Raw genomic sequence first — 57,671 nt, 5'->3', positions numbered from 1 at the left:
CTCAGCGCATAGATGCCATCAGCCGAGTCGCCGGACGTAGAAATGTCACCCCGCTGCGTAACGGTTACATCGCCACCATCTGCCGAGTGGCCACCGGTGCCCCCACCCGGAGCCGCGAAGCCGCTGCCACCATCACCAGCCTCGCCGCTGCGGCTGAAGGCAAATATACCGTCATAGCCGTCGCCCGATGTCTGGATCGTGCTGCTGGAGGATTGTGTTGCGTTAACCGTGCCGCCTTCCCCGCCGTCGCCGCCATCGCGCCCGTCCCAAAAGCTCAGATACGAGTCGCCGCCCTGACCACCGTCACCGCCAACGCTACCCATTTGCCAACCGACATTGCTGGTTGCGTTGACATTCCCGCTCAGGGTTTGTGTCTGGGTTGGGCCATCGGCACCGTTTCCACCTGAACTTGGTGGCACAACAAGCGCACCATCGCGCCCATTGCTGCCATCTCGCCCGTAAACGACCTGGCTCACACCGTTAGGTCCGGAGACGTTCACCGGCGGGGTGACAGAGCCAGGAGTACCCGAACTGTTGAAGTTGCTGTTGTACTGAGACAGGGTCAGCTGAGTGGACAAGCTGGCCGTTCCGGTCGCACCAGAATTACTGATCTGAGCCGTTGTTCCCGTTATGGATACAATCTCAAATGCCAGTGGGGGATTGTCGGAGTTGTAAATTGTATCGCCGGCATCTTTGACGAGAAACACATAGCCATCCGCCGTCTCAACAAAAGCCGTCGTCCCGGCTGTAGGTGTTGAAGCGGGATCCACGATCAGTGCGGTGACTGTCGTATCCAGACCAGTCACAGGGTTGTTAACAGTGTCTCCAACAATTGAATCTGCGGTCGGCGCGGCAAGCAAAGGTGTTGAATTAAATAGAAAAATAGAAAGCGCAAACAGCAGGTTTGAAAACTTTGACACCTTGAGACCCTACAACCCAATTCACCAGCACAGAAGGCAAAGAAGAGCTGCACCCAAAAGCAACACATTGCTTTTGGGAATTTCCCCATCACCACCTAAAGAAAGATATGCGCAAGTTTAAGGAGAGTGGATTTCTTAAATTTGTCTAAAACTGGATTTGGTTAAAATAGTGCTAAAATGCCACAACCTGGGTTCATCCCTAAGGCTGGATCAGTTCGGCTGAGTTGGTTTAGGTTCACACAACTTTTCGAAAAAATGAAAGAGCACACTATGAAGGCTGTCCTGTTCGAGAAGTTCCAACAAACCCCCAAGGTTGTCACAGTCGACGACCCTGCACCCGATACTCATGGCGTTGTTCTGAAGGTCGAAGCCACCGGCGTTTGTCGTAGCGATTGGCACGGGTGGATGGGGCATGACAGTGATATCGAGCTGCCTCACATACCCGGTCATGAGTTGGCTGGCGTGGTCGAAGCCGTCGGACGGGATGTAAAGAACTGGAAAGTTGGCGACAAGGTAACCGTGCCTTTCGTCTGCGGCTGCGGAACGTGCAGCGAATGTCACGCAGGGCATCAGCAAACCTGTCTGTATCAAGAGCAACCCGGCTTTACCCATTGGGGCAGTTTCGCGGAATATGTACCAATTCATCAGGCTGACCTTAATTTGGTCGCGCTGCCTGAAACCATGGAATTTGCAACCGCCGCCAGCCTTGGCTGCAGGTTTGCCACTTCATTCCGCGCGATCGTCGATCAAGGAAGGGTCTCGGCCGGTCAATGGGTTGCCGTACATGGCTGCGGTGGGGTCGGTCTGTCAGCCGTTATGATTGCTGCCGCCGTCGGGGCCAATGTCATCGGGGTTGATCTAGACGAAGCCAGACTCGAACTTGCGCAAGAACTGGGTGCAGTTGCGACCATTAACGGTACAGATGCTGATGTTCCCGAAGCGATCCGCGAAATCACCAAAGGCGGCTCCCATGTGTCAATCGACGCTTTGGGTCATCCCGTCACTATGACCAACTCAATCCTCTGCCTGCGTCCGCGCGGCAAGCACATTCAGGTCGGTCTGATGCTGGGTGAGCACGCTTCGCCAGCAGTACCCATGCCAAAGATCGTAGGACAAGAGATCGAATTGCTTGGTTCGCACGGGATGCAGGCGCATCGCTATGGCGCGATGCTCGACATGATTAAAAATGGCAAGTTGGATCCGGCGCGGTTGGTGGGGGAAAAAATCGGCCTGGAAGACGCACCCAAGGCCTTGATAGGGATGGATAAGTTTACCTCAATCGGTGCGACGGTCGTCACAAGGTTCTGAGTTACAAACAGGATCCGCCCCGTGCGAAAATGGCGCCACTAAACGGCGATTTCAAAATGCATCACTCAATTGGCAAGTTCTGTTGGTATCGCTGAAAAATGGGCATCGCCTGATCCCAAAAGGTACTTTCGGACCGCCAGGTCGATTGATTTACTCTGTTCTGAATAGACACCGCAGGCAGTGAGCGCTTCACGGGCGGTAATGCGCTCATCAAGCCGTTTCCAGATTGTTTTCGCCGCATAAGGGTGTGGAAACGGCCGCCAAGCCACACCCATTGTCATGCCACGCAAGTATTTTAGCTGTTGGCGATGCGCGGAATAAAGGATGGTCTGCGCAATGCTTCCTTCCTTGCCGCATTCATGTTCCGTGGCGAAGATCCTGTTACCGCGCAGGGCAACCAGCCCTTCGTAGCGCGAAATCTGCCGAACGCTTTTGTCCGGGGACGTGGCGTTTTCGTGCGAGCGGATCGTCACCACGCCATCCACCTCCTTAAGTCGGATCAGAGAACAAAAAATGCGCCCCTGCCAAGACGGGGTGCAAAAGAAAGAATGATAGAAGCCCACATAGCGTCTGAGATTCTTCACCTGATCACTGTACGGCTTAACAAACAAGCTGGCAGGAGTTTCTTTCCGACGGACGATCGAGTCTTTTAATGTTTCTTCAAACTCCGTCCGAGGCGCAAAAAGCTGTGCCTCAGGCAGATCGAAATACCGAGCGATACGGCGTAGGTTGTGGGCTGATGGCAAGCTTTCGCCGTTGAGGTAGCGATTAAACTGCTGCCTGTTCAGGCCGATTTCTCGACAGACTTGCGAGATATTGCCTCGCTCGGCGCACAAAGACCGTAAATTTGCGGAAAAACTTTCGGACATAAGCGTCATTTCTTTCGCGTTTTGACGCTATAATGCTAATGATTGAATAAAAGCGCGTAAAGTAGCTCAGTTCAATAATTTTCGGAATGCGGGTTGGCTGTACCAAACGCAACAACGGGACCTCGCTCCGAATGTCCACAAAAATCATCGAAAACACCTGGATCGCCCTGCCGGATGGTCGGAAACTGGCTGCACGAATTTGGTTGCCCGAAACCGGGCCGTCACCCGCCATTCTGGAATACCTCCCCTATCGCAAACGGGATGGAACTGCGCCGCGAGATGCAACCACTCATCCAGTATTTGCCGAGGCAGGATACGCCTGCATCCGCGTCGACATTGCCGGAACCGGTGATAGCGAGGGGCAGTTCGACGACGAGTATTCGGAACAAGAACTCCGCGATGGTGAAGCCGTTCTGAGTTGGATCGCCGCACAAAACTGGTGCGACGGAAACATTGGGATGATCGGTATCTCCTGGGGAGGGTTCAATGGGCTGCAGCTGGCCTTTCGCCATCCGCCCGAGCTCAAGGCGGTGGTCAGTGTCGCCTCGACCGTGGATCGGTACGCCGATGACATACACTTCATGGGCGGCTGCCTGTTAAGCGACAATATCAACTGGGGCAGTCAAATGTTCGCCTATTTGACACGGCCCGCAGACCCCGAGCTGCGATCTGATTGGCGAGAAGACTGGCTTGCCCGGCTTGAGAATGTACCATTCTCAGCAGCCGATTGGCTGCGTCATCCAACGCGCAGCGCGTTCTGGAAACATGGCTCGGTCTGCGAGGATTGGTCGGCGATTCAAGCTCCGGTTCTTGCGATAACGGGTTGGTCGGATGCATATGTCAACGCTCCGCCAGCGCTGGCAGCAAATCTGGCCGTGCCGTCAAAGGCACTGATCGGACCGTGGGAGCACCGCTATCCGCATATCTCGAAACTGGAGGCAGGAGATTTCCATTCCGAGGTGATCGGCTGGTTTGATCGCTGGCTGAAGGGGCAGCAGAATGGCGCCGAAGACCTGCCCGCCTACCGAACCTATATGCAGGATCATTTTGGCCCGAGCAAAAAGAACAAACCCAGGCAGGGCCGCTGGATCGCCGAGACAGAATGGCCGTCGCCCAATGTCAGCGATGAAGTCTGGCATTTGGGATTGGGTGGGTTTTCCGACGTCGCCATTACGGCCGAGACAACCGTATCGAATCCGGCCCATATCGGACAGGCTGGCGGGTATTTCTGCCCAGGCATGCGGATCGACAATGAGTTGGCCGAAGATCAAGCAGCCGATGACGCACTGTCGCTTTGTTTCGATACGGCACCGCTGGACAAGCCGCTTGAACTGCTTGGACGGGCGCGACTGAAACTGTCCTTCACCGTGGACAGACCGGTAGCCCAACTGATTGCGCGATTGTGTGATGTCGCCCCGGATGGGGTTTCTCAGCGGATCACCTATCGGGCGCTGAACCTGACGCACTACAAGAGCCACGAGACCCCTGAAGCGTTGGTTCCCGGTCAGGTCTACAGTGCGGAAATTGCACTAAATGAGTGCGCGCATCGCGTGAAACCCGGTCATATCCTGCGTCTTGCGCTGTCTACCGCTTACTGGCCAATCGTTTGGCCCGCGCCAGAAGCGGCAGAGGTGACGTTGCAACTGCAAGGTTCGGCGCTGTATTTGCCGGTTCGGACGATGTCTGAGGAAGCTGATCCTGCACATCCCGGACCAGCGCAGGATTATCCGACTTTGCAAAGCACCGAGCTGCGCGCGCCGTCGGGCCGATCCGAACGGCGCATCGAAGCGGACGGAACCGTCGTACTTGAGACATTCGACGACTACGGCAAAGCACAGGACCCCGGCCACGGCCTGATCGTCGGAAGCCACGTCGCCATGCGCTATGCGATCCATCCCGATGACCCAGCGACCGCGCAATTCACGGCGGGCTGGCGTTTCACGTTCGAGAGGGACGAATGGCAGGTCGAGATCAGCACCGAAAACGCGATGACCTGTGACGTCGAGAATTTCTATCTGCATCGAAAACTGCGCGCCACCGAAGGCGCGGACAAAACAGAAGTTCTGACAAAGGAATGGAACGAAACCATCCCGCGCAGGCTTCTGTAAACGATCTGACCCAAGGGAGAACATTATGAAAATCGAATGGACAAAAGCAAATGTCGGGCGCAGGGGCTTCTTGAAAGGGGCAACTGCGCTTGGGGCGGCATCCGCGCTGCCTGCAAGCTGGGCCAATCGCGCCTTCGCCGCTGATGACGGGGTGTTGCGGGTGCGCGCCTACGGTGATGCCCAGAACATGGACCCCGCACATTCCGTCGGTGTTGTCGAAGAAGAAGTGCATGCCTCGATTTACAACAAGCTGATCCAATACAAGCCCGGCGAGGAATGGGGTTGGCAGCTGGATGCGGCGGCGATGATCGAGCAGGTTGACCCGACCCATATCAAGTTCGCCTTACGCGATGATATCGGTTTCACCAATGGCTTCGGTGCGATGACCGCTGAAGACGTGAAATTCAGCATGGAGCGCATCGTGGACGATGCGACCGAAAGCCCAAACAAGCCCGATTTGGGTCCGTTCAGCCATGTCGAAGTGAGCAGCGAACGCGAAGGTACCATCGTTCTGAACGAGCCGTTTGCTCCGATTTGGTCGATCGCCCTGCCCTACATCACCGGCAACATCGTCTCGAAAGCTGCGGTCGAGGCCGCAGGGGGCCGCATCGGGGCTGATCCGGTCGCTGAATCCGGCCCTTATCTGCGGGACAGCTGGTCACCCAAAGAAAAAACCGTGCTTAAGCGCAACCCGGATTGGAAGGGTGACGCACCAACATGGGACACAATCGAAATCCTGCCGATCGACGACGAAAACACCGCCGAGATCGCCTTTGAGGCGGGCGAACTGGACATGACTCGGGTTTCGCTGGGATCGGTCGAACGCTATCGGGCCGGTGTTCCGAATGGCGGATCTTTGGTCGAGAAACCCTCACTGTTCTATGTCTGGTTGGGCATGAATCTGGATCACCCCAAGCTTCAGAACCCAAAACTGCGTCAGGCGATTCAACATGCAGTCGACGTACCAAGCATCCTAGAGGCGGCCTATTTTGGAGCCGCTGAACCCTCGACAGGCATCATCGCACCTGGCCTTGCGGGCCACCGCCCGCAATCTCTGGTCCCTCCGGCGGCAAACTTCGAGAAAGCGGCGCAATTGCTGGCGGAATCTGGCGAGACCAATGTGACGCTTACGCTGGACACGCTGAACAAGACCACTTTCACCACGACGGCTCAGATCATTCAGGCAACTCTGGCGCAGATCGGGATCACGGTCGAAGTCAACGTACTGGAATCCGGTGCATTCTGGGCAAGCGGAGACAACGAGAACCTGCAACTGGTTCTGAACCGCTTCTCGATGACCCCCGATCCATATTATGCGACGGCCTGGTTCACCACCGAACAGGTCGGCATCTGGAACTGGGAGCGGTTCAGCAACGCTGAATTTGACGAAATTCACAACTCGGCATTCAAGGAAGCGGATGTGGCCAAACGCGCTGAGATGTATCAGCGGGCGCAGGATCTGATGGAAGAAAGCGGTGCCTACCGCTTTATCACCCACGAGGCAACACCGGTGATTCACTCGGCTCGTGTCACCCCCGCGCTAAGACCCGACGGTCTGGCACTGCTGCGGTACTTCGGCAAGGAGACCTGACCTCCCCAAGGTCGGCTATGTCCGGCGGGGTTTGACGCCCGCCGGACAAAACAGCTCGCCACCCATCCACAAGGAGCCAGCTTTTCATGTTGAAGTTTGCAACCCGCCGCTTCGGGCTAGCGCTGCTTATCCTGTTCGTGGCGGTTACCGTCATGTTCCTGATGATCCGCGCCGTCCCCGGGGACCCGGTCCAGATCATGTTGGGGCCACGCGCAACACCTGAGCTTCAGGCCCAGCTCACCGCTGCGTTGGCGCTGGATCAACCAATCTGGAAACAGCTGGTCATATTCTATGGAAACCTGGTCCGTGGTGATCTGGGAATCGACGTATTCTCGGGCCGGTCCGTGACAGATATCGTGTTTCAGCAGCTACCCTACACTCTGGAACTGATCTTTGCGTCGATCCTGTGGTCCGCCACTTTGGGAATTGCACTTGGGGCATATGCCGCTGCCCATCCAAACACTCTGATCGATCGCATTGCGGCGGCGATTTCGGTCAGTTTTGTTGCAGCACCCGCCTTTGTCGTAGCACTTCTGTCGCTATTGGTCTTTGCCGTGCATCTTCAGTGGTTTCCAGCCATCGGCGCGGGCGAAGGCTTCTGGGGTCGCATTGATCACCTCGTTTTGCCCGCCTTTGCCATCGGGCTAAGCTGGGTGGGCTACATCGCGCGGTTGGTGCGCGCCTCGATGTTGGAAGTCTTAGGCGAAAACCACGTTCGGACCGCACGTGCCTTCGGTATCGCAGAGCGCCGCGTGGTGATGGTTTATGCCTTGCGTATCGCCATTCTTCCGGTTGTCACGGTGATCGGCGTCGGCATGGGTTTCCTGCTGAGCTCGGCCGTATTCGCCGAAATAGTGTTCGCGCGCCCGGGTCTGGGCAAGCTGGTGATCGACAGCATAACCACCCGCAATTACCCGATTGTCATGGGCTCGGTTCTGATCTCAACCGGTTTGTTCGTCGTGTCGACCGCACTGGCGGATCTGATCAATGCGTGGCTCGACCCACGCGCTAGACAAGCGCATTGAGGAAAGCCGACATGGAAAAATCTCGTTCTGAACTTGGTCAGATCATTGTCGGCGTCGCCCGCGACCCTCTGGGTCTGATTGGTTTGGTCATTGTGGGCACCATCGTCTTCTGTGCGATATTCGCCTATTGGATTGTGCCCTATGATCCTGTGGCCATGGATATCAAAGCCCGGTTGCAAGGCCCGTCTGCCGAGCACCTTCTGGGTACGGACCAACTTGGCCGCGATACGTTTTCCCGCGTGATTGCCGGCGGTCAGGTTGCGTTGAAAGTCGCCTTGCCTGCGGTCTTTGGTGCGATGGTAATTGGCCTAACCTTAGGAATGATTGCGGGGTATGGGCCAAAATGGCTCGACAACCTGTTGATGTTGTTCTTTGACACCATCCGATCCTTCCCAACCGTGATGTTCGCGCTGGCCGTCGTGGCCCTGGTCGGTCCCAGTTTGCAAACGGTTGTGTTCGTGGTGATGGCGACTTCGATCCCAACTTATGGCCGTGTGGCGCGAACGCAGACCCTGACGTTGCGCAATTCCGAGTTCATTCTGGCCGAGCGGTCGATGGGGGCCAGCATGGCCCGCATCTTGGGTGTGCACATGCTACCAAATATCGTGGGGGTTCTGGCCGTCCTGGCTGCTATGGACATCCCGACGGTGATCGCGCTTGAGGCGGGGCTGTCCTTTCTCGGGCTTGGCGTGAAGCCCCCAACCCCCAGTTGGGGCGCACTTCTGAAGGACGGATATTCCCTGATCCGACAGACACCTTGGCTGGTGGTGGGCGGCGGTCTGCCGATCATTCTGGCAACCCTGGGCTTTACGTTTTTAGGGGAATCCCTGCGCGACGTGGTTGATCCCAAACTGAGGAAACAGCGATGACCGAAACTCTTCTGGAAATCGAGAACCTCAGCGTCGATTATGAAACGGCACGCGGAGATCTCAAGGCATTGCGGGATCTCACCTTTGACATCCGCAAAGGTGAGATCGTGGGCATTGTCGGTGAGTCTGGTTGCGGAAAATCAACCTTGATCTCGTCGATCCTGCGGCTGACCGCACCGAACACGCGGTTCCGGCAAGGCGAAATACGCTTTAAAGGGCAGGATCTGTTGCAAGTGCCTGAACGCAGGATGAGTGATCTGCGCGGGGCCGATATCTCAATCATCTTTCAGGACCCAATGCAGACCCACAATCCGGTTCTGACCATTGGCCAGCAGATGGTCGATATTCAGCACCGGTCCAAGGCTAGTAAGCAGGAAAAACTGGCCAATGCGGCAAAGATGCTGGGGGCTGTCGGAATTCCGGACCCAGAGGCACGGCTAAAGCAGTTCCCGCATGAGTTTTCAGGCGGAATGCGACAGCGGATCGCGATCGCCATGGCGTTGATGTCAGAACCCGACCTGCTGATCGCGGATGAGCCGACCACCGCGCTGGACGCCACGCTTGAGGTGCAAATCATTGAGCGCTTGCAAGAGCTGCAGCGCGAGTTCGATTGCGCCATCCTGTTCATCTCGCACCATCTGGGTGTGATCGCGGAACTCTGTGATCGCGTAGTGGTAATGTACGCAGGCGCCGTGGTCGAAAGCGGCGAGGTGCGCGAGATTTTTCACAATCCCAAGCACCCTTACACACGCCGTCTGATTGATTGCGATCCCGGCCATATCAAGGAACGCGCGCGGGTTCTGCCAACTATTCCGGGCGAAGTGCCCGATCTGGCCAACCTGCCCGGCGGCTGTATTTTCCGCGACCGCTGCGATCAGGCGATGCCACGCTGCGCAACGGACGTTCCGCCCTTGGATCGTCTGAAAGAAGGGCATCACGCCGCCTGCTGGCTGAACCATGAGGAGGCCGTGACATGAGCCTGCTGAATGTCCAAGACCTGCAAACCAGCTATGGCCCGGTCAACGTGCTGGCGGGCGTCAGCTTTGAGGTCGAAGCTGGCGAAACCTATGCGCTTGTCGGCGAAAGCGGTTCGGGCAAGACAACTGTCATCCGTGCGATTGCGGGCCTGGCCCCGGCGCAGGCCGGTTCGGTCGTGTTTGACACGCAAGAGATACGAGGCGCGCCGGAACGGGTAATGCGTCCGCTGCGCAAGGACATGGCGATGATGTTTCAGGACCCTGTGGGCAGCTTGTCACCACGCCTGACAATTCGAAGCCTGATCACGGAACCCTATCGCATTCAGGGCATGAAAGATCGCGATCTGGATGCCGAAGCCAAGCGTCTGCTGGAAATGGTGAACCTGCCGGTGCATTTCGCGGACCGCTACCCCTATCAATTGTCCGGTGGCCAGGCACGACGGGTTGGTGTTGCCCGCGCTTTGGCGCTGGAGCCGAAACTGATCCTGGCGGATGAACCAACGGCGGGGCTGGATGTCTCGGTACAGGGTGAGCTGCTGAACCTGCTCAATGACCTGCGGGAACGCCTGGGCCTGGCGATGGTGATCATCACCCACAACCTGAACGTGGTGCGCCACGTGGCAGACCGCATGGGCATTATGTATCTGGGTCGACTGGTCGAGGAAGGCACGACAGAGGCGATCTTCGACGATCCGCGCCACCCCTATACCCGCTGCCTGCTCAGCGCCAACCCCGAGCCGGACCCCGATGCGCGCCTTGAACGGATCGCGCTCAAAGGTGAGCCGCCCAGCCTCTTGCAACGTCCGTCGGGCTGTGAGTTCCGCGAAAGATGCCCGTTTGCCAAAGACATCTGCACACAGACACCGCAATGGGAGGTTGCTGCAGGCCACGGGCTGCGCTGTCTCGCACCCTTGTCGGGTGCGCCTGCTCCGGGTCACTAAAGGATGAGGGAAACACTCTATTTCGGCGGTCCCATCCTGACGATGGACGCCGACAATTCCCGACCCGAGGCGGTGTTGGTGCGGGACGATGTCATCATTGCGGTGGGGGACGAAGCAACGCTGCGGCGGCAGATGTCATCCGATGCGGGTGTATATGACCTAGCTGGCCAGACCCTGATCCCAGCCTTCATCGACTCGCACGGCCACTTCCCAGATCCCGGCTTCATCCAGCTGTTTCGGGTTGATCTTGCATCACCTCCGCGCGGCGCGTGTATGGATATGGCGCAAGCTTTGGAAAAGCTGCGCAGCCGGGCCGAAGAGACGCCTGAGGGCAATTGGGTGATGGGCGTTTTGTTCGACAACACCGCCATTTCAGAAGGCCGCATGCCTACCCGGGCCGAACTGGATGATGTCTCAACGGCGCATCCAATCTGGGTTCTGCATGCTTCGGGTCACAACGGCGCGGCCAATTCGATGGCGCTGAAGCTGCATGGCGTCAATCGCGACACCCCGGACCCGGCCGGAGGGCGTTATGGCCGCGACCCCGATACCGGCGCCCTGACGGGGCTGGTCGAAGGGCTGTCGGCCATGGGCGAAATGGGCGATACTGATTTTCTGATCGGCCGGGACAGGTTCTGGCAAGGGTTCAACGCCTGCCGTGATGAGTATTTGTCCCACGGAGTAACTTATGCACAGAACGCTTGGGCATCGCAGGTTATGCTCGACCACTTTGCCAGCCTTCGTGCCGATCAGGATCCCGGCATTGATTTGGAATTGTTGCCAATTGCCGATCTGGAACCGGCTCTGAGCCAGGGCTGGATCGACGATAACTGGCCCGGCAACCCACATTTTACGCTGGGTGCGCGCAAGCTGTTTACCGATGGCGCATTCCAATTGCAGACTGCCTATCTGTCTGCGCCCTACTACAAGTCGCTGGACCCCGATCACCCCTGTGGCATGATCTATGCCACGCAGGTCGACATGGATTTCAAGGTTCTCCGCCTACACGCTATGGGGTTTCAGATCCACTGCCATTGCAACGGGGATGCCGGGGCCGAGATGTTCATCGATGCGGTGGACAAGGCCTTGCTAGCGCATCCGCGAGACGATCACCGCCATACAATCATCCACGGCCAGGTTCTGCGCGACGATCAACTGGACCGCATGGCGCGGCTTGGAATAACTGTCAGCTTCTTTTCAGCACATGTGCATTTCTGGGGGGACCGACATTACGATACCTTCCTCGGCCCGGAACGCGCTGAACGGATTTCGCCAGCCGCAACTGCGGAACGATACGGTGTACGCTATACTATCCACAATGACGCGTCGGTTACGCCAACGCGGCCAATCCATCTGGCGCATTGCGCGGTGAATCGACTGACTGCATCCGGCCGGCAACTGGGTGAAAAGGAAAAGGTCAGCGTACTGTCTGCGCTACGGGCACAAACCATCGATGCGGCGTGGCAAGTGTTTAAAGAAGATCAGCGCGGTTCGATTGAGCCCGGAAAACTGGCAGATTTCGCCATCCTTTCTCGCAATCCCCTAGATGATCCTGAACGGCTGCTCGACACATCGATTGTTGCAACCATCCGGCGAGGTCAGATTGTGTTTGGCACCACCAAATCCAGAAAAGAACTGGAATTTTAGAATGACAGCCAAACGCATTGCCATTGCAGGATTTCAACACGAAACCAACTGCTTCGGAGCGACCAAAGCGGGTCTGCCCGAGTTCGAGATGGCAGATTCATGGCCCGAAATGTTGCATGGCGCGCGTGTCATCGCAGACACCAAAGGCATGAACCTACCCATCGCCGGGTTTTCTTCCGCCGCGAACCAGGCAGGTTTCGAGCTTTTCCCGATCCTGTGGTGTGCGGCAGAACCTAGCGCTCATGTCACGGATCACGCGTTCGAGAAGATATGTACTATGATCTTGGATGGCCTTCGCGGCGCGGGACCGCTGGACGGAGTGTATCTTGACCTGCACGGTGCAATGGTGACTGAAAGCCTGGCCGATGGTGAGGGAGAGCTGTTGCGCCGAGTACGTGATCTGGTAGGGCGGGATGTTCCGGTCGTGGCGAGCCTTGACCTGCATGCCAATATCTCTGACCAGATGATCTCGCAGGCGGACTATCTGGCAATTTTCCGCACGTACCCGCACCTCGATATGGGCGAAACCGGTGCGCGATGCGTACCGGTTCTGCAAAGGCTACTGGCCGGAGAAAAGCTGCACAAAGCCTTCCGGCAGGTGCCCTATCTGATCCCATTGCATGCGCAATACACCTGGGCCGCACCGTTTGATGAGATTTATCAGTTGCCCACCCAGTTCGAACATACCCATGTCTTTGCAGAAATCGCGCTGGGTTTTACTGCGGCAGATTATCCCGATACTGGTCCGTCCTGCGTTGCCTACGCGACCAGTGCCGCGCAAGCGACCGCCGCAGTAGATCAAATTTTCGACCTTTTTCTGGCCCGAGAACCCGATGTGGACTGCTCTATGTTGTCGTTGGACGAAGCCGTTCTGGCCTGTTGTTCGCATCGCGACAAACCGCTCGTGTTAGCGGATGTACAGGACAACGCAGGCGCAGGCGGCACATCCGATACCACCGGACTTCTGGCCGCTTTGATCGAGGGGGAAGCGCAGGAGGTTTTGATGGGTCTCTTCCACGACGCCGAAAGCGCAGAGAAAGCGCATCGTGCAGGCCAAGGCGCAAAACTGAACCTGGCCATCGGCGGAAAATCAGGTCTGCCCGGGCACCACCCCGTTGAGGCAAAGTTCGAAGTCCTGGCCATCGGAGATGGCATCTGCCGATACTCAGGTGAGATGTACGGAGGCGGCATCGCGACGCTTGGCAAAACGGCCGCTCTGAGGATGATAGAGTCTGGCGCGAAGATAGACTTGGTCGTCACCAGTGTGCGCAACCAATGCCTAGACCGCGCTCATTTCACCCATATCGGCCTGAATCCCACATCCTATTCAGTGATCTGTGTCAAAAGCACCACACATTTCCGTGCGGATTTCCAACCCATCGCAAGCGACGTGAAAGCCGTTGCCGCTCCAGGCACCTTTCTCTGCGATCTGGACCAGATCCCCTACTACAACATCGCAGGCAAACGCCGCATCGAAACAAGTGGACCCAAAACCAAAAACCATTGATTTTCCACCAGCATCGCAGCTCGCAATCGACATAGCAGGCGCAGAAATTGCATTGAGATCCCGCTTGTAAACTAAGAGATTGGAAACTTCTCGCTTCACGTTTTGACAATGCCGCCTCATCTTTCGCTTCAAATCGACAGAAGATAGGGCTTAAACCGTTTCTGTTCGGCAGAAACCCAAACCCATTACGACCAAGCTTTGATAGAGCAACCCCGCGGCAAATCCCGACCCAGCAAACGGACCTTGCTAGCGCGATTCACGGTTCGAAATCGAGCGGTGAATATGTCTGACTTATATTGGTTGGCTGGCGCACATATAGCGCGTCTTGAGCCCTTATTCCCCAAATCACACGCCAGTCAACTACGCGAAACCCACGGAGTTACAGACCCAGATTGTTATGATGTGCTAAAACCCGCTTTTTATCGGAATAGTGAACGAAACCGCAACGCTGGGAAATACCATCAGACCGGATACCTCCGCTCAAGCAATCTGGTCTGAGATCCGGCCTGTTCGGCGTTGGATGTAGACGGCAAGTGTAGCTATCGATAGACAACTTCCACAGGGTCAAACCGAAAACGAGGGCCCGAGGCAACCCAGGCAACAGGAAGAAACTATGAAGCGCTGTGCAATTGTACAATTTGAACCGCGCCATGAAGAAGTCATCCCCAGCTTGGTGGCCGCCTGTAATGCAAACGGGTACCGACCACAAATCTTTCTGCATCGCCGGATCTTAAAGCTGCGCGGAGATATCATGGCCTTGGTCCCGGGATTGGAATTTGATGTTGAGTATGTGCCGTTGAGCACGCCGGATTACCGGGCTGCGGATGCACCAAAACATATCAAGTCTACTATGGCTGCAATTGAAGCGGCCAAACATGACTTCGTCCTCATGGCCTCTTTGAGTCGTCCAAAAGCGGCAAGCTGGGCGCAGGGAGTGAAGAAGCCATTGATCATGGTCCTGCATAATCTGGATCAGTTCAGCCAGATGGTACCCCTGCGCGAGACGCTTCAGATGCCAAATGCGCGCTACATCAGCCTGAGTGCACATGTCACGGCTGAATGGATCAGCCGGGTGGGCAAAGCCCATATGGACAGGATCGCGACGTTGGAGCCGTTTTATTGGATCGATGATCCGGAACCAAAGTTGGGCCAGCCGCGTCAGGTCGTGATCCCCGGCAACGTTAACATGCGGACACGTGATTACCCTGGCCTGCTGGATCTTCTTGGCAATCGACCGGACGCCTTTCAGAATCTGCATTTCATCCTGCCGTCAGGAGGCGGAGATCGCGCCAAGGTTGAAAGTGAGATCCAGGACCGAAAGCTTGACGCCCGCTTTACGTGCGTGCCTTTGGACAACAGCGGGCAGGTCGGGCATGCCGCGTATTTTGACGCACTGGCGGGCGCTCAGGTGATACATCCGCTCATGCCATTTGACTATGAACAATATCAACGGATCAAGATCACATCTGCCCTGTCCTCTTCGGGTGGATTCTGTGTGCCGATCGTCATGGACCGCTGGTCAGAGGCCTGTTACCGACCACCAATGCTGATTGCTGACAATGGGTTGGAGGCAAGCCTGACCCGCATTTCAGAGGCGAGTGATGCAGAACTCAGCGATCTGCAGGTAGCACTGAAGTCTTACCGCCGATCTGCACTTGCAAACGGAGCTGTCGGGCTAAGACGGCTAATTGAACAATAAGTGCATCTATCCGGTTCACTCTCAGCCTTTTAGATCCACCTACCACCGAGTTGGAAATCGCCCAAGTTGGCAACATGATGCCGCGCCGTACTTTTTTCGTTCCTACGCGAAATTCGCAGTTCAGAACATCTGCAAAACCGTTATTCTCAATGAGCACCACATGACATACGGTCTGGCGGATCACCAGACTGAAGCGTCGGATCAAAGGAATAGAATGACACGAAAGCTAGCGATCCTGACGCTCAAAGATGAAGGCGCGTTCCTGTTGGAATGGCTCGCCCATCATCAGATGGTTGGTTTCACTGATTTTCTGATCTTCTCGAATGATTGCGCGGATGGCACCGATCTGATGTTGCACCGACTCGAAGAGATGGGGCAAATCACTCATGTCAGCCATGAAGCCAAGCCCGATAAGAGCGTACAGTGGCAGGCTATGAAACAAGCCGCCAAACATCCTCTATTGAAAGAAGCAGACTGGATACTGGCGCTCGATATTGATGAGTTTGTAAATATCCATATTGGCGACGGCTCGTTAAACGCGCTCATCCATAGCCTCCCCGAGGCGGATGCGATCACGCTCACCTGGCGGCTATTCGGAAATGCAGGGATCGTTTATTTTGAAGATGCGCCGGTGACCCAACAGTTCACTTCGTGCGCCCCCAAACCCATCCTTTGGCCGTGGCGCGCCTCGATGTTCAAAACGCTTTATCGCAACAACGGGATTTACCATAAACCAGGCATTCATCGGCCAATTTCGCCTGATCAGACCCGCGTGGATGAGGCGCGCTGGTATGATGGATCAGGCCGTTTGCTTGGTGGCGATCATCGCCGCCAGCGGGTATTTTCCAACTATACGCAAGATACGACCATGAGGGTTCAGCTTAACCATTATGCTTTGGGCGCGATGGACTCCTTTCTGCTCAAACGTGCGCGTGGACGTGGGGTGCATTTCAAAGAGAAAATCGGCATGGATTATTGGGTCGATTACAACTTTAACAGCGATCAGGACGTCTCTATTTCCCGCTACCAATCGGCACGGGCTGCTCGGGTTACCGAGCTAAAATCAGATGCCACACTGAAGAAGCTACATGACAAGGCCTGCGAATGGCGGCACAAGCGATTTAAGGAACTTCTGGAGTCAGAACCTGAACGCGCGTTTTTTGCTCGCCTGATGATGGCTGGCCAAACCACACCTCTGACGGAGCATACGGCCCGTCAGCTTATTTCAGTTGCCATGCGCGCGAACCAGAAAGCCGCCGCAGAGTCCGAGTAGGAGCCTTCCTTCGTGCCGCAATCATCAAAAACCCATCCTGAATATCTGTCTACTCGTGCAGGCCGTACGCGGCGGATATTTCAGGTCGGTTTCAACAAGTGCGGCACAAGGTCGATTTCCGCCTTTCTAGATAACAACGGCATTCCGACGGTTCACTTCAAGCGTGGCAATCTGGCCCGCGCGCTCGCTAACAATCTTAAGTATGGCTATGCGCCGCTCAATGGCATTGACCGTTGGGTCGGCTACACCGACATGCAGATGGTGAGCGGGTCACGCGTGATTGAAGGTTGCCGTTATTTTCGTCAACTCGCGGCATATTATCCCAATTCGTATTTCATATTGAACACTCGAGACAAAGACAGGTGGATCGCAAGTCGCCGAAACCATGGCAATGGGTTTTATGCCGAGCGTTATCGTAAGGGTATGAATTTCGAGTCGGTTGATCAGGTAATTGATCATTGGTCAGAAGAATGGGACCGGCATCATCAGGAGGTGCCCGAATTTTTTAAGGACCAACCGGATAAATTATTGATATATAATATAGAAACAGACAGCCCTGACCAGATGTCCGAGTTCCTTGCGCCTGATTTTGAGACTGATCCGACTTTCTTCGGCCATGAGGGTAAAACGTCCGGAGGCAATGACGCCGACGATGCGGTTTCTCCGAATTGAGATGTCATGGCCTGCTTATTTAAGCAGCATAAGAAATCGAGTGTGGGCGAGAACGAAAGGTTCGGTCGCCAACTCTCTGACGAATGAATGCGACTTGAAACTTGCCCAGCTTAGCTGGCTAACGGAGTGACAAGATTGAACAGGCAGGCTGCGCCGCCGCGCACCTTTTGATTGCCTTGATTCCTATGGTGCGCGCGATGCTCTTGCCGTTGGCAATCTTTTGGAAAGGCCGTTGATTTCGACATTTTGGGCAATGAGCGTCGTAACTGTTGGTTTACTCTTGGTGCTGTTAGAGCACAAAATCCAGACCAATATCGAGGCAGTGTGCACTGTGGGTGATCCAGCCCATAGAAATCAAATCAACACCGGTGTTCGCCACAGCCCGCACATTATCTGGGGTTATCCCGCCTGAAGCTTCGGCAATGGCTTGACCATCAATCATGCCTATAGCTTCGCTTAAGGTTCTTGGATCCATGTTATCCAGAAGCACCGCATCAACACCGATTTTCAGAACTTCGGCCAGCTGCTCCAGCGTGTCGACCTCGATCTCGACCTTGACCATATGACCGACTGTCTCTTTGGCCCGCGTCAAGGCTGGGCGGACACCCCCGGCTATAGCGATGTGGTTGTCCTTGATCAGCACCGCGTCACTTAGGGAGTAGCGATGGTTCATGCCGCCGCCTGATCGCACAGCGTATTTCTCTAAAGCCCGCAAACCGGGCGTTGTTTTTCGGGTACAGACGATGGCAGCACGCGTGCCTTCGACGCGGCGAACCATATCGGCTGTCACACTTGCAATACCCGATAGATGACCCAAGAAGTTGAGCGCCGTACGTTCAGCAATCAGCAGACTGCGCGATGGTCCTTTGAAGGTAGCGATCACTGTGCCGGGCGCGACTGTCCCACCATCCTCGACATGACGGATTACTTTGATCGCCGGATCTATCAGCTCACAAGCCAATTCAGCACAATCCAGACCGGAAATACATCCGGATTGACGCGCGCAAGCCACAACTTCGGAAACATGATCCGAAGGAATAACAGCCGAGGAGGTGACATCTCCGGCGAGGCCCAAATCTTCATCAAGTGCGCGGCGGATCACCGGCTCCAGCATCGTTCGGGGCAACGGGGCTAGGGGCATGATAGTCATTTCTCAAGCAGTCCTCAAAAAGGGTTCCTGACTGGTCAAACTCGCATGAGCAAGTACTTCGCTCAGAGTCATCAAAAGAGATTGCGCGTTCGCCTCAGGATTAGGGAAGTCACTTCGGTAATGTCCGCCACGCGATTCTCGGCGCAGATCGGCAAAGACCGCGATCGAAAGCGCGACTAGTGCCGGGTCAGAAGCGCAGGCAGCGGTTTCGACCAACGGAGACAACTTTGAAATGACTTGACGCAATCCCACCTCGTCGCGGATCAAACCCAGAAATTTTGTAGCCAAAGGCCGGACAGAGCTAGGGTCAGAACGAGGCAGAGCGGTAACTGTAGGAACAAATGACAGGTTTCTCATTTCTGCCTTGGCAACATCATTTGCGGCGCGGCATCCCATCACCACCGCCTCCAGCAGTGAATTACTAGCAAGGCGATTGGCACCATGCAGGCCAGTGGCCGCGCATTCACCTATGGCCCAAAGGCCTGACAGAGTGCTTCTTCCATACTCATCAACGGCGATACCGCCCATGTGGTAATGCGCAGCCGGAAGTATCGGTATGGGATCGCGCGCCGGATCAATTCCGCTTGCTGCGCACAATGCATGGATGCCAGGGAACCGCTGGACAAATTCGGCACCAAGCGCGGCACGAGCATCAAGAAACACTCGCCCACCTTCCAATATGACCTGATGCACGGCACGAGCCACCACGTCGCGCGGGGCCAGTTCAGCCCCCGGAATATGCGACATGAAGCGCTTGCCGGTTTGGTCGATCAGAATTGCGCCCTCGCCCCGGACGGCTTCACTGACCAATGCCAGAGGTGTCTGCTTGATATCCAGCGCTGTGGGATGAAACTGGACAAATTCCATATCGCGCAAGGCTGCCCCGGCGCGGGCGGCCATCATGACGCCCTGGCCGAAATTACCTGAAGGGTTGGTGCTTGCACCAAACAGACCGCCGCAACCGCCTGACGCCATAACGAACTGAGATGTGCGCAATACCTCTGCTTGGGCATCTTTTTGCAGATGAACGCCTGTAACGTGTCCGTCTAGCGTCAACACCCGTCGGGCTTCGACTCCGGTCAAGCAAGTGATCGATGGGCATTGCAACACGGCACTCGCAAGGGCCGATGTGATTTCGGCTCCGGTGCGGTCGCCGCCTGCATGCAGTATTCGGCGGCGGGAATGCGCAGCCTCGCGCCCCAAGGCATATGTGCCGTCGGCGGTTTTATCGAAACGAGCGCCGTGTTTCTCTAATACAGTGATCGCCTTTTGCGCTTCGCAGAGAATGGCCGACGCCACGGTTTCATCGCACAGCCCGTCGCCGGCCCGCAAAGTATCGACCAAGTGTTGCGCAGGATCACCATCCGTGCCTAGTTCGGCGGCGATCCCTCCTTGAGCCCAAGCGCTGGAACATTCCTGGCCCAGCCCTGCACGGGTGATTAGTACTACGGGTTGTGGAGCCAGTTCCAGCGCAGCCGTCAGCCCGGCGATGCCGCCACCGATGATGGCAGTTCGACCATGAAGCCCTTCGAGCCCGATCATTTCACTGCCAGCATCCGTTCTACCGCGCGGCGCGCATCTTCGGCGATGGCCGGATCGACAGTGACTTCGTGATGGCCCAGTTCCAATGCGTTGCGAATGTTGCGCAGACTAATGCGCTTCATATGTGGACATAGGTTACAGGGGCGCACGAATTCCACCTCAGGATGGTTCAGCGCCACGTTGTCGCTCATCGAGCATTCGGTCAACAGGCAAACCCGCGTCGGTTTTTTGTCGCCGACGAAATCCGACATGACTGCGGTAGAGCCAGAAAAATCTGCTTCGGCAACCACTTCGGGCGGGCACTCAGGATGGGCCAGGACCGTAACACCCGGCCACGCTTCGCGCATTTCACGTATATCGGCTGGAGTAAACAGTTCGTGCACCTCGCAATGTCCGTGCCATGCGATCAATTCGACATCGGTCTCTTTGGCGACGTTCTTGGCGAGATACTCGTCCGGGATCATCAACACGCGCGGCACCCCGAGGGATTCCACCACCTTTACTGCGTTGCCCGACGTGCAGCAGATATCCGATGCCGCCTTCACCGCTGCCGACGTGTTTACGTATGTGATCACCGGAACGCCGGGATGGGCTTCGCGCAGAAGCGCAATATCCTCGGGTGTGATGGAATCTGCCAGTGAACACCCCGCCCCCAAATCTGGGATCAGCACCGTCTTTTCCGGGTTCAGCAGCTTGGCAGTTTCCGCCATAAAATGCACACCAGCCAACACAATGACATCGGCATCAACCTCGACAGCTTCGCGCGCAAGCGCAAGGCTGTCGCCCACGATATCGGCAACTCCGTGGAAGATCTCCGGCGTTTGGTAATTGTGGGCGAGGATGACCGCATTCCTCTCACGCTTGAGATCAAGGATGGCATCCAGATCATCTTCAAACAGCATCCATTCGGGTTGCGGGATGATCTGCTTTACCCGGTCGTAGAGGTCTGGAAGGCGAAAGTCTTTCATTAGCTTCTCCATTTATACTCGCATCGAGTATATTGGAGCCATACTTATTCTCGATTCGAGATTATGTCAAGCGAGGTTCAGGACCGGGAGAGAGGTAATCTGACGCCCGACAGCATGCGAGCCTCTAGAATGGCCGGCCGATATCGGAACAGGCGTGCCGGACGACCACCGGTGCCGCTGGACATTTCGCCGGTATCTTCAATCAATTCCTGCTGATCAATCTGGCGGCGAAAATTGGGTTTGTGCAGGTGTAGACCAGACAGCGCTTCGACTGTGCGCTGTAACTGCAGCAAGGTGAAGCTTTCGGGCATGAGCTCAAACACAACCGGAGAGTATTTTATCTTGGCCCGCAAGCGAGATATGCCGGTGGCGAGAATGCGACGGTTGTCCGCTTCCATGTGACGACCGAATTCAGGAGTGTCAACAAGCCCTGCTTCGTACATAAGCTCATAACGTTGCAAAACCAGCTCTTCGTTCCAGGTCTTCCCATTCAAACCAAACAGATAGTCCACACGCTGCAGTTTTAGCGGATCACTTCCTGCCCAAGCTGAGATACGTTTGATAATTTGCGGTAGCTCTTCTGGGCTGCGATCACGATGATCCTCCCATGGGAAGTACTGATACCAGCTACGCCATGCCGGACGTCCAGCACCGGTAGTATCCTGCTCCCGCACCAGACCGAGATAGCTGATCGAGATACGCTGAGAGTTGTCGGCATAACCCGAGCGTGGATCGCGATCCCTGTCTGCAAAGGTATAAAGCTGTTCAAGATATCCCACCGGATGGCCGGTCTGCGCCTCAATCCAGGCCCGCAAGCCGCTTTGCAAGCTGCGGTGTGAAGATTCGAACGGTCCCGAAGGTAGCGCGTTACCTCCACGCAAGGTCATGACACGCGGCTGATCATCAGTCACGGCGATTAGGATTGCGATCAGTTCGGCAGGGGCTAGTCCACTTGGCAAGGAATTTCCTGTTTGTAGAATGTCGCGAAGCGTTGGTTAGAATGTGCGTTCTAACCCAAATTTAGTACCTTGGCTTGAAGAAAAATACAGTGTGACGGGTGCTTCTTCAGAGAACAAGCATTTCTGGCCCAGTTAATCGTCCCACTGTTCTAACATCAGGTTACTACTTTCGGTCCAATGAACCTGAAATACAGTTTCGTCTCACGACTTGAGAAGTGTCGCAAGATATGGGTTCGGGCTGACCAAACAGCCAGTTGAGGTGTTCGTTTCGCTAAAGTAGTTCTCGAACCGGTCTTACATATGATCTTCTAGTGGCTGCCATTTCCGCAAAGACATTATTGATTACACTAAATACTTCGATTTGCGACACACAGTGTCTTATCGAAATTTGGAAGCGATCATAGCATGTCGCAGCTAAGGTCTGACCACTTCACATTCGACAGTTGGGTTGTGAAGCTTCCTCCAGTTCGAAGATACCCATCCGACCCGCGGCGCTATGCGGCCAGTTCTTTGAATCGTTGTACGGGACGGGGTCCAGGAGTGAATTGAAATCTACGGATCGGGACCTCTAGGTAGTTCGATATCTTGGCTGATGTTCACAAATTGCAAGTTTCAGAACAACCCAGTTTGATTTTTGCGTCATGCGCTTTGGCTTTCTTAGGCTGAAGATTCTGATCCCGCATTGACACCACGGATGAAAGAGTCCGCGCACGGCGGTAACAATCCAGCAGTCGTTCGGGCGGGGCATTCTGCTGCTCCGATACCAGCACTACTGGTCGAAAACTTCTCCCGGTCCAATAGTCAGAAAGAGAGAGGCCCAGGGCAGCAAAACCCTGAGCCAGCTTTCAATCGGACGGTCCCGCCTCAGCCGCCACTCGAGTTTGCTAACCCGGGCTGGGCAAAATCATTGGCGGGTGGTGTCAAATCCTGCGCACCGGTGCCGGGCATCAACTCGAAACCCAAATCGAATTGATCCAGGGTCGAAGCCAGTTGCGCTACGATCTCGGCGTTGCCATCAGACTGCGCGGTGCCATCAGCGAGCATCTCGGTCAATCTGCGCTCACCGGTCATGACCTTTTCCAAGTCCGTGCGGCTCAGACTGATCGAAAGATCGGCGTCTTCCGCCACCTGATCGACGATATGAGTCAGAGTGGCATTGCTCATCTCGACAACGATGTTCTCGTCCCGGTCGGGGATCGACAGGTTGATGGTGAACTCCATATCGGCGGCTTTGGCGCTATTGACGCGAATGGCCAGAAAGTCGAGCCACATCGTGGTCTGCATCGCCTTGATCGTATCGGGACCGGTGGTCTCGATGGTAGCGCCCTGCGGAATACCGTTGCGCAGTTCGAACGCCGCACCAAGGAACGAGTTGCGGACCGAAGGGCTTTCCTTCTGATACCCGATCTGCTCAAACGCGTCGGCCAACAGGTCCTTGGCGGCCTGGTTCTGTGGTTCGGCGTAGACCAGTTTGTTCAGAATCTCGGTCGCTTCAAGGTATTTGCCGGTGTCGACCAATTCCTGCCCTTTCGACAGGATCGGTTCGGCGCCGCCCATCATCTCGACAAACAGCGGCGCGCTGTCTTCTGGCGACAGAGGTGTGAGCGTGGTGGGGTTGGCATCCCAGTAGCCCAGATAACGGTTTATCACCGCTCGGCTGTTATGCTCGACCGAGCCATGATAGCTGCGCGCGGCCCATTGCTGCTGCAGGCTTTCCGGCACGTCATAGACGTTGTGAATCTGATTGATGGTCACGCCCTTGTTGGCCAGATTCAACACCCCGTTGTTAAGATTTGCGTAAGTGTCACGCTGCGCACGCATCACTTCTTGAATGCGCTCATTTCCGTAACGGGGCCAAGAGTGAGAGGCGAACATCAACTCGGCATCCTGCCCAAACTTGTACAGCGCGTCATTGACATGCTTGGACCAGCTCAGCGCATCGCGCACCAGTGCGCCACGCAAGGTATAGATGTTGTGAATTGTGCCAGTGATGTTTTCCGCCGCCCAGAATGCCTTGAGGTCGGGGAAATAAGTATTCATCTCAGCAGGTGCTTCAGTACCCGGTGTATTCTGGAAGATCATACGCACGCCGTCTACGATGATCTCTTCATACGCGTCCGAGACATAGCGGGTCGGTTCGATCAGGCCCGTGGTGCCAGCCGAGATGTTCTTGCCGATGGACTGATCCACATGGCCGAACGGGCTGCGCGGCAGCAATACACCGTATTGGAAAAACAGACGGCGGTTCATCACGTTGCCCGCATAGACGTTTTCGGAAACCGCATGTTCCATGAAACCTTCGGGCGCGATCACCTCCACGCCGTTTGCCACGTCCTCATCGGTGATCACCCCGCGCACACCGCCATAATGGTCGGCGTGGGAATGCGAATAGACAACCGCCTTGACAGGAAGTTCGCCCACGGTGTCGTTCAGCAGCTTCAGCGCTGCAGCGGCAGTTTCCTTGGAGGCCAGCGGGTCAAAGATGATCCAGCCGGTATCGCCACGAATAAAAGTGATGTTGGACAGATCGAAGCCACGCACCTGATAGATGCTGTCGTCGAGAATCTCGTACAGGCCGAAATTCAAGTTCAGGATCGCCTGACGCTGCAACGACGGGTGGATCGAGTCGAACTCTTTGCCCTCGAGCAGATAGTCATAGCTGCCGATGTCCCAGGCGACGGTGCCATCCTCGGTTTTGATCTGGCGGTATTCTGGAACCGCAATTAGCCCCTTGCGGCTTTCTTCAAAGTCACGCTCGTCATCGAACGGCAGGTTATTGCGTTGGGTTTGCTGGAATTCGATCGTGTAATCCGAGGGCAGCTTGCCCTTCGGGTCAAAGTGCTGAGGACTATCATCCTGCGCGACGGCAAGGCCTGAGGTCAGCGTCAAAAGGGTGACGGTCAAGAGTAAGGTGGTTCGACGTGGCATATATAATCGGTTCCTATCATGAACGCTTCAAAAGAGATCGCAGCGCAGGAGGTCTGACGGGACGAACCACAAGGTTGAAATTCGTCCCGCCGGTGCATTGACGTCCAGAAGTGCCGAGATGCGCGATCTTTTGGAAGCCGGGTGCCTGCCTGTACGACCAGCAGTGCGGCCCTCTTATCCGCAGAATTTTTCCCGAGAAGTGCAAACATGTTGCCACCTGTCGAAAAACACATGTATCAACGAGGCCAACATAATGGTTTTCCTTGGTTTTCCCGAGGCAGAGGGATATTGAAGTGGATACTACCGAGCGCGAAATTCGGGTACAGATGCAACGTATCCTGGATCATCCGGATTTCACCGCCAGCCCCAAACGCCGCGCATTTCTGAACTATATCATCGAGGAATATCTGGCCGGTCGTTCAGATCAGATCAAAGGCGTGTCGATTGCCATGTCGGTCTTTGACCGCGACGAAAGCTTCGACCAGCAGGTCGATCCGATTGTCCGACTTGAGGCGCGGCGACTACGGCAGGAGATTGACACCTATTATGCCGGGCCCGGTCGGGGCGATCCGATACGCCTCACCATGCCCAAAGGAGGATACGCGCCGCGGTTCGAAAAATCTTCACTGCCCGGCCCTGTTCCGGCACCTGCTGACGCCCGGCCCAATGCCGGGCTCAGAGGGCGACGACGCGCTGGGATTGGACTGGCTGTCGCCTTTGGCCTGGCATTGTTTGGGCTGATCTGGGGATTGGCCCGTTCAGGGACGCCCGAGGAACAGGCAAATCACAGCTTGCCCAAAGGACCCGTCGTGGCTGTACTGCCCTTTGAAACTCTGGGAGAGGGCCCCGAGTACCTCGCCGATGGTCTTACCCGGCAGTTGACGACCGAGTTGATCCGGTTCCGGGACATCTGGGTCTTGCCCCTTGGCAGCACACTGCATTCTGGTGAAACTGAGATTGATACGGCGAGCTTGCGTACAGAATTCAACGCTGATTTCGCGCTGGAAGGCAGTGTGATGGACAGGGGCGACACCTTGCGCCTGTCCGCACGCCTCATTGATCTGAAAGACCGAAGATATATCTGGTCGCAAAGCTATGAGGTCAGCGATACCTCCAAGGAGATCTATGCGGTACAGGACAGCATTATCCGAGATGTAATGGGTAAACTGGCCGGGAAATACGGGCTACTGACGCTTGGCGCGATGCGAGATGCCGATAGAATTCCACCCAACAATCGCGATGCTTATGACTGTGTGCTTGGTTATTACAGCTATCAGGTAACCATCAATCTGGATCGCCATGCCGGAATCAAATCCTGCATCCTGAACGCGCTCGAGAAGGCTCCGGATTATGCCGAGGCCTGGGCGGTGCTGTCGAACCTGTATCTGCAACAGATACGTTTTAGGCTGGGCGGAAATCGCGAACAGATTCTGGCCGCAGCCGATGCCGCAGCACGCCGGGCGGTCGAGATCGACCCAAATCTGGCGGCGGGACATCTGATGATGGCCAATATGCGGTTCGTGCTCGGTGATTTTGCCGGGTTCCGCGAGGCCGGGCAACGGGCGATTGACCTGAATCCGAATGATACCGACATTCTGGCCCATTACGGGATGCGTCTGGCGTTCAGTGGCGAATGGGACAAAGGACTTGCTATTGTAGACCGGGCAATCGCTCTGAACCCTGTGCATCCTCAGTGGTATCTGTTTCCGCGGGTTTTTTACGAGTTCGACCGGGGCGACTATGAAGCGGCGCTGGCACAATTGGAACAAATCGATATGCCAAGTTTCTTCTGGACCCATCTATGGCAGGCCGCGCTACACAGCAAACTGGGAAATGGGGAACAGGCCCAGGCGGCTCTACGCAGCTTGTTGGTTCTACGCCCAGATTTTTCATCTGTTGCATCGGATATACTTGCCATTTGGCAACTTGACGCCACTTTTAAGGAGAACCTGTTGGCCAGCCTCCAGAAGGCTGGTTTGTCAGATTCTTGACCGGCTTATCCAGTTTCCGCACACCTATTCATCGGTGGGTTTCACAGCTATCTGGAATCGCATCACCCTTGTACGCAGCAATAAGTAAACCACCTCAGATGGCTGACTTTATATCATCAGATCGTCGTTCGATTTTCTAGCTTTCACGCAAGCGGGCCAACGGTCGCTGCCGGTCCATATCTGGGATGGTTTGTCAGAGTTGGCGTTTTTTTGGGCCGGCCTTTTACGTAGTTTCGGCATTGCAAAACACTTTGCTCATCGGTGCTCAACATGTGGAAGTTGATCACCTGTAGCCTGAAAGAAGCGCGCTTCTGGGTGGGATATGTCAATTAGATGCGCCAACATGCAAGGCAATCGAAACGCGTCTTTGGAAGATCTGCGCGACACTGTTCACCCACCCAATCAGGCCGGTTTCTTTAACTGTTACAACTGAAACGTTTATTCGGCATTAGAGCGCTCCCTCTCTGGTCAGAGTTTGCCCCAAATTACGAACTCTGTTCGGACCCTTTTCTGAGTCACGGCCAAGGCCCCTTTCGATAAACCACTGAGTAATCTGCAGCCATTACTAGCCCACCACTCCGTGACCACGCACCTGCATGCAGTTCACAAGCACATGACGCCGCGCCATTTCGTCATTGTACTGGCCGCGCACAGATCCGACGATGCCACCTGCGATCGCACCTCCGATGACATCTTCCTTCTCGCCAACAACCCAACCAGTAACCGCGCCATCAATAGCGCCGAACGTAGCATCCATTTTACGCTGCCCAGGATTGAAACTCGCGGCCATCAATCGGCATTCAGCCTCATCTGTGTAGAAGGTCGCATTCCTGGTTCCGTCAACCATCAGTGGCTTCTGCATCGGGTACTGAGTGCATGCGGTAAGACTGATGAGAGCAACAAAAATGAACTTTTTCATCGCAGCTTTCCTTTCGGGAATCGAAGTAATTGCTTGGCGTACACGCTAAACTTGCCTGCCTAGGCAAATCTCATTTAGGAAGTTTACGATTGTCGAAAAATAGCCCCGCCATTTTACGCAGCGTAAAATTGCATTTGTTTCGCTGGCTCGGACGCAAACTTCTCTGGCGCATGAATGCAGCGCCTTTCTTGCGCAGCTAAGTTGGCTAAATAGGCACCTAGATTAACGCGAAAAAACCGTCGGCCGAGCATGCCGAAGGCGTGACGACACGCAGCCGCGTAGGGCTGCGGCATAAGAAAGTCGGCGGCCCGAAAGTCCTTTTTCAATTTTCATAGGGTCTTCTATTCAGCCGCGTAACGCTCCATGTCGGCAAGGCGCGTGTATCCGTCCCGCGTCTGTGGTGTTTTAATGCCTAGAATATTTCCGGCGATTTGGGTCCGGAGAATCTGTGCGGTCCCGCCGCCGATAGTGAACATGCGCACATCGCGATACATCCGCTCCAGCGGTTCACGATCGCTGTAGCCGCGCGCGCCGAACATCTGCAGCGCATCGCTGACCACCTTAATAGCCATCTCGGACGCAAAAAGCTTGGCGCGGGCGGCCATGGTCATATCGGGATACTGACTGCCGTTTGGGCCACGCGATCGTGCCGCTTCATGGAGCAGCAGCCTGGCTGCATGAACTTGCGTGTCCATATCGGCCAGCATCCATTGAAGCCCCTGGAATTCTGCAAGCGGGCGCCCGAACTGTTCACGTTGAACGAGGTAGCGTTTTGCATGTTCAAGTGCCCCTGCCGCAACACCCATAGCAACTGCTCCCGCACCGACGCGTTGCGAATTGTAAGCGTTCATCAGGTCGGCAAAGCCACGCTTCAATCCTGAAGGCGGTTTGACCAGCCATTTCTCGTTGATCTCGACATTTTCGAACCGCAATTCTGCTTCGGGCATACCGCAAAGGCCCATCGTGTATTCGCGACCCACCACGGTGAACCCCTTGGGCGTATCTCCTGACATCGGATCGGCAAACAGAATGAAACCGCCAATCCCCTGATCGACGCCCGCCTCATCGAGCACGCGGGCAAAGATCAGGTGCAGCTTCGAGACCCCTCCACCAGTGATCCAATGCTTGGACCCGTTGAGGATGTATGTGCGACCCTGTTTCAGCGCGGTAGTCTGCATTTCGGTCGCGGCACTTCCCGAGTCAGGTTCGGTTATGCAGATCGCGGGCTTATCTCCTGCCAGGACATGCTGAGCACAAAAAGCCTTCTGCTCGTCATTGCCGTACCCCATGACCGCACTGATGCCGCCCATGTTGCCCTCGACAACGATGCGGGCGGTCAGCGTGCAGGCTTTCGCGATCTGTTCGACCACCATGGTGACGTCCAGAAAACTCGCGCCCTGCCCACCATATTTCTTTGCAATGGTCATACCCATGATGCCAGCATCGGCCAATTCGCCAACATTCTGCCAGCAATACCTGCGTGATCTGTCCCAATCTGCGGCACGTTTCTCAAATTCTGGGGCCAGTTCTTTCGCAACGTTCACAAGCGGATGCGGCATGCGTGTCCCTCGTCTCTGTTTCTTAACAGAATACGCTTGCAGTAATACAACACAATCGAATAAAATTGGATATCTAATCCAATATACCTTAAGTTATGCAGACACGTTCTCTCAGAACCCTCATACGGGTCTCGAATGTCGGCTCCTTTGCAAAAGCGGCCGAGCAGCAAAACATGACATTGTCTGCACTTTCAATGCAGATGAAGGCGCTTGAGGTGGAGCTTGGCGTCGACCTCTTTGACCGCACCGTACGACCACCGCGACTTACACCAATCGGCCGGAGCATCGTCGCGGCATCGATCCCGCTCCTGCAGCACGAAGACAGCCTTCGCAAAATCTGTCGCCCGACGGACACGCTTTTTGGGCATTTCCGAATAGGATTTGTCACAACTGCTGCCGTTCGCTTGCTGCCGAACTTCCTGAACAACGCAAAACGTCAAGCACCGCAAGCGACCTTCTCATTCGAAACCGGCCTGTCCAAGGTTCTACAAGAAAAGGTTGTAAGCGGTCAGCTTGATGCCGCCCTTCTTACAGATGCAGAAGGTGTTCCAGACACGCTTGCGGAAAAGGTGCTTCGAGAGGAACCCTTTGCCTTTGCAGCCCATGAGAAATTGCTGAAAGACGGCCTCGCGGGTTTATTGAATGCACAGCCCTTCTTTCACTTTATGCCCGACACCGGGATCGGAAAACTCATTGCTGGAGAGATGCTTAAGCACAAAAGACCAAAGGGTTCCGAAACCATTGTCCTTGATAACCTTGAAGCGATTATGGAATGTGTTTCGGCAGGCCTGGGATTTACGCTTCTGCCTGTCCCCGATGTTTTGCGGTATCGGTCTGACGACGTCAAAAGTATTTGTCTCCCACATTCGTCGGCTCGGAAACTTGTTCTTGCGACCGTGCGCAAGGGCGCGCTGGCTGGAAGTGAGGCGATGCTTGCCGCGCTATTCTCGACAGGCGAGGCCGTCGCTGCGGGCGAATAAGAAACACCTTTCCTGCACTCGCGGCTTCGGCTTGATCGACTAAGGTCTTGAAACCCTCTTTTGGGTTCACGCAAGAACGACCGGAACCGGCCTTGGATAAACCGTTTAGATGCTGCGATGCAGCCTGTCTAACTAGCCACTCGCTACGGGAGCGATGGCCGCATTCACGGGAACTCAAAAATCGCGGAACAGATCAGGCTATTGCAATTGTAAAAGGCGTGTCCGCCTCGTGCATTTCTCCAAACTGGCGCCGTGATGTCTTAAGGCGCGCTTGACCAATATTGGGATCATGTTTCCCAAGGTGGATTTGAGCCAATCTCTGTGATCAGAAAATCCATGAATACCCGAACTTTGGGAGATAATACGTTGGACTTGGGATAGATAAGCCATAGAACATTGTCTTCCGTAGCCTCAAAGTCTGGCAGAATTTGCATCAACCGGCCCGATTTCAGGTGATCATACACGCTCCATAGTGCGTTTAGGGATATTCCGGCGCCGGCCAGAGTGGCGCAGACCTGACTTTGGCCGTCGTCGATGATCAATTGACCCTTGGCCATCGCTGGATCAAATGTGGCTTTCTCACCTGCCTTTCCCGTTAGCGTGCGCAATTGGCGATTTTGGAAAGCGATCAGGTGGTGGCTTTTCAGATCGGCAGGTGTTTTGGGTGTGCCGTATGTGTCAAGATAGTGCGGCGCGGCGCACAGTATGCGTCGGTCATCAGCCAATTTTCGGCCTTTCAGGCTGGTGTCGACAAGCGGCGCATTTCTTAGTGCAAGGTCGTAACTCCCCTCGATAAGATCAAACTGCACATCCGACAGGCGCAAATCGAGCGTCAGATCGGGGTGCTGTTGAAGAAATTTGGGCAGGATTGGAGCAATGTAGAGCTGAGCAAAGGTGCTGGGCGCAGCGAAGCGCAATGTACCGCGGATGGTCGCTGTTTGTTTGCCCAACGCCGTAAGTGCCGCCTCTTCCTGCGCAATAATCTCTCGGGCGAAGGGCAGGAAATCGGCACCTTCAACAGACAGCGACACTTTGCGCGTTGTGCGATGTAACAGTTCGGAACCCAGGCTTTGCTCCAACTTGGCAAGCTTTGCGCTCGAGACAGCTGGAGCCATGCCCAAAGCGCGCCCCGCCGCACTGATGTTCAGCCTTTCTGCCGCCGCCACAAACAATCTCAGCGCGTCTGTATCAAGCCCCATTATATCGTAAACCCGAATTATCAATCCATGAATGGGCAGTTTATACGCAAATAGATTAGCGTTAAATCCCCTTCATGGATGCAACTCGGCATGGGAAGGAGACGCAGATGACGCGGACAGCCACAGTCAACTACCACGTTCACAAGCCCTGGCGGCAAGCCTTTGAACTAGATGCAGGCGGGATTGCTGGTAATTTGATTTCGCCCGAACTGGCCAGCACGGCTGTTGCATTGACAGATGCCCGCACCACGAGCAACACAGTTACATTTGCGTCTGATGCTGTTGAGTTCGCGCTGCTGGAAACGCAGGTACAAGATTTTACCGGCGAGGTCTGGAAACCGACATACGATGCGGAACTAACGGCAATGCTCTCGAACAAGTTAGGTGCGCGCGAGGTTGTGGTTTTTGATCACACGGTTCGGATAGATGACCCAGGAGCGACGCGCAAACCCGCGCGCAACGTCCACAGTGACTATAGCAAGGACGGAGCCGAACAGCGGCTTGTCGATCTTTTGGGTGCCGAGGCCGCAGCGGAGTGGGCGCGCGGTCACTATGCTTTTGTTAATGTGTGGCGCCCTGTGGATCATCCTATCAACTCAGCACCCCTGGGCTTTGTTCGCCCGTCATCAGTTGAACCGTCTGATTGGATTTTACTGGACCTGATCTATCCCGACCGCAATGGGCAAATAATGGGGCTGGTAGGAAACCCCAGGCATGAATGGATTTATCAATCGAAGATGACGCCAGATGAGGTCGCGATCTTCAACATCTATGACAATCAAGGTGCTCCGTCGATCGCGCATAGTGCGCTTGATATGGTCGAAGATTCAAACGTCAACACCGTTCGCAAAAGCATCGAGAGCCGCACCTTGGTGCGCTATTAAAGGAGAGCCGGACATGTTGGATAAAATGCAGCCTGCTGATTTTGCCCAAATCAACGTGGCCTATAACCGGGTATTTCGACCGGGACGGCTGAGCGTTGGCCTTGTGTTGCCGCTCGAAGCATATGCAGTCGGTGCAGAGCCGACGCTTCGGGCTCATCTGGAAGCGGCTCGGAAAGCGGAGAACCTCGGGTTTGCATCACTTTGGCTGCGCGACGTGCCATTCAACGTTCCAAGCTTTGGTGATGCAGGACAGATTTTCGATCCATTTGTCTATCTGGGTGCGCTTGCTGCGGTGACGGACCGAATTGCCCTTGGAACGGCGAGCGTGATCTTGCCATTGCGTCACCCCGCTCATGTAGCCAAGGCGGCGGCGAGCGCGGACGTGCTCTCGGGCGGACGGTTGCTCTTGGGTGTAGCCTCCGGGGACCGGCCTGAGGAGTATCCGGCTATGAACCAGAGCTATGATGACCGCGGGGCACGTTTCCGCGACAGCTTTGACTACATCCGCGCCGTTGGATTGGACTATCCCGAGCGTGAAAGTGCACAGGGTACGCTGTCTGGCGGGATTGACCTGCTGCCAAAGCCGCATGGGACCCGCCTGCCGATGATTATTACGGGTGGTAGCCAGCAATCCCCCGATTGGGTGGCGCAGAACGGCGATGGTTGGATGACCTATCCGCGCAATGCGACTGCCCAAAGGCAGGTTATAGCGGACTATCGGAGGCGCGGGAATGAAGCCGGCCAGCCAGACAAGCCTGTCATGCAATCCCTGTATATCGATGTCGTTGCCGATCACGCCGCACCACCGCGCCCGATCCATCTTGGGTTTCAGTCTGGCACCGATTTCCTGCGTAGCTATTTACGTGAAATAGAAACGCTTGGGGTCAATCACGTTGCACTGAACCTACGGTTCAATCAAGCGCCCATCGATACAACGCTCGAACACCTGGCGGATACCGTACTGCCCGACTTTTCCTAAAGGATCAGATCAATGACCAAGACTATACTCATTACAGGTTCAACCGACGGCATTGGTTTGCTCACGGCAAAGAAGCTGGCCGCCGATGGACACAAAGTACTTCTGCATGGACGCAGTACCTCCAAATTGGACAGCGCGGCCTCCGAAGTCGGCGGCGATGTCGAAGCTTATACCGCTGATCTGAGCGATCTGTCCGCAGTGCGAGAACTGGCTGAAAGCGTAAAGGCCAAACATGACAAACTGGACGTGTTGATCAACAATGCAGGTGTGCTGAAAGCTCCGCAAACCGTGCTTGCGAATGGGCAGGACATCCGCTTTGTCGTCAACACACTCGCACCCTATTTGCTCACAGAATTGCTGATGCCCATCATTCCCGCCGACGGGCGCGTCGTGAACCTGTCATCGGCAGCGCAGGCCCCGGTGAACATAAATGCACTGGAGGGCAGTGTTCCGCTGGATGATATGGAGGCTTACGCGCAAAGCAAGCTGGCGATCACCATCTGGACCCGGGAATGGGCCAAATCTCTGTCCGATGCACCCGTCATGGTCGCGGTAAATCCGGGATCGCTGTTGGCCTCAAAGATGGTGAAAGAAGGATTCGGCCTAGCCGGGAACGATATGAACATCGGCGCTGATATCCTGATTGACGCAGCATTGGGTGATCGGTTCGCTGATGCGTCAGGTGCCTATTTTGACAATGACAGCGGTGCCTTCGCGAATCCACATGCCGCAGCACTGGACAAAGCACATGTTGCCGACGTCATGAACTCGATCAGAGGTTTGATTAACCAGACCAACTGACCCGCGCTGCGCTAAATCCAGACGCGCTTCCAACTTTAACCTCCCTTACCCCTCGCGCGTGCCGCGTCGAGGCCCAAGAAAGGACTGTCTGATGAAATATGAGAGCTTTCAAACCTTTGACGTTGCTGTTGAAAACGGCATCGCAACAGTCACATTCAACTTTGGCACCGTAAACGTGCAAGGCCAGGAAATGCTGGCCGACCTCAACAGTCTGGCCATGCGGCTAGAGCGAGACCGCGAAACCAAGGTCGTGATCTTTCAATCCGCCAACCCGGAAATCTGGGTCTGCCACTACGATACCGAGCTGCTCAAGGATATGTCGACTGAGGTCGTATCCCGCGAGGACGCACAGCTTTTGGACCTTCAATCGGTCTGCGAGCGGATCAGCAAGGTGCCACAAGCCACCATCGCAAAGCTGGAAGGGTTCGCACGTGGTGGCGGACACGAGTTGGCGTTGGCGCTCGACATGCGATTTGCGGCGCGGGGTAAGTACAAGTTCATGCAGATGGAAGTTGGAATGGGCATCCTGCCTTGCGGCGGCGGTGCTTCGCGCATGGCACGTCAAACCGGCCTTGGAAAAGCGCTCGAGATCATCCTGAGCGCACAAGACTACGATGCGGATGATGCAGAACGTCTGGGCACCATAAACAAGGCTTTGGAGCCAGATGAGATTGGCCCGTATGTGACGGCTCTGGCCGAGCGGATCGCAAAATTCCCGGCAGAGTCGATCAATGCCTGCAAGCAGATGGTCTATGAATCCATCGACAAACCCATTGATGAAGCGCTGAAGGCCGAAGCCTATTGGCTGTATCAGGCCACAAGCAAAACCCCGGCGGTCAAACGGTTCACCATCGCGGATGAACAGGGTCTGGAACACGACATCGAAAACCAGCGCAAGTGGGGCGATCTGGTTATTCAGGTTCAGGATATCAACTGATCCGTCCTCCAACACAATGATCACGTCAGGCGTGCGCTGTTCAATGCCGCGCCTGACACTTCGTCAAAAAAAGGAATATCCCAATGAAAGCAATGGTTCTGAACGACTACGGACCCGATGCACCGTTCGAGCTTGTAGAAATGCTCGAACCGGTCGCAACGTCTGAGCATGTAGTCGTCAAAGTGGCCGCGACCAGCGTCAATACCGTCGATACAATGATCCGAAGCATGGGCGCGGATCTACCTCTGTCCCCCAATTTGCCCGCGGTCCTTGGCATGGATTTTGCTGGCACAATCACAGCCGTTGGCGAAGGTGTTACAGGTTTTTCCATAGGCGATGAGGTGTATGGCTGCGCCGGTGGTTTGATGGACCTCCCTGGTTCGCTAGCCGAATACATCAATGCGGATGCCCGCCTGATTGCACACAAACCCAAGACGCTGAGCATGCGAGAAGCCGCGGCGCTGCCTCTCGTAGGCATCACCGCCTACGAAGGATTGACGCGCGCCGGTGTCGGCGAAGGGCAGACCGTTCTGGTTCAAGGCGGTGCCGGTGGCGTTGGTCATGTTGCCGTTCAAGTTGCGCGCCACCTTGGCGCAACCGTGTCGGCAACAGGTCGCGGAGCGGATCAGCTAGCCCTGATCGAGGGTCTCGGTGCGCGCCCGTTGGATTTCACAACCCAAAAGGTCGAGGACTACGTGGCCGAACACACTGATGGCGTAGGCTTCGATGTGGTGTTTGATAGCGTGGGTGGGCCTAACATGACGAACTCGTTCGAAGCGACCAAGCTCAATGGCCAAGTCGCCTCAACAGTCGCGATGGTCGAGATTGATCTGACACCTGTGCATTTCAAAGGTCTGTCTCTGCACGTCGTCTTCATGCTGATCCCGATGGTGCATGATGTTGGGCGTCAATCCCATGGTGACATCCTGAAAACTCTGGCGGAAATGGCGGATGCGGGCCAACTCAAACCAATTGTTGACGAACAGAGATTTGGGTGGACCAATGTCGATGCTGCCTATGAGCGCCTGACAAACGGAGCGGCGGTCGGAAAAGTTGTTATAGAGCTGTGAACGGAACCGGCCGGGATTGGTGCGCAGAGATATAATTGTGCACCATTACAGTATGGCCTGATATTGATATCGACCGTCAGTACTCAGCCAAGCTGAATGCAAGTTGCAGCTCAGATTGCTATGAACTCAAAGCACTGGTCGGAGCTGACGCAGGACATGGATCCCCTCCGCTGCTGGCGATACTAACTGATACCGCCATTGCGGTTTCCAGTCCCAAGAACCTTTACTTCCAGCCAGTGGAAACCAAATGCGATCACGCCCGCGACGAGAATATAGAATACGGCCAACAGGATGAGCGGCTCGTAAATAATGAAAGTGTCGGAGCGCACACGTGAAGACACAGCGTAAATGTCGACGACAGTGATGGTCGCAACCAATGGAGTTGCTTTGAGTTGCAATATGGTTTCACCGCCCAATGTCGGCAGGACGTTGCGGATAGCTTGCGGCAACCAGATACGGCGAAACATGGTGAAACGTGGCATGCCAAATGCCTTGGCTGCCTCAAGCTGACCCTTGGCGACCCCTTTGAAGGCACCGCGCATCACCTCTCCTTCGTAGCCGGCATAGGACAACGTCAGCGCCAGTACTGCATATGGCCAGGCCTGCCGCAAATAGGGCCACAACTCGGAAGAGCGTATCCAGGGGAACTGCGGAAACAAAGACCCAAGCCCATAATACAATAACCAGAGTTGCAGCAGCAGCGGTGTGCCACGGATGATAGTGCAAAATGCCTTGGCCGGGGCGGCAAGATACCAAGGCCCAACCGCCTGTGCCAATCCAAGAGGAACGGCGAGTAGGAAACCCAAAACTACGGTGACCACCAACAGCCAGATTGTCGTCCAAATGCCCTGAAGGGCGAGCGGCGCATATTTCGGGATCCAGTCCCACTGAAGAGAGACGGCGCACCAGACAACGATTCCAGCGAATATCAGCATCATCACAATGCGATGTGGTTGCATCAACGATCTGAAATCAATCATCTGCCCCCTCCCTTCAGAGAGGGTTGGCCGCGACGCGCCCATTTCTCAATCCGAGCGAAGATGCCGCCCGAACACAGCGTTACCATGAGATAAAGAAATCCCGCTGCCAGAAAGAAAGTAAAATAGGCGCGTGTACTGCTTGCAGCCTGGCGGGTTTCGAGTGTCAGCTCGTTGAAACCCACAACAGCGAGCAACGCGGTATCTTTGGTTGCAATCAGCCACAGGTTGGCAAGACCTGGCACGGCGAAGCTCATCATGGCCGGGATTGTCACGCGGCGCATGGTCATGAAGGCGGGCATCCCGTAGGATTTGGCGGCTTCGATCTGACCGGGCGGAACCGCCTGAATTGCGCCGCGCAAAATCTCGGTCGCGTAAGCGCCCTGGACAACACCCAGCACCCATATGCCTGCGCCAACACCACTGACCTCAACCCGCCCCCCGCCCATTGCGGCGGAGATTTTGTTTATGATGTCAGATCCCACGTAATACAGGATCAGGATCAGGACCAGCTCGGGCACAGCCCGGATCACCGTCGTGTAGATGGCGAGAAGATCGCGCGTGACCTTCCCGCCATAGAGTTTGCCATAAGCTCCGAACAATCCGATCACGAGACCGAGGGCATAAGCGCCGAAAGCGATCTGCAATGAGTGGGACAATCCGCGCAGCAGATTGGCCCCCCATCCCGGCGGCGAGAGCGACAAAAGCTCTGCGCTCTGCGCCAATCCAAGTGAATCCAACAGTCCGTTCACGGCAGCGGCTTAGTAAATGCTGGCCGAGAAATAGTTCGATGTGATCTTCTCGTGCGTGCCATCGGCAAGAATTGCGGCGATGCCTTTGTTCAGCGCCTCACGCAGGTCATCTTGCCCTTTGCGCACGCCAGCCCCAACGCCGCGTCCCAGAATAGCGGGATCATCTGCAACGGCGCCTTTAATTTCACAGCAAGCGCCCGCATCCGAGTTTACAAAGTCGGCCATGGCGATGCTGTCTGCTTGAGTTGCATCAATACGGCCTGCGAACAGGTCCTGATTGGCCTCATCCTGTGTCTGATAAACCCGCAGTTCAGCATCCTTGAAATATTCCTGCGCATAGGCCTGGTGGATGGTCGAAGCCTGAATGCCGACAACTTTACCCGCCAGCGACTCTGGTGTCGCTTCGATATCCATCGATTTGTCCGCAACGATCACAGCGGGTGTGTTGTAGTAAGGATCGCTGAAATCAATGGTTTTCAGCCGCTCCTCGGTGATCGACATAGAGGCCATGATGGCGTCGATCTGCTGCCCGGTCAGCGATGGGATGATACCATCCCAGGCTACAGGCGTTATAACACAGTCCAGTTCGGCAGCGGCACAGACAGCATTGATAACATCGATCTCCCATCCAACCCAGTTGCCTGAGCTGTCAAGCGAAGCGAATGGTGGATAAGGTTCAGCCGCGATACCGATCTTGACCTCTTCGGCACTGGCGACACCAACTGAAAGGATGGCGGCGGCAACTCCGGACGCAAGCAGTTTCTTAAGGTTCATTTTGTTACTCCCTTTTGGTTCATTAGTTTGTTTTGACTGAATCAGGCGACCGAGCTGAGGAACTGCCTCAACCGCTCTGATTTTGGATTACCGAAGACCTCGGCAGGTGGACCCTGCTCTTCAATGCGGCCTTCGAAAAGATAGACAACGTGGCTGGCAACTTCGCGCGCAAATTTCATTTCATGGGTGACGAGCAGCATGGTGCGTCCTTCACCAGCGAGATCACGGATCACGTTCAAAACTTCGCCGACCAACTCGGGGTCCAGCGCCGATGTGGGCTCATCGAAAAGCATCACCGAAGGATCTACGGCAAGCGCACGGGCAATGGCGGCGCGCTGTTGCTGACCGCCAGATAGATAGGCCGGAAAGGTGTCGGCCTTGTCACCAAGCCCTACCCTTTTCAACAGGTCGTGCGCCCGCGAGATAGCCTCTGCCTTTGGCACCTTTAGGACATGTATCGGCACTTCGATCACGTTCTCCAGAAGCGTGCGATGCGTCCACAGATTGAACTGCTGAAAAACCATTGCCAGCCGCGTCCGGATACGCTCGATCTGGCGGCGGTTCGCGGGGCTACCATCGGCGTGCATTTCAACCAATTCACCGCCAATGGTGATTTTTCCCGAGCTCGGCGTTTCCAAGAAGTTGATGCAGCGCAGCATGGTGGATTTGCCCGAGCCTGATCCCCCGATGATTGCGACAACGTCCCCCTTATTGGCAGTCAGGGAAACACCCTTCAGGACCTCTAGCGCACCAAAGGATTTGTGCAGGTCCTCAATCTTTATCGCCTCAATGGACGCAGTGGCTTCGGGTGTGGGTGATGCTGCTTCGGCTGTGTCCATATCCAACAATCTTCTGATTTCAGCTTGCAGTAAGCCTCGAATCTCGCAATTATGCAAGTGTATAATAACTCCATGCCATGGATGACACTGACGTGCAGGACGACAGCCGCAAATTTAAACGTGAGTCTGCTGAGTTTCGGCGCGAGGCGCTGATATTGGCGACTTTGGACCTGATCGCCGAGATGGGCGTCCGCGGTGCCACGGTGCGTGAGATTGCAGCCCGCGCGAACGTGACCCAAGGGTTGATCCGTCATTATTTCTCTTCAAAAGAAGAGTTGGTTCAGGCGGCGTATGAGCACCACATGAATACGCTAACCGATCAGACAGCAGCTTCGTCAGGAATGGGAAGCGCGGTATCTCAGTTGACCAACTTCGTTGACGCGTCGCTACGACCACCAATCGTTGATCCAAGCGCCGTGGCGTTGTGGGCCAGCTTTCTTAACAAGGTGCAACATGATTCAAAAATGCAGCGCATTCACCAGCAGACCTATAACTATTTCCGGGGTCACCTCGAGGAGCTGATCGTCGCCGCATTGCTGGAAACCGGACGTTCAGTTGCTGCAACGGAGGCAACGCAACTGGCCATTGCTTGCAACGCGGTAATCGACGGCCTTTGGCTGGAAGGCGGTGCGCTTCCGGACGCGTTTTCCGAAGGGCAACTGGCGCGGATCGGCTTGGACTCCGTGAGCGCCATCCTGGGGATACCATTAAACAAAGAGGCGGAGCAGCCATGAAGACAACATCTGTGACTGAGCGTTTAGCGGGGTTGGGTGGTGCCAAATGGGGTGTACACCTGAAAGCACGTGACCTTATCAAAGCCGGAGTGGATATCGTCGAAATGACGATTGGAGAACCGGATGTGCCCGTGCCAGCCGCATTGGTAGAAGCCACCGTAACCTCCTTGCGGGCACAACGGACAGGGTATTCCAACGGGCGCGGTGAAGCCGGACTGCTTGACGCGCTTGCTGCTCGCTATTCAACCTCTCGTGGGCGGCCCTTCGGACCCGAGAACTTTTTGTGCTTTCCCGGGACGCAAACCGCCCTTTTCGCAGTGATGTCCGGGATTGCAGAGGCCGGAGACGAAGTTTTGGTTGGTGATCCGATGTACGCGACATACGAAGGAGTCGTGCGTGCATCCGGGGCGGATATGGTGCCTGTGCCGCTTCGGCCAGAGCACGGGTTTCGCATGCAAGCCGAAGATATTGCCGCACGCATCACTCCACGCAGCCGCGCCATTCTTCTGACAACGCCACACAACCCGACAGGTGCAATTCTGACTACCACGGAAATTGCCGAAATCGGGCAGCTCGCCATGGCGCACGATTTATGGATCATCTCGGACGAGGTCTATGAAGAACTGATCTTTGACGAGGCCGAATTTGCTTCACCATTGGCAGACCCGAAACTGGCGGATCGTGTCATAGGTGTATCATCCATCTCGAAATCACATGCTGCCCCAGGGTTTCGTAGCGGTTGGTGTGTCGGACCAGCAGCGTTTTGTGAAGCGCTGCTGCCGTATTCCGAAACAATGCTCTTTGGCAATCAGCCCTTCATCGCGGACATGACCGAAATGGCAATCCGCGACGGGTCCGAGGTTGCGCCCGGCATGGCCGCTCGTTTCTCTGGCCGCGCCACCCTGCTGGCTGATCGTCTTGAAGCAGAAACGGATCTGACGGTTCATCGCCCAGAGGCGGGAATGTTCGCCCTCATCAACGTTTCTGCCACCGGGTTTGATGGTGAAGCTTATGCGTGGGATCTGTTACAGGCCGGGGTGGCTGTCATGCCAGGGTCCGCCTTTGGCGACGGTCTGAAAGACTGGGTCCGGGTCGCGCTGACGATTAGTGACGCCGATTTTGCCACAGCGGTTTCTCGCATCATTGATCACGCCAACAGCAAATCACGCGAGGTTGCATGAGCGGAATGACAATCGGTGAAGCTTTGGTTGCCAAGCTTCGCCAAAGAGATGTGACCTGCGTCTTCGGAATTCCGGGCGTTCACACGGTCGAACTTTACCGCGGTCTTGCGGCTTCGGGCATTCGTCATATCACGCCCAGGCATGAACAGGGTGCTGGTTTCATGGCTGATGGCTACGCGCGTGTTTCGGGGAAACCGGGTGTGACCTTTGTGATCACCGGCCCCGGATTGACCAACACCTTGACACCGATGGCGCAGGCGCGCGCTGATTCAATTCCGATGTTGGTGGTCTCTGGTGTCAATAAAACCGCTTCACTTGGCAAGGGCTTGGGACATCTGCATGAATTGCCAGACCAACTGGGGCTGGCCAGAACAGTTGCGTTGGTGTCAGAACAAGTTCCCGACTCCAACGCTCTGGACCCGGTCTTGGACCGTGTTTTTCACGACCTTACCAACGGTCGCCCAGGGCCGGTGCATATAGAGGTCCCGTTGGATGTAGCAGCAGAAAAATATCAAAAAACACCAGTCGAGACGCTCGATCCAGCACCCCCGGTCAATCCAGACTTAATCTCACAAGCGGCAAGGCAACTGGCTAAAGCAAATCGAGTTGTCATTCTGGCGGGTGGTGGCGCGAAAAAAGCGGAAACCGATTTACAGACATTGGCTGAAACTCTCGATGCCCCCGTCGTGCAAACCGTCAACGCACGGGGCCTGATGCACGAACATCCACTGACCGTTCCGGCCAGCCCCAGCCTCAAAGCAGTACGCGAGCTGATAGAAAGCGCTGATTGCGTTTTGGCTTTGGGAACCGAATTGGGGCCAACCGACTATGACATGTACGCCACCGAACAATTTGCAGGAAGGTCAGGCCTGATCCGGGTGGATCGCTGCAGCGATCAACTGGCGCGACATGAGGCAGCGCTTACCATTCAAGGTGACGTCAATTTGGTTGTACCGGCGCTGTTTGGGGCATTGTCCAATGAGGCAAAGCAAGACGACGGTGCCGAACGCGCCAGCAAAACACGCCGCGCCGCCTGGGAGGAAATTGGTCCGGACTATCGCCATCAGGTCGAAATCCTGAATGCCATTCGCTCAGAAGTTCCGAATGCATTGATGGTCGGAGACTCAACCCAACCAATTTATGCCGGCAATCTTTTCTACGACCACGACCGGGCCGGAGGTTGGTTCAACGCAGCAACGGGATATGGCGCGCTCGGCTACGGGATACCCGCTGCCATCGGCGCGTCGATCGCCGATCCGACTGCAAGGGCGATCTGCATTGTCGGCGATGGAGGTGCACAGTTTTCATTGCCTGAAATCATGGCCGCAGCAGATGAAAACCTGCCGGTCACCTTCGTGATCTGGAACAATCATGGATACCAGGAAATTGCCGCGTCGATGCGGGATGTGGGTGTGACCGTCATAGGTTGTGATCCTTCGCCCCCGAATTTTTCTGCATCAGCCAAGTCTTTTGGCATTCCATTCACCAAGGTTCCGGCCGAACCACAGGCTGTCGCGCAGGCGTTGCGCGAAACTGTCGCTTTAGATGGGCCTGCAATGATCGAAGTCATCGCTCCGAAATGTGAACCTCAGAAAGATTGAAACATGTCAGACCCGACCTTTGAGTTCTCCCGCGCCATCACCCGCCGCCCGGCTGCGACCATTGCTGGCGGTTTGCGTGCAAAGGATATTGGAAACCCCGATTTCGAAGGGATGATGGCGGCACACAAGGCTTACGTGGCTGCACTGAAAAGCACCGGGGCTGAAGTGATCGAACTTGATCCCCTCGACGCGTTCCCCGACGCGCAGTTTGTCGAGGATACGGCCCTTTGCCTGCCGCAAGGCGCTGTGCTGATGCGGCCAGGCGCACCATCGCGGATGGGTGAGGTGGCAGAAATGGCGCCAAATCTTCGCGCTTGCTACGAGACGGTTCTGGAAATCAACGGCCCCGGCCATATCGAGGGCGGAGATATTCTTGTAACCGGCCGCGAAATTTTGGTGGGCAGATCAGACCGCACTGACGCTGAAGGTGTCGCCGAGCTGTCTAAAATCACCTCCGCGTGGGGCCACAAACTGCGCGAAGTGTTTACACCGGAAGGCGTTTTGCACTTCAAGACAGATTGTTCACTGATGGATGCCGAAACAATCCTGTCTACCCGAAGACTTGATGCATCAGGCTGCTTTGAGGGCTACCGAGTGCTTCATGTTGCTGATGGGGAAGAAGCTGCTGCCAACGCGATCCGCTTCAACAATCTGGTGCTGATGGCTGCTGGCTTCTCACGCACAGCGGACATGTTGGATCGTGAAGGGTTTGAGATCGTAGAAATTGACAACACCGATTGCGCCAAGCTGGATGGCGGCATGTCATGTCTCTCGCTAAGACTTTGAAGGGTTATTCGCCAACTTTTGGTCATCGGCGGTCTTTTAGTTGGCGAATGAATATCAAGCCGCACGCTATCTGCGACAGCCGGGCCGTTCTAAGAATCGGTTCATCGCGGCAGGACAAGTCAGCTATGCATATCCGCATCTATGATGGCGCGGATCCGTTGCAAATCCTCAAGTTCGATGCTGGTGATCTCGTCATAAAGGTTGCGAAACTCGAGCTCATCCATCAAAAACTCAATCTTAGCTTGGTGCCAGGCAACAGCTTTTTCGTGTAGCTGCGCAATCTGGGGAATGGCTAGCAACGCTTCCATCGCCACTGACAATCTGGCCAGGTTGCGTTGGATAGTGACGTCCTGATACTGGTTCCAATCCATCCGTATCCAATAGTTGCGCCCGACAGTGCGATCCACATGCAGGGCCCGTCCACGCTGGCGCTTGACCAAGAAAGACTGCGCAGATCTTAGTGCGTAGTGGTTTAGCTGGACCAGCTCATAGCCGATGGTCTTGATATCGGACCTCCAGCCATTCTTTGCCACTTTGTGCGTGATATCCTGACCCGATCCATTGACCCATAGCACCTGTTCGGCTTTTGCTTCTTTCAGCTTATTTGGCCGGTGACAGCTTAGTTTACGATAGGCACGAATATTCCTGGTGGCGGTCTTGAAGCCCCAAGCGGTATGCGGTTTGGGCAGATATGACGGAGCGCATCGGTCAAATTGCGCAATGACCGGCCTGTCCTCGTAGGTCTTTATCCCGGCCGACCCAAATTGCCGCCAGGTCATGGCAATATTGCTGACCCCCTCGGGCAGGCGCTTATAAAGTTCCGGCAGTGTCCCGTTACCAAAGCGGATGTTGATAAACTCATCCACATCAATATGGATAACCCAATCGGCACGTTTGACCACCTTGAGCTTTGCAGACTGGTTCAGAGCCCACTGTTGCGGGGAATTGCCCTTCCATTTGTTGTTGTCGACATGCGTGACCAGACCGGTTTTGGCCAGCGCATCCAGCATCAGATCCGTGCCATCCTCGCAGCCATTGGTATAGATAACAAAGTGATGCACACCGATCGATTGGTGGTATGCAATCCATTCCAATAGGAAAGGGCCTTCGTTTTTCATGCAACCGATCAGCACCGTGCCGCTGGTACCCTCTGGCGGCCTGAGGTCCACCGGCACCGTGTCACCCATGGGTCGACTTTCGTCAAAACTTGTCAGGTCATTGCGCGGCAAGAAGCGACGGGCAAATGGCAGCACTTCTTTTGGAGTGGATTCTTCTTTTTCAGAGGAGGCCAGGGTAGAGAATGCAGGAGGCTGCGCAGTCAGATCATCTGGCCATTCAATCCGGTTAACTATCGCATCGGCACCAAATTGTGTGGCCCAAATTCTGGCGCGATCAGATCCTGAATCAAGATCAGTCAAAATCAGGATGTCGGCCGCCAATTGCCCCAAAACTTCGTGGACTCGACCAACAGAGACTTCCGTGGTGAGGTTTTCTGCTAGCCCTGGCATGGCCAAAAGCATGAACCGCGGTCGCTCATTAGCAATCGCACTGGCGAGTGCGGGCAAAAAATCGGGCGGCTCGGCCTTTGCACGTCTTCGCCGTGTAATCTGCGCAAACGTAAGCAGTTGCTGCTGCAAATCCGCATTATCGATACTCAAAACAGACGCAACCCCATTGGCTTGGCGCGCCTGATCCCGAGCTGTGTCGCGTATATCCAGGATTAGCTGCATTAGTCAGCGGGCTCTTGATGGATGGGAACCAGCTGGTCGCCAAGGGCTTTTTCCAGTTTTCGGATGGTTCGCCGCCGCTGCCGCCAGAACATTTCTTCCCAGGCCAGATCAGGTGAGACAAATCCTGCATCGGCAAGCATTTTATGCAATCTGGACATGTCAAGCTCTCCAAGTGAATGGCGGTTGGGACGACCGCGCGAAGCCAATACCCAATCGGTGCGAATGGCATTGGCGACTAAAGGCTCTTGCCCGCAAAAGGCCGCTAGCTGGGCTGAGATATTGTGATGCACCGAAGAAGTGCGGCGAGGGATCATTGCAACCTGCTGATCTGGACGGCCGACCAGAGCAAAAAGATGCAGTGCCGACCCGTCTAGTGCAACGATCTGACGGGCGGCTTTGTAACGCGCGATCTGCTTTTCCATCGGGTGTTGTTCCGGATAGAAAATCTCGTACCCGTTCTGGCGCAAATTCTCTTCGAGAAACTCTTCTCCGATAACGCCACCCCGTCGTATTCCAAGACCCGCGCGCGAGATATAAAGCCGCTCCGGCCCTTCAGGGGAAACGTCGGCGCCAAAATTTTGATGGATCAAGGCACGATATTCAGGCGTTCCCGCCACAATCGGGCCCAGCCCAAATCCCTGACCGGGCACATGCAGATGTTCTACCTGAGTTGGCTCGGTCACCACTTTGATTGGCAGATCAATACCTAAAAGCGCAAAAAAATTATGCTGCATGGGGCGCGTTTCATCCCCATTGGCGGGTCGCTTGGGGGTAAAGAGGACCCCATCAATATCCTTCGCGATTGCCGGCAGCGGCCAAAGACGTGCGGTGCTTTCAGCCAGGAAATGACCAAAGTGTACCCATAACAGCCCGGCATAAAGCCAGCGACCCGACAATTGCGGCAAAGGGTCTGTTGGCGATACCGGTTGGGTGGTCATGGCACGCTTTCCCCGCCAAAGCGCCCCATGCGCGCAATATTCCCGGTCTTCAGTCAGAACACCGGCTTCCTGCACCGTATCGGAGACTGCGGGCGGAACCACAATAGCCCGCTCAAGTGCAACAAGTTCACGTGACCATCCTTGATCAGGCTGAGGAGGTTGGTTCAGATCATTATCGTTAAGCGTAGACATCTTTGTTCACACCCGGTCAGAGCGACCGGGTCGACAAAGACATGCTTTTAGTCGGTCTTCTGGTGTTAAAGGCCGGGATAGATGATCGGCGAATATCCTTGTGATCTGTAGCCAGCTTCTTTGACATTCGCCTATCCCATAAACTGGACCCCAGATTAATCCAAGATCTGTGTTCGGGCTTCATAACATTCGGCCCTATTCACCCCAGTATTCTGATATGGCCGTACCTGCGCCGCTGCAAGTAATCGTAGTGAAATTTCTACGCCAGAAAAAGTAAAGGCTCTATCCGTAGGAAGACAATCGAATATGTTGAGAGTGTCGCAGTTTATCATCCTTGCCTGAAGCGACCGCCATTACTTTGATTGCCAAGTTGTTGCACGTTGTACTCAATACAGTGGCCGGTTGTGGAACTGTCTGCCGAACAACTTGGCACTACGGTGTTAGCAGATGACGCCTAGTGTTTTTGATTCCGATCGTCCGAAACTTGGACACATACTGGCGCTTCTGACTTGCCCAGACATTTTAATCTTGGTCAACAGACTTCAGCACATCCTGTGGCATCGCCTTAGAGGGATCGATGTCATGTTTCTTGCATAGCTTGGCGACCTGGCTGTTGGGATGCGGCAAGGGAAACCCACCATCCATATTGTATTTCTTGCGCATGCTTGAGCCGCCAATGTGATGAACCCCCAACGCGTTTTCATCGAGCGATATGCGGGAAAACCGCGGCCGGAAATAATTCAAGCGCATGGCCGTAGGTTCTTGGGAATAGAATGACTCGGGTGGCAGGGCGTGTTTAACTTCACCGTTTTTGCCCAAAAAATAAGAGATAGCCTGAGGCCCGAACGTATAAAATGGCAGCTGCGACAGGTTTTCCAACGGTACCGAGAAAGAGCCGTCTTCATTGGACTTGCCGATGGAAACATCAATATTTTTTTTCCACGGCCAGTCATTGGGGATCACGATCTCGGACCCGTTCATAAAGTCATGCATACCCTGCAATGTTGGAGAACTGTGCGGCAGCCGGAGAGCCGCATTGTTAAAATAGCGTTTCTCTTTTGCGAAAATATACGGAATGTCGGGGATCGGCTGCATACACAACATATCGCAATCCATCCAGATTTCGTCGGATTCCCGAAGCATGTTGATCCTGAAAAAATCCGACAACGGGGCATAAGCGCTGTTTCGCTTTTCGTTTCGCCATATTTTCAGGTGGTCAGGCAAAAAAATACGTGCATCCGCATTTTCAACGCCCGGTGGTGTGTTCGTGATTTCTTTCAAAGAGTACAACTTGACCTTATGGCCGTGATCCACAAAGCTTTTGAGGCAGAGTTGCTCGAAAAAAGTCAGACTGGATCCATGCCAAAACGATGAAATTACTGGAGAAATTTCCATGCTGGATCAATGCCCGTTATATTTTTCGCTTGCTCCGCATTAGCATGGCTCCGGTATTCGATCCACTGGTTTAATGATCCCGATACAAGCGCAATTGTGATGGTGACCCAACCGTCCAATATGAACTGTCTGTAGCGCAGGTCCGTTAGTCAGAATTCTCGCACCTTTGTGTTTCGCGAAAAAGAACGAGCGGTAACGATCAAACTTTAGGGGCTCGCAATAAGCAGTAATTGTTTGGTTACCTCAACTTTGGTCCAGTTTTCTCAGTCCTCCCCGACAAAGGTCGTAAGATCAACCAAACTGTCTTAAATCGGATCGTCCAATAAGACCTCAGGATGCTCTTGCTTAAGGCGGAAAATTCACCGATCAAGGTTGCCACAAATCCAGACTTACTGGGCAATAGAGGAAGCCGGTGACTCTAAAGACGTGCAATCAGCGATTTTGGCCCTTCCCAAACACAGGACTCCTTTGAAGATGGCCACCTGGGGTGTCGTTACTATGGTCAAAGAGCCGCCAGAGCTGGTGGCTATATTTGCTTCCTATTATGCGTCACTCGGCGCGCAAGAGATCTTTATCTTTCTGGATGGTGATGATCCGAAAGCGCGGCAACTTCTGGCTCAGATACCGAACTGTCGCGTTGAAGTGATGGATGACACGTTTTTTCGAAGAAACTGGGACTGTGCTTATCCAGAAAACAGTTTCAGACGCCAAAGGCTGATAGCGACAAAAGCCTATCGAGAAGCAAAAGTCGATTGGATGCTTTTCCTCGATGCGGACGAGTATCTGCAAGCCGGTGATTTTGCACAAGAGCTTGCTGACCTGCCCTCGGATGTTGATACGATTTCAATTCCTAATGGCGAGCGTGTGTTTTCAACCGAGGACACCACACCCGGACTTTTTGGTGGTCTTATGCTGAAGCCTAAGCACACCCGCGGCTATGTCGCCCGAAGCTTATTCGGAGAAGAACGACTCAAGTACAGCGACAGAGGATTTTGTGCGCATCGTTTCGGAAAAAGCGCCAGCCGAACGGGGAAAAACATCAAGTTAGGTGTTCATGCGCCACAGCGGTGGAGAGGCAACATCAAGCGACATGTTTCTCAACAATCGGTCATTTGTCACTTTGACGGACTGACCGAAATCCACTGGATGCTCAAATTGCTGAGATATCATGATATGGGCACATATGAATCACCTAAGGGCAGCAACGATTTCCGATATGAACAGGTCCAATTCCTGAAAAATTCATCTTCTATGAATGCTGTTCAAGAGCTTCATGACATTATCCGAAAATACGACAAGGACACCGAAGAAAGACTAAGGGGTCATGGTCTTCTCGATGATGTGCAGGTCCGCCCTTTCCGGGGTTTGGATACTTATTATCCTGAACACGAGTTTGACTTGTCGGTTGAGTGGTTCAACGAGGTTCTGAAGACGAATATGTCGGACCTCTATGCGAGATTACCGACATGATGTTTGATGCAAATAGTCTGACCTTATGCAAAACATGCTCTACCGACCGCTCATCCTTGGAATGGAGCAAGTATGACCGAAACGAACCCTGATGTTGCGATCCAGTACCGTGGATTGAAGATACCTTCATCGCCATTTCTGGACGAAACGATCATGAATCTGATCGAGCAGGACAATTATGAAAGCTGGGAAATGGATGGCGCTTTGAGCGTCGTTCAACCTGAGGATCGTATTCTGGAAATGGGCGCCGGGCTGGGTATCGTGAGTGGTGTTGTCGCGCTCGAGAACAAACCAGAGGCTATTCTCAGTTTTGAAGCCAATCCAAATCTAATTCCACACATCCGTCGTTTACATGCCCTAAATGGGCTTTCAGACCGGATCGAAGTCCGGAATGCGATACTAAGCGCCAACCCAAAGGATCCCGACTCTATTCCGTTTCATATTGACGCTTCATATCTGGGGTCTTCAGTTTTTGATAATGCGGGTGATTCAACAACATCAGTGCGCGTAGCTAAAGCGGACTTCGAAGCGGTGAAACGAGAGTTCGCTCCGACGGTTCTTGTGATGGATATTGAGGGGGCGGAACTGGATTTCTTGAGGAATGCGGACCTGTCGGGCATTCGAGCCATTGTTATTGAATTCCATCGCCTCATTTATGGGCACAAAGGTGTCCGGGCCTGTAAAAGGATTCTTTCGAACGCGGGTTTTCTACGGCTGGACGATTTGTCCTGGAGGGTTGTTTGGACCTGCACACGAGATCTTGGCTGAACCGCGTCATTGAGACGAGCATTTTCGAACTATGCGAATTGGCCAAGGCAGTTGAGCGCCCTGAAATGAAACGTTTAGCCGACTTGTGACCTGAATTTGCCCATAGCAATTTATTCGTTGCAACTATGTGCATCTGCGGACGGGAACTTGTGACAGGACCTCAAAGAACTGTTTCTGCCTTCAATCTCGGATCGCGGGGCTGGGTCAACGACCACGATGTCGGCGCTGTATGTCCCTGTCTTATTGTGCCGTTTTCCGGTCATAGCATCTGGAAACACCACCATTTTGCGACACCGGCGACACCCCGAGTTAACTGCAAAGCTCAAAGCGAAGCCGCACCCATCATACGGTGTGCAACAAAACTGTTGACGAGACCTGATCTCATCAATAATCGGTAACCATCTGTTGGGGTGCCCCTCGGGGCTGAGATGCAGACATGCAAACCCATTGAACCTGACCCGGTTAGGACCGGCGGAGGAAACAGGCATACCGGGCGCCCCGTGTCACAACTCGTGTCACTACGCAGGCTCTGGGTCTTTCCACGCACATCCTGACCATGACAACGAAGGATGTGCCATGGTTGCGACTGCATTGACGATTGCCGGTTCCGACAGTGGGGGCGGCGCGGGAATTCAGGCGGATCTCAAATCATTCGGCGCAATGGGCGTGTTCGGTTGCAGCGTGGTCACCGCGATAACCGCGCAGAATACCTGTGACGTGACCGCAGTACATCCGGTACCCGACAATGTGGTCGCGGCTCAGATCAAGGCGGTCCTAGACGACATCCGCATAGACGCCATCAAGATCGGAATGCTGGGCACGCCATCATTGGTTGAAACAGTGGCCCGTGCAACGGAAGGTTTTTCCGGACCTGTCGTCCTCGACCCCGTCATGGTGGCGAAATCCGGGGTCGCCCTGCTTGAAAATCAAGCGATTGCCGCGCTGAAGCAGTATCTTCTGCCGCGCGCTGACCTGCTGACACCGAACCTGCCCGAGGCGGACAAGCTGCTGGGACAAACCCATAAGGGCGACAGTGCCGGACTGGTTGCGCCGTTGCTGGCGCTAGGTCCTAAGGCGGTTCTGATCAAGGGCGGCCATGCCGATGGCATTGAGTGCCTTGATGTGCTGGCAAAGTCGGGGTTCGTTGTCACGCTGGGGGCACCGCGGATCGCGACCCGCAACACGCATGGTACTGGCTGCAGTTATTCCGCAGCAATTGCGGGCTGCCTTGCGCGGGGCATGGATCTTGAGACTGCGGTGCGGCGGGCGCATGGCTGGTTGCACGCCGCAATAAAACGTGCCGACGGGTTGGAGATTGGACAAGGCCACGGCCCGGTGCATCATTTTCACGAGATGTGGGCATGAGCGCTGTCACCATACTGGGTGCAGGGGTTGCCGGGCTTTGCGTTGCAGCCGAGCTGGTGTCACGCGGTGTTTCCGTACGGATGATCGACCCGGCAGGTCCCGTGAATACGCATTCCTGCAGCTGGTGGGCCGGGGGCATGTTGTCGCCGGAATGCGAGGGCGCAGTCGCCGAACAGCCCGTTGTGGAACACGGGCGTAAAGCAGCGGATTGGTGGCAAAAGCAGGGGGCGCAGTTCGGTCTGGATGTGAACCGGAACGGTACCTTGGTTGTCGCTCTGGGCCGGGATCAGAGCGAGCTGACGACGTTTGCACGGCGCGCCGAAGGCGTGGAATGGCTGGACCGCGAGGGCATCGCGCTCCACGAGCCGCATCTGGCCGAGCAATTCGGCAAGGTGTTGTTCATCGCGAATGAAGCGCATCTCAATCCCCGCCCGATGTTGACCGGGTTGCATGCACACCTGGTGGCTTCGGGCGTTGAGTTTCTGACTGCAGGCGAAACGCTGGGTCAGGTCATCGACTGCCGTGGTCTCGCCGCGCAGGATCGGCTGAGCGATTTGCGCGGGGTAAAGGGTGAGATGCTCATCGTGCGCTGCCCGGACGTGTCGCTATCGCGTCCCGTGCGGCTGCTGCATCCTCGTTTCCCGCTCTACATCGTACCGCGCGGCGATGGCGTATTCATGTTGGGCGCAACCCAGATCGAAAGTGGGCAGCGCAGCCGCGCAAGCCTGCGATCCGTGATGGAACTAATGAATGCGGCCTACGCGTTGCATCCAGCCTTTGGTGAAGCCGAGCTGCTGGAAATCGGAGTCGATGCCCGCCCGGCCTTTGCGGACAATCAGCCACGCATCCGCCATTTCGACGATCGCATCATGGTGAACGGGCTGTACCGCCATGGCTATCTGCTTGCTCCGGCGTTGGCAGGGATGGTGGCAGATCTGGTGACCTGCGGCACGCAGCCCGCGCTTTGGTACGAGAACTGCCAAAACACGAAAATCGCACACAAAACACCGGGGAGAACCACATGAAACTGATGGTGAATGGTGAGGCCGTCGAGGCCAAAGGCCCCAGCCTTGCCGATCTTCTGGTCGAACTAGGCAAAGGCAATGACAAACTGGCCACGGCGGTGAACGAGGTGTTCGTTCCGGCATCAACACGTGCGGCGCAAATGCTTTCCGATGGGGACCGGATCGAGCTGGTTTCGCCGCGGCAGGGGGGCTGACATGCCGGAATTCTACGGCAAGGAAATAGCGTCGCGCCTGATGTTGGGCACCGCGCAGTATCCGTCGCCCGCAGTGCTCGCCGATGCGTTTCGACGTTCGGGCGCAGGCATTACCACGGTGTCGCTGCGTCGCGAGGCGGGTGGTGAAAGGGCCGGGCAGGATTTCTGGTCTCTGATCCGTGATTTGGGTGTCGAGGTCTTGCCCAATACCGCCGGGTGCTACTCAGTACGCGAAGCGGTCACTACGGCGCAGATGGCGCGCGAACTTTTCGAGACCAACTGGATCAAGCTTGAGGTGATCGGCCATGCCGACACTCTGCAGCCCGACCCGTTCGGCCTTGTGGAGGCGGCGCGCATCCTTGCCGACGATGGGTTCGACGTCTTCCCCTATTGCACCGAAGATCTGGTGCTGTGCGAGAAACTGATCGAGGCAGGCTGCCGGGTACTGATGCCCTGGGGTGCGCCGATCGGCACCGGATTGGGGCTGAATAATCTCTACGGCCTGCGCTCGGTCCGGGCTCATTTCCCCGAGGTGCCTCTGGTGGTCGATGCAGGGCTGGGTCTGCCGTCGCAGGCGGCACAGGCCATCGAAATCGGCTATGACGCGGTGCTGCTGAACACGGCGGTCGCTAAGGCAGGTGATCCGGCGGCGATGGCCGAAGCGTTTGCGCGCGCGGTCGAAGCGGGGGCTTTGGCCTTCGGTGCCGATGCGATGGAACCACGCGACATGGCCGCGCCCTCGACCCCTGTTTTTGGAAAGGCCATGTTGTGATCTTGCCGTCGTTCTACCCGATCTTCGATGACATCTCATGGCTGCGCCGAATGCTGCCGCTCGGGGTGCGGTTGGTGCAGCTGCGCATCAAGGAACATCCCCTGGATGCGGTGCGCGCGCAGTTGGCGGAGGCGCGGGATTTGTGCCGCGACCACGGCGCGCTGTTGGTGGTCAATGACTATTGGGAACTGGCGATTGAGCTAGACTGCGACTGGGTGCACCTAGGGCAGGAAGATCTGGATACCGCTGACCTTGACGCGATCCGAGCTGCTGGATTGAAACTTGGAGTCTCAACCCATGACGAAGCAGAGCTTAAGCGTGCGCTGGCTTTGCGGCCTGACTATGTGGCACTCGGGCCCGTTCATCCGACCATTCTTAAAAAGATGAAATGGCACCAGCAGGGTGTCGAAAAGCTGACCGACTGGAAGGCGCGGATCGGACCTATTCCGCTTGTGGCGATAGGTGGCATGTCGGTCGAGCGCGCGCAGGGTGCGTTCGCCGCCGGGGCCGACATCGTGTCCGCCGTGACCGACATCACCTTGAAGGACGACCCAGAAGCCCGTGTACGCGAATGGCTAAGGAGCTGCCTATGAGCCGCTATGCACGCCAGATTGCTGTACTTGGCTTTGGCGCGTCGGGGCAGGAAAACCTGCGCACCGCGCATGTACTGGTGATTGGCGCAGGAGGGCTTGCCGCACCAGTGCTGCAATATCTGGTCGGGGCCGGTGTGGGACGTATCCGTTTGGTTGATGCTGACAAGATCAGCCTGTCGAACCTGCACCGCCAAACGCTGTTCCGTGAACGCGACATAGGGCAATCCAAAGTGCAGGTGGCAGCACGTGAAATGATGGCGCTGAATGATGAGGTGCGGATCGAACCGGTCGAAACCCGCTTTGATCCGGCCAATGCCTCGCAACTTTGTCAGGGCATCAATCTGGTGCTGGATTGTGCCGACAGTTTTGCCGCCAGCTATGTGGCCTCGGATGTTTGCCTTGATGCCGATTTGCCGCTGATCAGCGCCAGCGTGGTGGGCTCGGAGGGCTATGTCGGGGGCTTCTGCCACAAGGCTCCGGGTCTGCGCGCGCTGTTCCCGGATCTGCCTGCAAGGCTGGGTTCCTGTGACGCCGATGGCGTGCTTGGCCCGACGGTGGGTGTGATCGGTAGTCTGCAAGCGCAGATCGCGGTTGCGGTGCTGAGCGGGGACCTTACGCCAATGGGGCGTCTGGTGACCTATGACGCCACCAGCATGCGCTTTGGCGGTTTTCGCTTTGACGGCGCACCGGATCCTATACCTGAGCCGGATTTCATAGCGCGCGAAATGCTTCGGGCCGACGATCTGGTAATCGACCTGCGCGCTGCAGATGAAACTGGCCCGGAGCTGGCTGGTGCTCAGCGCCTCAGTGTCGATGAAATCGATCCGCGTGACCCCCTTTTGCAAAACAACAGACGCCTCATCCTTGCCTGCCGTTCCGGTCTTCGGGCCTGGCAGGCGGCGATGCGGATTTCCACGAAAAACGGGCCCGAAATCAAGCTTCTGGCCCTAGGTGACAACAACTGAAACGAGGAAACCGAATTGAAACATTTTCTGACCATAGCGGCGATGCTGATGGCTACACCGGCGTTGGCACAAGACAAGATGACTCTGCTGCTGGATTGGTTCGTAAACCCTGATCACGGTCCGATCATCGTAGCGCAGCAAAAAGGTTATTTCGCAGACCAGAATCTTGAGGTCGAGATTGTGCCGCCTGCTGATCCCTCGGCCCCACCGAAACTGGTGGCCGCTGGGCAGGGTGACATCGCCGTGAGCTATCAACCAAACCAGCACCTCCAGGTAGCCGAAGGTCTGCCGCTGATGCGCGTCGGTACGTTAGTGGCGACACCTCTCAGCTGCCTTTTGACGCTGAAGGACGGCCCAATCCAGGAAATCAGCCAGCTCAAAGGTGGTAAGATCGGGTTCTCGGTTGCCGGCGTCGAAGAAGCGGTGCTGGGTGCCATGCTGGGCAAGCATGGGGTCGCGCTGGACGAGATCGAGATGATCAACGTCAACTTCTCGCTCAGCCCCTCGGTCATGTCCGGGCAGGTCGACGCGGTGATCGGTGCCTATCGCAATTTTGAGCTGAACCAGATGGAAATCGAAGGTGTCGAAGGCCGATGCTTCTATGTCGAAGAAGAAGGCGTGCCGACATATGACGAGTTGATTTACGTCGCCAACCCCGAGCTGATGGACAAGGACAAGGTGCGCCGCTTCCTGCGCGCCACCGAGCTGGCCACGCAATACATCGTCAACAACCCGGATGAAAGCTGGGAGGTTTTCAAAAGCTACGCGGAAGAGCTGGACGACGAGCTGAATGCAAAGGCTTGGGTCGACACCCTACCCCGCTTTGCCTTGCGTCCTGAGGCGCTGGACGAAGGCCGCTATATCCGCTTCGAGGAATTTCTGGCCAAAAGCGGCCTAGTCGAGGGCACCCGCCCAGTATCGAAAATCGCGGTCGATCTGGGGGCACAATGAACTACGGCACCTCATTTGAGGCGTGGCGAGCGGCGGCCGGGGAAACCTGGCCTGCCTATACCCGCCACGCATTCGTGCGGGGCATGGGTGATGGAACCCTCCCGCGCGCGGCGTTTTTGCATTATCTCAAACAGGACTACGTTTTTTTGATCCATTTCGCCCGCGCTTGGGCGCTGGTGGTGACCAAGGCCGAGACCGTCGCGGATATGCGCCTCGCCGCGGGGACAGTGAATGCACTGATCAATGACGAGCTTGCCCTGCATATCGGCATCTGCGCCGAGGCTGGGATTTCCGAGGAAGAACTTATTGCAACGCAAGAGCGTCAGGCTAATCTTGCCTATACACGCTATGTGCTGGATGCCGGGCATTCAGGGGATATGCTTGATCTGCTGGCCACACTGGCCCCCTGCGTCATGGGCTATGGTGTGATCGGGGCGGAGCTTTCGGTGGCAAAGACCTCAGAAACCTATGCCGATTGGATCAACACTTATGGCGGGGAAGATTACCAACAGGTCTGCTGCGATGTTGGCGCGCTGATCGATGGCGTGGTAGCGCGGCGCATCGGGGATGACCCGCAAAACTGCCCACGTTGGGCAAATCTTTGCGACCGCTTCCACAAGGCGACCGAGCTTGAGGTCGGCTTTTGGGGCATGGCATCGCAGCCATGAGCCCGGCCCCCGACCTATATCTGCGCGGATCACTGTCGATTGGCGACACATCCATCGCGCACGGCATTGATCTGCGACTTGATGCAGGGCGGTGGACCTGTCTTCTGGGGGCCAGTGGTGTGGGCAAATCCACAGTGCTCAAGCTGCTGGCCGGACTGGGAGACCATGTTTCTTTGGACGGTGAAATCTGGGCCTCGGACGGTGGCGCGCTGGCCGGGCGGGTGGCCTTAATGGCGCAGAGTGATTTGTTGCTGCCTTGGCTATCAGCGCTCGACAATGTGGCAATAGGGGCACGATTGCGCGGCGAGAAATTCGATCGGGGCCGGGCCGAGCAGGTACTGGAGCAAGTTGGGCTAGGCACACATCTGGGCAAGAAACCGGGAAAGCTCTCCGGTGGGCAAAGACAGCGCGTGGCCTTGGCCCGAACCCTGATGGAAGACCGCCCCATTGTGTTGCTGGACGAACCATTTTCAGCCCTTGATGCCCTGACTCGGGTGCATATGCAGGACCTCACCGCACAGCTGCTGAAGGGACGTACGGTGCTGCTTATCACCCATGACCCGGCCGAAGTGGCGCGGCTGGGGCAGAACATCATGATCATGACGCGCGACGGGCTGCACCCGGTCGAAACTCCAATGGGCAGCATCCCGCGCCCTGTTGATGATCCGGGCGTGCTGGGCATCCAGGCCGCGCTGCTTCAACAACTCAGGAGTGACAGATGAGCACAAG

General features: G+C 55.6%; 52 protein-coding genes and 1 riboswitch (2 of these 53 only partly in view). Of the genes, 35 read left to right on the top strand and 17 right to left on the bottom strand.

What is annotated here, in order from left to right; all coding sequences use genetic code 11:
* A protein-coding gene (locus tag ACR0A1_RS13500) for a hypothetical protein (protein WP_480867939.1) crosses the window boundary here: on the bottom strand, nt 1–920 show its 5' portion. The gene continues 12,406 nt to the left of window position 1, outside the view; the window shows 920 of its 13,326 coding nt (coding positions 1–920); its start codon is at nt 918–920; the stop codon falls past the left edge of the window.
* A 270-nt stretch (nt 921–1,190) separates the two neighbouring features.
* Here ACR0A1_RS13500 and ACR0A1_RS13495 point away from each other — a divergent pair, with 270 nt between their 5' ends.
* Nucleotides 1,191–2,228, top strand: coding sequence for a zinc-dependent alcohol dehydrogenase family protein (locus ACR0A1_RS13495; RefSeq protein ID WP_480867937.1), 1,038 nt, complete (start codon nt 1,191–1,193; stop codon nt 2,226–2,228).
* 65 nt (nt 2,229–2,293) lie between these two features.
* Here ACR0A1_RS13495 and ACR0A1_RS13490 read toward each other — a convergent pair whose 3' ends face one another.
* A complete protein-coding gene (locus tag ACR0A1_RS13490) occupies nt 2,294–3,097 on the bottom strand; it encodes a helix-turn-helix transcriptional regulator (protein ID WP_170422944.1) in 804 nt (267 codons plus the stop codon).
* Nucleotides 3,098–3,228: 131 nt separating this feature from the next.
* Between ACR0A1_RS13490 and ACR0A1_RS13485 the strand changes: the two genes are divergently transcribed.
* From ACR0A1_RS13485 to ACR0A1_RS13435, 11 genes are all read left to right on the top strand, one after another.
* Nucleotides 3,229–5,205 (top strand): CocE/NonD family hydrolase, encoded by a 1,977-nt coding sequence (locus ACR0A1_RS13485; RefSeq protein ID WP_480867935.1) that lies wholly within the window; start codon nt 3,229–3,231, stop codon nt 5,203–5,205.
* Nucleotides 5,206–5,230: 25 nt separating this feature from the next.
* On the top strand, nt 5,231–6,796 hold the full coding sequence (locus ACR0A1_RS13480; protein WP_480867933.1) for an ABC transporter substrate-binding protein: 1,566 nt from the start codon (nt 5,231–5,233) through the stop codon (nt 6,794–6,796).
* An 86-nt stretch (nt 6,797–6,882) separates the two neighbouring features.
* Entirely contained in the window at nt 6,883–7,821 is a 939-nt protein-coding gene (locus tag ACR0A1_RS13475; RefSeq protein WP_170422950.1) for an ABC transporter permease, read from the top strand.
* An 11-nt stretch (nt 7,822–7,832) separates the two neighbouring features.
* A complete protein-coding gene (locus ACR0A1_RS13470; RefSeq protein WP_170394253.1) occupies nt 7,833–8,690 on the top strand; it encodes an ABC transporter permease in 858 nt (285 codons plus the stop codon).
* Nucleotides 8,687–9,667, top strand: a complete 981-nt coding sequence (locus ACR0A1_RS13465; protein WP_480614276.1) for an ABC transporter ATP-binding protein — start codon at nt 8,687–8,689, stop codon at nt 9,665–9,667. The genes ACR0A1_RS13470 and ACR0A1_RS13465 overlap by 4 nt, the downstream gene beginning before the upstream one ends.
* On the top strand, nt 9,664–10,608 hold the full coding sequence (locus tag ACR0A1_RS13460) for an oligopeptide/dipeptide ABC transporter ATP-binding protein (RefSeq protein WP_480706300.1): 945 nt from the start codon (nt 9,664–9,666) through the stop codon (nt 10,606–10,608). The genes ACR0A1_RS13465 and ACR0A1_RS13460 overlap by 4 nt, the downstream gene beginning before the upstream one ends.
* A 3-nt stretch (nt 10,609–10,611) precedes the next feature.
* A complete protein-coding gene (locus tag ACR0A1_RS13455) occupies nt 10,612–12,255 on the top strand; it encodes an amidohydrolase (RefSeq protein ID WP_480867931.1) in 1,644 nt (547 codons plus the stop codon).
* A gap of 1 nt (nt 12,256) precedes the next feature.
* On the top strand, nt 12,257–13,762 hold the full coding sequence (locus ACR0A1_RS13450; RefSeq protein WP_480867929.1) for a M81 family metallopeptidase: 1,506 nt from the start codon (nt 12,257–12,259) through the stop codon (nt 13,760–13,762).
* 613 nt (nt 13,763–14,375) lie between these two features.
* On the top strand, nt 14,376–15,461 hold the full coding sequence (locus ACR0A1_RS13445; RefSeq protein WP_480867927.1) for a hypothetical protein: 1,086 nt from the start codon (nt 14,376–14,378) through the stop codon (nt 15,459–15,461).
* A 160-nt stretch (nt 15,462–15,621) separates the two neighbouring features.
* The gene (locus ACR0A1_RS13440) at nt 15,622–16,734 is read left to right on the top strand and encodes a glycosyltransferase family 2 protein (protein WP_480867926.1); all 1,113 of its coding nucleotides are present in this window, start codon (nt 15,622–15,624) and stop codon (nt 16,732–16,734) included.
* A 12-nt stretch (nt 16,735–16,746) separates the two neighbouring features.
* The gene (locus tag ACR0A1_RS13435) at nt 16,747–17,406 is read left to right on the top strand and encodes a sulfotransferase (RefSeq protein ID WP_170407560.1); all 660 of its coding nucleotides are present in this window, start codon (nt 16,747–16,749) and stop codon (nt 17,404–17,406) included.
* 289 nt (nt 17,407–17,695) lie between these two features.
* Here the strand turns inward: ACR0A1_RS13435 and nadC are convergent, their stop codons facing one another.
* The 5 genes from nadC to ACR0A1_RS13410 all read right to left on the bottom strand — a co-directional run bounded on the left by nadC (nt 17,696) and on the right by ACR0A1_RS13410 (nt 24,953).
* A complete protein-coding gene (nadC, locus tag ACR0A1_RS13430; protein WP_480751322.1) occupies nt 17,696–18,556 on the bottom strand; it encodes a carboxylating nicotinate-nucleotide diphosphorylase in 861 nt (286 codons plus the stop codon).
* Nucleotides 18,557–18,559: 3 nt separating this feature from the next.
* Nucleotides 18,560–20,098 (bottom strand): L-aspartate oxidase, encoded by a 1,539-nt coding sequence (locus ACR0A1_RS13425; RefSeq protein ID WP_480867923.1) that lies wholly within the window; start codon nt 20,096–20,098, stop codon nt 18,560–18,562.
* Entirely contained in the window at nt 20,095–21,066 is a 972-nt protein-coding gene (nadA, locus tag ACR0A1_RS13420; RefSeq protein WP_480867921.1) for a quinolinate synthase NadA, read from the bottom strand. The genes ACR0A1_RS13425 and nadA overlap by 4 nt, the downstream gene beginning before the upstream one ends.
* A 77-nt stretch (nt 21,067–21,143) precedes the next feature.
* Nucleotides 21,144–22,025 carry an NrtR DNA-binding winged helix domain-containing protein gene (locus ACR0A1_RS13415; RefSeq protein ID WP_170509435.1) on the bottom strand — a complete coding sequence of 294 codons (882 nt, stop codon included), beginning with the start codon at nt 22,023–22,025 and terminating at the stop codon, nt 21,144–21,146.
* Between the two features lie 864 nt (nt 22,026–22,889).
* Nucleotides 22,890–24,953, bottom strand: a complete 2,064-nt coding sequence (locus ACR0A1_RS13410; RefSeq protein ID WP_480867920.1) for an alkyl/aryl-sulfatase — start codon at nt 24,951–24,953, stop codon at nt 22,890–22,892.
* A gap of 293 nt (nt 24,954–25,246) precedes the next feature.
* On the opposite strand from ACR0A1_RS13410, the gene ACR0A1_RS13405 reads away from it, so the two are divergent.
* Entirely contained in the window at nt 25,247–26,944 is a 1,698-nt protein-coding gene (locus tag ACR0A1_RS13405; RefSeq protein ID WP_480867918.1) for a tetratricopeptide repeat protein, read from the top strand.
* Between the two features lie 565 nt (nt 26,945–27,509).
* Here the strand turns inward: ACR0A1_RS13405 and ACR0A1_RS13400 are convergent.
* Nucleotides 27,510–27,863, bottom strand: a complete 354-nt coding sequence (locus ACR0A1_RS13400; RefSeq protein ID WP_170394225.1) for a hypothetical protein — start codon at nt 27,861–27,863, stop codon at nt 27,510–27,512.
* A 341-nt stretch (nt 27,864–28,204) separates the two neighbouring features.
* A complete protein-coding gene (gene acdA / locus ACR0A1_RS13395) occupies nt 28,205–29,422 on the bottom strand; it encodes a 3-sulfinopropanoyl-CoA desulfinase (protein WP_480867916.1) in 1,218 nt (405 codons plus the stop codon).
* A 95-nt stretch (nt 29,423–29,517) separates the two neighbouring features.
* On the opposite strand from acdA, the gene ACR0A1_RS13390 reads away from it, so the two are divergent.
* Complete coding sequence (locus ACR0A1_RS13390) at nt 29,518–30,402, top strand: LysR family transcriptional regulator (RefSeq protein WP_480867915.1); 885 nt, start codon at nt 29,518–29,520, stop codon at nt 30,400–30,402.
* Nucleotides 30,403–30,689: 287 nt separating this feature from the next.
* Here the strand turns inward: ACR0A1_RS13390 and ACR0A1_RS13385 are convergent, their stop codons facing one another.
* Nucleotides 30,690–31,601, bottom strand: a complete 912-nt coding sequence (locus tag ACR0A1_RS13385) for a LysR family transcriptional regulator (RefSeq protein WP_480614248.1) — start codon at nt 31,599–31,601, stop codon at nt 30,690–30,692.
* A 107-nt stretch (nt 31,602–31,708) separates the two neighbouring features.
* Here ACR0A1_RS13385 and ACR0A1_RS13380 point away from each other — a divergent pair, with 107 nt between their 5' ends.
* The 5 genes from ACR0A1_RS13380 (at nt 31,709) to ACR0A1_RS13360 (ending at nt 36,272) form a co-directional block, all read left to right on the top strand.
* Complete coding sequence (locus ACR0A1_RS13380) at nt 31,709–32,485, top strand: CmcJ/NvfI family oxidoreductase (protein WP_170596282.1); 777 nt, start codon at nt 31,709–31,711, stop codon at nt 32,483–32,485.
* A 13-nt stretch (nt 32,486–32,498) separates the two neighbouring features.
* Nucleotides 32,499–33,464 (top strand): LLM class oxidoreductase, encoded by a 966-nt coding sequence (locus tag ACR0A1_RS13375; protein ID WP_480867912.1) that lies wholly within the window; start codon nt 32,499–32,501, stop codon nt 33,462–33,464.
* A 12-nt stretch (nt 33,465–33,476) separates the two neighbouring features.
* On the top strand, nt 33,477–34,265 hold the full coding sequence (locus tag ACR0A1_RS13370; protein WP_480867910.1) for an SDR family NAD(P)-dependent oxidoreductase: 789 nt from the start codon (nt 33,477–33,479) through the stop codon (nt 34,263–34,265).
* A gap of 91 nt (nt 34,266–34,356) precedes the next feature.
* On the top strand, nt 34,357–35,202 hold the full coding sequence (locus ACR0A1_RS13365) for an enoyl-CoA hydratase/isomerase family protein (protein ID WP_480867909.1): 846 nt from the start codon (nt 34,357–34,359) through the stop codon (nt 35,200–35,202).
* An 83-nt stretch (nt 35,203–35,285) separates the two neighbouring features.
* Nucleotides 35,286–36,272: a zinc-dependent alcohol dehydrogenase family protein gene (locus ACR0A1_RS13360; protein WP_480867907.1), complete on the top strand. Its 987-nt coding sequence runs from the start codon at nt 35,286–35,288 to the stop codon at nt 36,270–36,272.
* A 182-nt stretch (nt 36,273–36,454) separates the two neighbouring features.
* Here the strand turns inward: ACR0A1_RS13360 and ACR0A1_RS13355 are convergent, their stop codons facing one another.
* Genes ACR0A1_RS13355 through ACR0A1_RS13340 form a run of 4 tightly spaced genes read right to left on the bottom strand, consistent with a single transcriptional unit; the run spans nt 36,455 to nt 39,614 of the window.
* On the bottom strand, nt 36,455–37,252 hold the full coding sequence (locus tag ACR0A1_RS13355) for an ABC transporter permease (RefSeq protein WP_170625582.1): 798 nt from the start codon (nt 37,250–37,252) through the stop codon (nt 36,455–36,457).
* Nucleotides 37,249–38,001 carry an ABC transporter permease gene (locus ACR0A1_RS13350; protein WP_170423024.1) on the bottom strand — a complete coding sequence of 251 codons (753 nt, stop codon included), beginning with the start codon at nt 37,999–38,001 and terminating at the stop codon, nt 37,249–37,251. Before ACR0A1_RS13350 ends, ACR0A1_RS13355 begins: the two co-directional genes overlap by 4 nt.
* A gap of 9 nt (nt 38,002–38,010) precedes the next feature.
* Nucleotides 38,011–38,775: a transporter substrate-binding domain-containing protein gene (locus ACR0A1_RS13345; RefSeq protein WP_170394204.1), complete on the bottom strand. Its 765-nt coding sequence runs from the start codon at nt 38,773–38,775 to the stop codon at nt 38,011–38,013.
* Nucleotides 38,776–38,816: 41 nt separating this feature from the next.
* Nucleotides 38,817–39,614 (bottom strand): ATP-binding cassette domain-containing protein, encoded by a 798-nt coding sequence (locus ACR0A1_RS13340; protein WP_170407522.1) that lies wholly within the window; start codon nt 39,612–39,614, stop codon nt 38,817–38,819.
* A 77-nt stretch (nt 39,615–39,691) separates the two neighbouring features.
* Between ACR0A1_RS13340 and ACR0A1_RS13335 the strand changes: the two genes are divergently transcribed.
* Genes ACR0A1_RS13335 through ACR0A1_RS13320 form a run of 4 tightly spaced genes read left to right on the top strand, consistent with a single transcriptional unit; the run spans nt 39,692 to nt 43,916 of the window.
* Nucleotides 39,692–40,348, top strand: a complete 657-nt coding sequence (locus tag ACR0A1_RS13335) for a TetR/AcrR family transcriptional regulator (protein WP_480867904.1) — start codon at nt 39,692–39,694, stop codon at nt 40,346–40,348.
* The gene (locus tag ACR0A1_RS13330) at nt 40,345–41,529 is read left to right on the top strand and encodes a pyridoxal phosphate-dependent aminotransferase (protein WP_480867902.1); all 1,185 of its coding nucleotides are present in this window, start codon (nt 40,345–40,347) and stop codon (nt 41,527–41,529) included. Before ACR0A1_RS13335 ends, ACR0A1_RS13330 begins: the two co-directional genes overlap by 4 nt.
* A complete protein-coding gene (locus ACR0A1_RS13325) occupies nt 41,526–43,130 on the top strand; it encodes a 5-guanidino-2-oxopentanoate decarboxylase (RefSeq protein ID WP_480867901.1) in 1,605 nt (534 codons plus the stop codon). Before ACR0A1_RS13330 ends, ACR0A1_RS13325 begins: the two co-directional genes overlap by 4 nt.
* Nucleotides 43,131–43,133: 3 nt before the next feature.
* The gene (locus tag ACR0A1_RS13320) at nt 43,134–43,916 is read left to right on the top strand and encodes an arginine deiminase family protein (RefSeq protein ID WP_170423015.1); all 783 of its coding nucleotides are present in this window, start codon (nt 43,134–43,136) and stop codon (nt 43,914–43,916) included.
* Nucleotides 43,917–44,035: 119 nt separating this feature from the next.
* Here ACR0A1_RS13320 and ACR0A1_RS13315 read toward each other — a convergent pair whose 3' ends face one another.
* From ACR0A1_RS13315 to ACR0A1_RS13305, 3 genes are all read right to left on the bottom strand, one after another.
* Nucleotides 44,036–45,553 carry a glycosyltransferase family 2 protein gene (locus ACR0A1_RS13315; RefSeq protein ID WP_480867898.1) on the bottom strand — a complete coding sequence of 506 codons (1,518 nt, stop codon included), beginning with the start codon at nt 45,551–45,553 and terminating at the stop codon, nt 44,036–44,038.
* Between the two features lie 92 nt (nt 45,554–45,645).
* Complete coding sequence (locus tag ACR0A1_RS13310) at nt 45,646–46,776, bottom strand: glycosyltransferase family 61 protein (protein ID WP_480867896.1); 1,131 nt, start codon at nt 46,774–46,776, stop codon at nt 45,646–45,648.
* A gap of 522 nt (nt 46,777–47,298) precedes the next feature.
* Nucleotides 47,299–48,171 carry a glycosyltransferase family 32 protein gene (locus ACR0A1_RS13305; RefSeq protein WP_480706332.1) on the bottom strand — a complete coding sequence of 291 codons (873 nt, stop codon included), beginning with the start codon at nt 48,169–48,171 and terminating at the stop codon, nt 47,299–47,301.
* Between the two features lie 474 nt (nt 48,172–48,645).
* Between ACR0A1_RS13305 and ACR0A1_RS13300 the strand changes: the two genes are divergently transcribed.
* The 12 genes from ACR0A1_RS13300 to ACR0A1_RS13245 form a co-directional block, all read left to right on the top strand.
* Nucleotides 48,646–49,641, top strand: a complete 996-nt coding sequence (locus ACR0A1_RS13300; protein ID WP_480867894.1) for a glycosyltransferase family 2 protein — start codon at nt 48,646–48,648, stop codon at nt 49,639–49,641.
* Nucleotides 49,642–49,713: 72 nt separating this feature from the next.
* Nucleotides 49,714–50,409, top strand: coding sequence for an FkbM family methyltransferase (locus ACR0A1_RS13295; protein ID WP_480867891.1), 696 nt, complete (start codon nt 49,714–49,716; stop codon nt 50,407–50,409).
* A 396-nt stretch (nt 50,410–50,805) separates the two neighbouring features.
* A riboswitch (TPP riboswitch) is annotated at nt 50,806–50,906 on the top strand.
* 79 nt (nt 50,907–50,985) lie between these two features.
* Nucleotides 50,986–51,774, top strand: a complete 789-nt coding sequence (thiD, locus tag ACR0A1_RS13290; RefSeq protein ID WP_480867889.1) for a bifunctional hydroxymethylpyrimidine kinase/phosphomethylpyrimidine kinase — start codon at nt 50,986–50,988, stop codon at nt 51,772–51,774.
* Nucleotides 51,771–52,799 carry an FAD-dependent oxidoreductase gene (locus ACR0A1_RS13285; protein ID WP_480867887.1) on the top strand — a complete coding sequence of 343 codons (1,029 nt, stop codon included), beginning with the start codon at nt 51,771–51,773 and terminating at the stop codon, nt 52,797–52,799. The genes thiD and ACR0A1_RS13285 overlap by 4 nt, the downstream gene beginning before the upstream one ends.
* Nucleotides 52,796–52,993 carry a sulfur carrier protein ThiS gene (gene thiS / locus ACR0A1_RS13280; RefSeq protein ID WP_170394182.1) on the top strand — a complete coding sequence of 66 codons (198 nt, stop codon included), beginning with the start codon at nt 52,796–52,798 and terminating at the stop codon, nt 52,991–52,993. Before ACR0A1_RS13285 ends, thiS begins: the two co-directional genes overlap by 4 nt.
* Before the next feature lies 1 nt (nt 52,994).
* Complete coding sequence (locus ACR0A1_RS13275) at nt 52,995–53,765, top strand: thiazole synthase (RefSeq protein WP_170394180.1); 771 nt, start codon at nt 52,995–52,997, stop codon at nt 53,763–53,765.
* Entirely contained in the window at nt 53,762–54,358 is a 597-nt protein-coding gene (locus ACR0A1_RS13270; protein ID WP_480867885.1) for a thiamine phosphate synthase, read from the top strand. The genes ACR0A1_RS13275 and ACR0A1_RS13270 overlap by 4 nt, the downstream gene beginning before the upstream one ends.
* Nucleotides 54,355–55,323 (top strand): ThiF family adenylyltransferase, encoded by a 969-nt coding sequence (locus ACR0A1_RS13265; RefSeq protein ID WP_480867883.1) that lies wholly within the window; start codon nt 54,355–54,357, stop codon nt 55,321–55,323. Before ACR0A1_RS13270 ends, ACR0A1_RS13265 begins: the two co-directional genes overlap by 4 nt.
* Before the next feature lie 42 nt (nt 55,324–55,365).
* Nucleotides 55,366–56,274, top strand: a complete 909-nt coding sequence (locus tag ACR0A1_RS13260) for an ABC transporter substrate-binding protein (protein WP_480591664.1) — start codon at nt 55,366–55,368, stop codon at nt 56,272–56,274.
* A complete protein-coding gene (gene tenA, locus ACR0A1_RS13255; RefSeq protein WP_170512112.1) occupies nt 56,271–56,942 on the top strand; it encodes a thiaminase II in 672 nt (223 codons plus the stop codon). Before ACR0A1_RS13260 ends, tenA begins: the two co-directional genes overlap by 4 nt.
* Nucleotides 56,939–57,664, top strand: coding sequence for an ABC transporter ATP-binding protein (locus tag ACR0A1_RS13250; protein ID WP_480867881.1), 726 nt, complete (start codon nt 56,939–56,941; stop codon nt 57,662–57,664). The genes tenA and ACR0A1_RS13250 overlap by 4 nt, the downstream gene beginning before the upstream one ends.
* A protein-coding gene (locus tag ACR0A1_RS13245) for a TenA family protein (protein ID WP_480751388.1) crosses the window boundary here: on the top strand, nt 57,661–57,671 show its beginning. The gene runs 643 nt beyond the window's last position; the window shows 11 of its 654 coding nt (coding positions 1–11); its start codon is at nt 57,661–57,663; its stop codon lies off the right edge, out of view. Before ACR0A1_RS13250 ends, ACR0A1_RS13245 begins: the two co-directional genes overlap by 4 nt.

Source organism: Ruegeria sp. D6 (assembly GCF_056534365.1).
Note: the sequence above shows the minus strand (reverse complement) of the source record. Positions and strands in the feature narration are given on the sequence as shown.

What these genes read in the sequence shown, in the direction of transcription:
- ACR0A1_RS13295 (WP_480867891.1), top strand. Translation starts at nt 49,714, where the DNA reads ATGACCGAAACGAACCCTGATGTTGCGATCCAGTACCGTGGATTGAAG.
- ACR0A1_RS13475 (WP_170422950.1), top strand. Translation starts at nt 6,883, where the DNA reads ATGTTGAAGTTTGCAACCCGCCGCTTCGGGCTAGCGCTGCTTATCCTG.
- thiD (WP_480867889.1), top strand. Translation starts at nt 50,986, where the DNA reads ATGGTTGCGACTGCATTGACGATTGCCGGTTCCGACAGTGGGGGCGGC.
- ACR0A1_RS13300 (WP_480867894.1), top strand. Translation starts at nt 48,646, where the DNA reads ATGGCCACCTGGGGTGTCGTTACTATGGTCAAAGAGCCGCCAGAGCTG.
- ACR0A1_RS13440 (WP_480867926.1), top strand. Translation starts at nt 15,622, where the DNA reads ATGACATACGGTCTGGCGGATCACCAGACTGAAGCGTCGGATCAAAGG.
- tenA (WP_170512112.1), top strand. Translation starts at nt 56,271, where the DNA reads ATGAACTACGGCACCTCATTTGAGGCGTGGCGAGCGGCGGCCGGGGAA.
- ACR0A1_RS13310 (WP_480867896.1), bottom strand. Translation starts at nt 46,776, where the DNA reads ATGTCTACGCTTAACGATAATGATCTGAACCAACCTCCTCAGCCTGAT.
- ACR0A1_RS13250 (WP_480867881.1), top strand. Translation starts at nt 56,939, where the DNA reads ATGAGCCCGGCCCCCGACCTATATCTGCGCGGATCACTGTCGATTGGC.
- ACR0A1_RS13260 (WP_480591664.1), top strand. Translation starts at nt 55,366, where the DNA reads ATGCTGATGGCTACACCGGCGTTGGCACAAGACAAGATGACTCTGCTG.
- nadA (WP_480867921.1), bottom strand. Translation starts at nt 21,066, where the DNA reads ATGAAAGACTTTCGCCTTCCAGACCTCTACGACCGGGTAAAGCAGATC.
- ACR0A1_RS13390 (WP_480867915.1), top strand. Translation starts at nt 29,518, where the DNA reads ATGCAGACACGTTCTCTCAGAACCCTCATACGGGTCTCGAATGTCGGC.
- ACR0A1_RS13490 (WP_170422944.1), bottom strand. Translation starts at nt 3,097, where the DNA reads ATGTCCGAAAGTTTTTCCGCAAATTTACGGTCTTTGTGCGCCGAGCGA.
- ACR0A1_RS13370 (WP_480867910.1), top strand. Translation starts at nt 33,477, where the DNA reads ATGACCAAGACTATACTCATTACAGGTTCAACCGACGGCATTGGTTTG.
- ACR0A1_RS13305 (WP_480706332.1), bottom strand. Translation starts at nt 48,171, where the DNA reads ATGGAAATTTCTCCAGTAATTTCATCGTTTTGGCATGGATCCAGTCTG.
- ACR0A1_RS13485 (WP_480867935.1), top strand. Translation starts at nt 3,229, where the DNA reads ATGTCCACAAAAATCATCGAAAACACCTGGATCGCCCTGCCGGATGGT.
- ACR0A1_RS13355 (WP_170625582.1), bottom strand. Translation starts at nt 37,252, where the DNA reads ATGATTGATTTCAGATCGTTGATGCAACCACATCGCATTGTGATGATG.
- ACR0A1_RS13375 (WP_480867912.1), top strand. Translation starts at nt 32,499, where the DNA reads ATGTTGGATAAAATGCAGCCTGCTGATTTTGCCCAAATCAACGTGGCC.
- ACR0A1_RS13455 (WP_480867931.1), top strand. Translation starts at nt 10,612, where the DNA reads ATGAGGGAAACACTCTATTTCGGCGGTCCCATCCTGACGATGGACGCC.
- ACR0A1_RS13335 (WP_480867904.1), top strand. Translation starts at nt 39,692, where the DNA reads ATGGATGACACTGACGTGCAGGACGACAGCCGCAAATTTAAACGTGAG.
- ACR0A1_RS13400 (WP_170394225.1), bottom strand. Translation starts at nt 27,863, where the DNA reads ATGAAAAAGTTCATTTTTGTTGCTCTCATCAGTCTTACCGCATGCACT.
- ACR0A1_RS13470 (WP_170394253.1), top strand. Translation starts at nt 7,833, where the DNA reads ATGGAAAAATCTCGTTCTGAACTTGGTCAGATCATTGTCGGCGTCGCC.
- ACR0A1_RS13275 (WP_170394180.1), top strand. Translation starts at nt 52,995, where the DNA reads ATGCCGGAATTCTACGGCAAGGAAATAGCGTCGCGCCTGATGTTGGGC.
- ACR0A1_RS13480 (WP_480867933.1), top strand. Translation starts at nt 5,231, where the DNA reads ATGAAAATCGAATGGACAAAAGCAAATGTCGGGCGCAGGGGCTTCTTG.
- ACR0A1_RS13330 (WP_480867902.1), top strand. Translation starts at nt 40,345, where the DNA reads ATGAAGACAACATCTGTGACTGAGCGTTTAGCGGGGTTGGGTGGTGCC.
- ACR0A1_RS13285 (WP_480867887.1), top strand. Translation starts at nt 51,771, where the DNA reads ATGAGCGCTGTCACCATACTGGGTGCAGGGGTTGCCGGGCTTTGCGTT.
- ACR0A1_RS13445 (WP_480867927.1), top strand. Translation starts at nt 14,376, where the DNA reads ATGAAGCGCTGTGCAATTGTACAATTTGAACCGCGCCATGAAGAAGTC.
- ACR0A1_RS13325 (WP_480867901.1), top strand. Translation starts at nt 41,526, where the DNA reads ATGAGCGGAATGACAATCGGTGAAGCTTTGGTTGCCAAGCTTCGCCAA.
- ACR0A1_RS13465 (WP_480614276.1), top strand. Translation starts at nt 8,687, where the DNA reads ATGACCGAAACTCTTCTGGAAATCGAGAACCTCAGCGTCGATTATGAA.
- ACR0A1_RS13340 (WP_170407522.1), bottom strand. Translation starts at nt 39,614, where the DNA reads ATGGACACAGCCGAAGCAGCATCACCCACACCCGAAGCCACTGCGTCC.
- ACR0A1_RS13360 (WP_480867907.1), top strand. Translation starts at nt 35,286, where the DNA reads ATGAAAGCAATGGTTCTGAACGACTACGGACCCGATGCACCGTTCGAG.
- ACR0A1_RS13380 (WP_170596282.1), top strand. Translation starts at nt 31,709, where the DNA reads ATGACGCGGACAGCCACAGTCAACTACCACGTTCACAAGCCCTGGCGG.
- ACR0A1_RS13410 (WP_480867920.1), bottom strand. Translation starts at nt 24,953, where the DNA reads ATGCCACGTCGAACCACCTTACTCTTGACCGTCACCCTTTTGACGCTG.
- ACR0A1_RS13320 (WP_170423015.1), top strand. Translation starts at nt 43,134, where the DNA reads ATGTCAGACCCGACCTTTGAGTTCTCCCGCGCCATCACCCGCCGCCCG.
- thiS (WP_170394182.1), top strand. Translation starts at nt 52,796, where the DNA reads ATGAAACTGATGGTGAATGGTGAGGCCGTCGAGGCCAAAGGCCCCAGC.
- ACR0A1_RS13385 (WP_480614248.1), bottom strand. Translation starts at nt 31,601, where the DNA reads ATGGGGCTTGATACAGACGCGCTGAGATTGTTTGTGGCGGCGGCAGAA.
- ACR0A1_RS13345 (WP_170394204.1), bottom strand. Translation starts at nt 38,775, where the DNA reads ATGAACCTTAAGAAACTGCTTGCGTCCGGAGTTGCCGCCGCCATCCTT.
- acdA (WP_480867916.1), bottom strand. Translation starts at nt 29,422, where the DNA reads ATGCCGCATCCGCTTGTGAACGTTGCGAAAGAACTGGCCCCAGAATTT.
- ACR0A1_RS13495 (WP_480867937.1), top strand. Translation starts at nt 1,191, where the DNA reads ATGAAGGCTGTCCTGTTCGAGAAGTTCCAACAAACCCCCAAGGTTGTC.
- ACR0A1_RS13450 (WP_480867929.1), top strand. Translation starts at nt 12,257, where the DNA reads ATGACAGCCAAACGCATTGCCATTGCAGGATTTCAACACGAAACCAAC.
- ACR0A1_RS13365 (WP_480867909.1), top strand. Translation starts at nt 34,357, where the DNA reads ATGAAATATGAGAGCTTTCAAACCTTTGACGTTGCTGTTGAAAACGGC.
- ACR0A1_RS13425 (WP_480867923.1), bottom strand. Translation starts at nt 20,098, where the DNA reads ATGATCGGGCTCGAAGGGCTTCATGGTCGAACTGCCATCATCGGTGGC.
- nadC (WP_480751322.1), bottom strand. Translation starts at nt 18,556, where the DNA reads ATGACTATCATGCCCCTAGCCCCGTTGCCCCGAACGATGCTGGAGCCG.
- ACR0A1_RS13265 (WP_480867883.1), top strand. Translation starts at nt 54,355, where the DNA reads ATGAGCCGCTATGCACGCCAGATTGCTGTACTTGGCTTTGGCGCGTCG.
- ACR0A1_RS13460 (WP_480706300.1), top strand. Translation starts at nt 9,664, where the DNA reads ATGAGCCTGCTGAATGTCCAAGACCTGCAAACCAGCTATGGCCCGGTC.